The following is a 54,827-nucleotide window of genomic DNA, read 5'->3' on the forward strand; positions in this document are numbered from 1 at the left end:
AAAATCCGCCTGAACAGTATTTTGCCGGGTTTGTTCTCCCGAACAACCTATTCTTTGAGTCAGCACCGATCACAAAATATTCTGGCGGGTAGTTCTTCGCCAAATATTCCAGGTCGGGCAAAATCTCGTCGGCAATGGGAATATATCTATCGCTATCCGTTTTGCTATCGTCTGCCCTTATCAGCACTTTGCTTACGATCCAAAAAGATATTGGCGACCTTGAAGTATTTCAGCTCCTTGTCGGAACGGATACAGAGGTAATAAACAAGCCTTGCAGCGAGGAACAAAACGGGATCATGTTTTTTGAGCAAATCCCGGATCGTCTCAAATCTCCGTTGATCGTAATATTTATGGTTTTGCGACTTGGTCTTCTTCAAAGCCACCCCGATACAGGGATTGGATTTCATCAGCCCCTTATCAACCAGGAATTTGAAGATCGTCTGCAAAAAGCTCTTTGTGATTATTGTAGGTTCGTTTGCTCCATGTCAGCCGCTCCTTGTGTTCTTCCAAAAATGCCTCGATATGCTCATCGGTCAGGATATCGAGCGGTTGGTTTTGGAGTTTGCGGACGGTCAACCATTCGGTCAATAACTCAATAGGGTGTTGGTAACGGCGGAGCGTTGCCCTCTCATTGTCACGCTTCTCCCATTTTTGCAGGAAAAAACTCAGCCCTTGCATGATCGTCCAAACCTTGTTTTTGATCGACGCCGGGGCGATTTGCTCCCGGACTTGCTCTTGGAACTGTTTTTCGTACTCGAAGGGGTCAAAGCCTTCCTTTAGCGCGAAGTTGACAGCCGTCAGTAATGCCTGGGCGTACTCGTCCGACTTGTAGCGGTTAATGTCTTCGAAGACCCGAAACTTCTCCCATTTCTTGTTCTTGTGTAAGTGACGGACACACTCGAGCACGCGGAATTGATATTCAATTCACCACCGTGCGCCTTTGTAAAGGCGCGGAGCGCGATATTTTCCGTACTTAGCCAATGTTTGGTCACTGTTTCGGTCACTGTAGTTTTTTAAAAACGAAAACGGTCTGATAGTCAGACCGTTATTCTGTGCGCGGGATGAGATTCGAACTCACACGCCCCTTTCGAGCGCTACCACCTCAAAGTAGTGCGTCTCACCAATTTCGCCACCCACGCATCCATACCGGCTCCCCGGTTCGAAATTTTGAAGTGGCTGCAAAACTACGGTTTTCAATTCAATATTTCAAAAGACCCCGCTATTTTTTCAACTCTACTTTCACGATCATCCATCTCACCGGCCTCAACCACTCCACCCTATCGCGGCTCCAGGCTCAATCCGTCCCACCGGCTTCACCATCAACCCCTCCGCGGCCCCCAACCCACCTCACTTCTTCAGCACGATCCTGAACGTCGTCCCCTTCCCTGGCTCCGACTGCTTCACATACAACTGCCCCTTATGATACTGTTCTATAATACGCTTGGACAAACTAAGTCCCAGCCCCCATCCCCTTTTCTTCGTCGTAAACCCCGGTTTGAAAACTTTCTGCAGATTCTTCGCCGCGATCCCCTTCCCCGTATCCGCGACATCGATCAGTATCTCCTTTTCATTCTCCTGTATCGTCACCGAAATATTCCCCTTCCCTTCCATCGCATCCAGCGCATTCTTCAACAAATTTTCGATCACCCAGTCGAACAGCGGCCCCGAGATCCGCGCATACAGTGTCCCATCCCCCCTTCCCCCGGCCACACCCCCGGGGCCCTCCCCCGCTAATCCCCTCACACTTTCCCCGGCCACAGCCCCCGAAGCTTCTCCGGTCCGTCCCCCAACTCCTTCACCCGATCCCCCCCGGCCCCCGCAGGCTGAACTGTACCCTGCCCGCAGCCCTCTTCCGGATATACTCCATCATATTACGAACCTGGACAACCACATCCTTCTCCTCCAGCTGCGGCTTACTCCCGATCTTTCCAAATCTGTCGGAGACCAGTTTCAGTCTGTCCACATCCTTCTGTATCTCCACCACCGTCTTCGGGTCCAGATCGCTTTCCTTCAGCATCTCCACCCATCCCTCCAGAGAAGAAACAGGCGTCCCCAGCGCTGATGCGCAGTCTCTTTCGCCATACCCGCCCACAGCTGATTCTGCGTGGCCTTATTCCGGATAGTGATAGAATACAGCGTAAAGAAGATGAACAGCGCAACAATTAACAGCTGCACCAGCGGATAGTAGCGGACCTCGTCGAGCAGCGTGGTATGGCCATAATAATATCGGTTGGCGATATAGGGGCTATCAGAAAGTTTCATGATCAGAGGCTGATTCTCGGCCCTGAAGCTCCGGAGTCTTCTGTACAGATACCCCTTGTCATGCGCAGCCCTCGCCGTATCCAGATTGACAAACCCCGTGATACTGTCCTTTTCGTTGGTTTCGATAATGGGTATGGACTGCTGCCCGTTGCGGATAAGATTCGGCAGAGTCATGTCCATGCCGGGGTTGCTCAGCATCGACTTGCTCGCGTCAACCCACAGCTCCATTTTCTGCCGCTCGTCCGCGGCGATCTTCCTGGCCAGATATTGTGAATAAATAATAGTGGCGCTCACAATTACGATGGCAACAAGGGCCAGAAGGGACCTCCAGTTAAGCATTGACCGAATCATGGACCGAATTTATGCCTATTCCCTTATTTTTGGGACCATGACGCCAACAATAGCTGTTGTTATCCTCAACTGGAACGGACGTAAATACCTGGAACGATTTCTTACCCTTTGTGACGGCCAGCGCCGGTGAAGGCGTCGAAGTCAGTTGTTGCCGACAACGATTCTACCGACGATTCCATTCCCTTTCTGCAGGAAAAATACCCCAGCGTCCGCATCATCCGTCTCGACCGCAATTATGGTTTCGCCGGCGGTTATAACGAAGCGTTAAAGCAGGTAAAAAGCGACTACTACGTGCTGTTGAACTCCGACGTCGAAGTCGCAAAAAGGCTGGATCGAGCCGGTTATCGAGCTGATGGAGTGCAACCCTTCCATCGGCGCCTGTCAGCCAAAGATCAGGATGTATGCCGACCGCGGGTTATTCGAATACGCCGGTGCGGCGGGTGGATGGCTCGACCATCTGGGGTATCCCTTCGCAAAGGGCCGCATATTCGACGTCTGCGAAAAGGACGAAGGCCAGTACGACAAGTCCGAGCCCATCTTCTGGGCCAGCGGAGCGGCTATGTTTATCAGAGCGCGGCTCTATCACGAGCTGGGCGGGCTGGACAATTATTTCTTCGCCCACCAGGAGGAGATCGACCTCTGCTGGCGCCTCCAGCTGGCGGGGTATAAGGTATACAGCTGTCCCAAATCTACCGTCTTTCACGTGGGGGAGGGACCCTGCCCAAGGGCAACGAACGGAAGGTCAAGCTCAACTTCCGGAACAACCTCATCATGATGGCCAAGAACCTGCCCCTCGAACAGGCCATCTGGAAACTCCCGTTTCGTTTCCTCCTCGACTCCATATCTGCTTGGAAATCATTGTTTGCCGGCGAGGCAATCTACTTCTGGGCAATCCGGCAGCCCATATCGCCTTCCCTCCGATGGGCCATCTTCCACCGCAAAAAAGCGTTTTCCCAAAAAAAGACGCGCGGCCTTACAAGGCTGGTATACGGGGAGCGTTGTCTGGCAATACTTTGTAAAAGGCAAGAAAACTTTTACAGAAATTGTGCCGCGCAGAGGCTGATTTTTCAATCGAATCCCTACCTTTGCAAAGCAATTAAATCACTATGGATCAACAATTAGACCAACCAATAGAGATAAAAGACCCGAAACTAAAGGACTTTGCCAACAGCTGGGTAGACTCTTCCGTCTTCCTTTTTACCTCCAGTGTATTCTGTATGGTTGCACTGCTGATCGGTGGCTCTTATGGTCTGTACCAGCACCGTTACAAGGGCAAGCCTCAGGTCAACGTCCCCGGCAACACCCTGTACACCCCTCAGTACAAATAGATTAAAAAAATTTTGCAGGAATAATACTTTCCATATCTTCGCACCCCCAATTAGAATTGTAGCAGCGAAAACAGGTGCAATCAAAGGGAAAAAAGTGAAGTTCTTTCTATAAATTCTTCAATGCGGAAGTAGCTCAGTTGGTAGAGCGCAACCTTGCCAAGGTTGAGGTCGCGGGTTCGAGCCTCGTCTTCCGCTCTTCAAAATTCCATCGGTTAATACCAGGTGGAATTTTTGTTTAGGCTTATCTTTGATAAGTCGCACGATTCAATGGCCAGATCTTACTGCGAAACGTTACCGAGGTGGCGGAACTGGTAGACGCGCCGGACTTAAAATCCTGTTCGCAGCAATGTGAGTACGGGTTCGATTCCCGTCCTCGGTACGAGGCCCCGATCAAGAGATTGGGGCTTTTCATTTGAAAGGCTGACTGAAACAGACCCCCGGCGTTCGTCTTACAGATCCCTCCGACTGTTCAATCGAAAACATAACATCCAGACCGCCGCGGTAAATACAACCGTGTAGATCACATGATGACCGGTCTCAGCCATCGACCGCTGATATTCGGCCGGGTCGATCTTTCCCCAAAACACCGGCGGCGGGATCAACCTGTTCGACACTTCAAAAGGCAGAAAATGACCCGCATTCGTTCCCGTAGCCCGCAACGCGCGGCCGAAGCAACGGTTCTAAGATCAAACTACTAAAAATGAACAGCCCCAGCGACATCGCCGCACTCCGCAACAAAAACCCGATCAGAAAGGCAATAGAGAGCTGAGAGAACGTCTGCAACAAAAAATAACCAACATACACAATCCTGCTCTCCCCCGCTGGTCACCGGCAGCAGTATTCTCCAGCCCGATGGTCACACAAGCAGCAATATAGATCAGCGTGATAAGCCCGGCGACAAAACCCACGTCCAGCAACTTGCCCATTATAAAATCCCTCCTCCTCCAACCATCAATGACGTTCTGCCGATGCGTCTTAAACGTGTATTCATTCGTGATCAGCATGATCACCAGTATCGCGGGAACAAAGACGAACCAGGAAGAAAAGTAACCTACCGTATGCCAGACCTCGTTGAACCCAAACGGGTTTCCGATCATCAGCTTTCCCTTCTCCTCCGGCGTTTTCATTGTCGAGAACGCCTTATGATAGATCGCCAGCATAATCGCATTCAGTCCGGGATACGTCAGGGCCGTAATCCCCAGAATCCACCAGAAAGCCGAATAATATCTGAGCTTAAGCCACTCTATTTTAACGATGTCCAACATTACTTTGATTCGTTTTGGGTTAATTCGAAAAAGCGTTCCTCCAGCCGCTGCTTCTGCACATTGATATGTGTCAGTATCACCCCCGTTTATAACAAAATTCATTGACCCGTTCAAGGTCGACCGAGTTCCTGGCAAAAGCCGCAAGAACTACATCCTTATTGACCTCGTAGTGCAGCATACCGGGGAACACCTCCATCGTTTTGCCAAGCGCACGCATGTCCTTCGCCGCCAGTTCCACCAGATCATGGTCCCGCAGTATCTCTCCGATGGCACCCGACGTAATAAGGTTGCCATTCTTTATGATCGCAGCGTGCGTACATACCTTTTCGACCTCATCAAGCAGGTGACTGGCGATAATGATCGTATGTCCCTGCGCCCGGAGATCGATGATCATCTCGCGGATCTCAGCGATCCCCTCCGGGTCCAGACCATTCGTGGGCTCATCCAGCACCAGCACGCTCGGCGCTCCCAATAATGCACCCGCGATCGCCAGCCGTTGCTTCATCCCCAGACTGTATGTGCTAAACCGGCTGTTCGCCCGTGCCGCCAGACGCGCCTTTCTCAGCACCTGGTCAATATCTTCCGGAGTACCCCTTTTACTGATCCGCCGGGTAATCTCCAGATTGCGCCTACCGGATAAATAATGATAGAAGTTCGGCGTCTCCAGGAGCGCACCGATCTTCTCCCGGCGCCCCTCGTTCCCCGGATGCCCAAACCAGCTGAACGAACCTCCGTCAGCCTTCAGGACATCGAGAACGATCCCCAGCAAGGTGGTCTTACCGCTTCCATTTGGTCCCAGAATGCCGAAGATCGAGCCGGCAGGTATGCTGCAACTGACGCCGTTCAGGGCCCTGGTCGTCCCATATGCCTTGTGAATATTCTTCAATTCAAGAACCGTCATTAATGGTATATTTTTAATTTCAAAACAGCGGCCCATAGACATGAGCCGCTCACATGAGAAACACTATCACGGCCTTACCCTTTCTTTATATCTGAACAGGCCGCTATCCAGATATTTCAGATATTCATCCGGATCATAATCCGCCCCTTGCGGCGACACCAGCGGCCGGCCGCTCATAGGGTCCAGCAATACATAATACGGCTGAGAATTGGCTCCGAACTTCGACGTCTGCAAATAGCTCCACTTTGCCCCAATCGTCGTCAGTTGCCTACCGCCGGCAGTGATCGCCCTGTCCGCGGCAGCCAGGTCCGTCTTATCATCCACATACAGTTGGACAAGGACATAGTCTTCATTGATTCGTTGACGCACCCGCGGGTCAGTCCATACATTGGCTTCCATCTTCCGGCAATTCACACACGCATGACCGGTAAAATCGATCATCACCGGCTTACGGCTTTGCCGGGCCGCCGCAACCGCCTCGTCATAGTCGAAAAAAGGATGAAACCCCTTCGGCTTGTCAAACAAATCGGCATACTTATGCGGTGTAACATCGGAAGCTGCAACATTGGGTGTCCCCCCAACCTCCCCGATCGCAGACAAGTCAAAGTCCTGCGTGGACATCGGTGGCAGAAAAGCGCTCACCGCCTTCAGCGGCGCGCCCCAAAGCCCAGGCACCAGGTACATCGTAAACGCGAACACCACAATCGAAAGGAAAAGCCGTGTCACGGACACGTGCACCACCGGACTATCATGGCTAAACGTAATCTTACCCAGTAAATACAACCCCATCAGCGTAAAGATCGCGATCCACAACACCAGAAAGACCTCCCGGTCAAACCAATGCCAGTGATAGGCCAGATCAACATTGCTCAAAAATTTCAACGCAAACGCCAGTTCCAGAAATCCCAACACCAGCTTTTACACTATTCAGCCAGCCTCCCGAACGTGGCAGCCTTCGCAACCACCCCGGGAACATCGCAAACAGCGTGAACGGCAACGCAAGGGCTAACGAAAACCCAGCCATCCCCGTCGCCGGTCCCAGCACCGCCCCGGTCGTCGCCGTCTGTACCAACAGGGTCCCGATGATCGGCCCCGTGCAGCTAAAAGATACCACCGCCAACGTCGCCGCCATAAAGAAGATACCGGCAAACCCACTACCGCCCGACCTTGCCCCAATCCTATTGACAATGCCAGGCGACAGCGTCAGCTCAAAGCCGCCCAGAAATGACGCGGCGAACACAACCAGCAGCAAAAAGAAACAAAAGTTAAAAATCCCATTCGTAGACAGACTATTCATCGCATCCGCGCCAAACAGACCCGTCACGATCAACCCCAACCCCACGTAAATACCTATGATACTGACGCCATACAACATCGCCCGGTCAACACCCTTCCCTTTCGCACCCCCTTTTGTAAAAAAACTAACCGTCATCGGCAGCATGGGGAATATACAGGGCATCAGCAGTGCGGCAAAGCCGCCGGCAATTCCTTCTAAAAAAATCATCCATAGCGTAAGATGGACGGGAGCCGCAGCCGGCTTCAACACCTGGATCGTCGACACAGGCACGACTGCCGCAGCTGCCGCCGTATCGGTCTTTATGTCCGTAAAATTCACCCCCGTCGTATCCTGCACAAACACCTTCTTCTCGATCTTCTCCACCACTCTCGGCGTCTGGGCAAAAGCTCCGCCGGAGCACGCCAGCAGGAGGCATACCAGAAATTTTCGTATCATTTGATATAGTCCGGTTTAATTGATCGGAATGCTGAATCTTACGTCATCAGGAGGAAGACATTCTTTATCATTACAGGTCATATAGCCGAGCTTACCCGTCACCGTCGCCGAACCTTTCTTCAGCTTCACCTTCTGCTGAAAGATCACGCTCCGCTCGAAATAGCTGACATTCATCCCGAATACCTTTTCCATACGCGTCGTCGGCCTGGGCTCAACTGTCTTTCCATCCAACGAATAGTCAGCCGACTTGTCAAACGTAAAACTCGTAGGAATGGGCCCACCCTCCTTCATATGCTGCGAATACACATGCCATCCCGAATCGATCGTCGCGCGGAGAAAAACGATCGCCTCCGTCTCACTTACCTTTTTCGCCCCATAGCTCCAGCTTCACCGGCTTCAATATCTGCGCACTCGCGGCAATCCCGATCATCAGGGATGCCATTATCATTAAACACCTCATACGCTTCTGTTTTTGTCCGTAACAATATTGCATTAACGGTTATTTATGCTGCTCTTCATCCGCTTTTTTCTGGTAGCCGGCCGCCTTTTCGATGAATCCGTCAATATCCATCTGCGTCACATCCCCATTAAAATTCTTGCCATTCATATCCGCTTTCGCCACCTCGGCAGCCTTCCTGGCGCTCGCTGCCGCATCACCATAATGTCCCGCCCTTGCCTGTAGGTCCGACAGGTAATTCCATACCCGGTAATTCCCCCCTTCGGGTCCATCCGCTTACATGCCTCGATGGCAAACTCCTTCAACCGCTGAGACTGCTGCTCCTTATCCATATACAGCCAAAGGACGACTAGTTGACCCAGTAAACGGTCCTTCTCCAACACCTGGCCATAGGCAAGGACTTGATCGTCCCCATAATGTTCCCGTAGGATCTTCCATTTATCTTCCGCAAACCGGTAGGAAAAATTGGGATACCGGGCTACCGCCGTATCGATCAGCAACAACGCCCTGTCGTAGTCCTTCGCATCCACAGCCCCTTTATACAATCGCTGTCCTTCTGCCAGTTGCGCATCCATCTTCAGCCGCTTTTGCTTCTCCTCGTTGATCTTCTTCACCGTACCTTCGACATCAAATTTTCCCGCGTTCACTGCCGCCAGGATAGAATCCAGATAATAGGGGTGCCCGATCCAGGCGATCTTCCCGTTTTGAATAACGAAGGATGAAGGGATGCCCTCGATGCCGGCAGCTTTCAGCCAATTTTTTCCCATATCTTCCGCATTATTATCCGCAACGACATTATAGGTCAGCCGGCCCAGCTTTTCCTGACCCTGGACGAACTGCACAACCTTTGGCAAATAGGTTTCCTGCGGCCGTTTATCGTCAGCATCATGACTATTCTCCCAAACATCCACGCCCACGAACGTAATGCGGCCCGCATACTTTTTGGACAGCTCGGACAAGTGAGGCATCGCCTGGATACAGGGCCCGCACCAGGTCGCCCAGAACTCAAGGACATAGACCATGTTAGGATCGAGCGACGATATCTTCGGACTTCCTTGTATCCATTTTGAATACCGGATCGGCGGCGGCGCATCCCCGATATGAAGCGTTGCACTGTCCTGCGCCTTCAGAGTTAAAGTAATATTGACGAATAAGGCAAGCCCAAGGCACGCCACCAGAGTAGGCACCCGTCTCATGGTTACTGTTTTTTTGTTCTACAAATGGGATTTATATTCAGCCAGTTCCTTCTCCATCTTATCGATCGTATCCTGTCCGATCATGCCTTTGTATTTACCTTCGGCGACTGCACTCCTGGATGCGTCCAGTGCGGTCTGTTGCGTCGCGACGGCCTTTTTATACTCACCCGCCTGCGCATACCCTTTCGCCATCATCTCCTGGAAAAGAGAAGCCGGCGCTCCCTGAGCCACAGCATTGTCCATTGCCTTCTTCGAGAGCTCGACACCATACAGGTAAGTATCCTTCTTCCGGCCCTGTTTTTCAAAGATGACTGCGGCCGAAGAAGCCACGAACTGAGCCTGAGGTTCGGACTGCCAGCGTTTCAGAAAGCGCATAGCAGAGTCTTCATCGACATGATCGAGCAACATCCAGAATTTCTTGAATTCCAGGTACTGTACGCCGTCAGGCATATCCTTCTTGGCCTGTTCGATCAATTCCAGTTCATGGGCATACTCCCCATGCTTTTCAGCACTGTCGATCGGATCGAATACCCTATGCCAACGCGCTTCCTCCGACGCTCGCGCGCTCGCCTTCTTCCGGAATTCCTCCTTTACCGCAACCGGATCATACTTCCCGCTGTTCACCACCTCGATCACCGAATCGAGATTCATCGGATGGCCGATCCAGAGAATAACACCATCCTTCACCATAAAGCTGCAGGGGATGCCATCCTGCCCTGCCGCCTTCATCCAGTTATTTCCCATCCACTCATCCTTGGTATCCGTCACGACATTGTACCGCATATTGTTTCCATTCATCTTCACGAACTTCTCCGGCGTGATCGTCGGCGTATGCCCGCCCGAGCTCTCCCACACGTCTACCCCAACCACTGTCAGCTTGTCCCTATATTTTTCAGCAACCTCCGACAAATGGGGCATCGACGCCCGGCAGGGACCACACCAGGTCGCCCAGAACTCGAAAATATACAGACGGCCTTTTTCGTACTTCTTTATCGGGGCCCCCTTCAGCCACTTATCATACTTTAGCTCGGGGATCTTGTCACCAACGTTCAACACAGAGTCATCCGTTATTCCGGAAGCCGAACCACTCAGGCTCATTCCGAGGGCAACGATCATCGCGAACACTTTTCCCCAATATGTCTTACCATTCATAAACATAATTTTATAGTTAACCAGTTAAAAAATCGGAGTTGGAAATACAACCGTCGCATCCGTCGGCTGCACGGTCAACGTCGTTCCGTTAAAGTCAGCAGCCGTCCTCGTCATCGGAAGCCCATTCCGGAAATAGTCAAAGCTGTTCTGCCCCTCGAACGCAAGCTCCAGCCTTCTCTCCTTCAGCACCGCCGCCAGCACGGCGTTATCCGCAAGATTGTCGATATCTGATCCTGGCAATCCTGCCCGGACATGAACGGCCTTAAGGTCGGCCCTCGCCTTTGTCATATTGCCGAGCTTCGCATTAGCCTCGGCACGATTCAGATAAACTTCGCCCATCCGCAAAAAGATCTGCGGACCAAAAGTCGCCCCACCCTGGTTCAGGCAATTCCACTTCGTGCTCTCGGTAAAGCCCGTGGAGGTATTGACCATAAAAAAACTTCCCCGCACATCATTCGCAACATACTGGGACAACAGGTCCGATGAAGGCAGAAAGGTCCCGCCAGCGCCCGCATCCGGGAAAAATGATACAATATGTCGATGACGGTCCCGCCCGTCGAATTGTCCTTACAAAAGACGATCTCCGGGTTGCTGGAAAAGGTCTTCGACTTACCCAGCTGTCCCCGGGAGTCATCGCCGAACATATTGCTATAGGTCGCCCCTTGCGCAAGGGCATACAGCCCGTTGCTCTGGTCGGTCACACTGTCGGCATAGGAGACTACCAGCTGGTTCGCCGACGGGTCCGGATTTGCAACGGATCCGCCCATATACAGGTACACCCGCGACAACAGTGCCCAGCAGGCCGCCGTGCTCGCAAACGCGTTTGTCCCGGCCACCGGCGCCTTCATCAGCTGCGCCGCCGCCCGCAGTTCCGCGACGATATACGCATACACATCTTTTACAGAAGACTTGCTCGGGATCTCGGTCGCACTGCCGGTCTTCTTGATAGCCACCGCCAGATCACCACCGCTCGCCAGGTAATAAGGCTTTCCGAAGATGTTGACCAGGTTGTAATAGACCATCGCCCGCAGGAATCGGTTCTCCCCCTCGGCATACAACAGGCTATGCTGATCGGCAGTAGTGAGCGAAGAAAAGTTCGCCGCCGAAAAGGAAGCAATCCCCTCCAGCGTTACATTGATGCTCGTGATCACCTGGTAAGACCCCTTATATACGATCGGCCCATACCCTGCGGCGGGACTCAATGAGTTCTGAAAAAGAAAGCGTCCGTCAGCTTGTCCCGACACCCCCAGGCGCCGGGTTTCTCGTTATTGCCGCGGGTTTCCGTTATATCGTTAAGAGCAAGATCATAGGTCGTAAGCCCGGTTCCAGTCACAGTATTGCTGAGCAGCGTATAATTGCCGTTGGTTGCCTGCTGAATACCCTGCACCGACCCCAGCTGCCCCGAAGCATCTATTTGCGTAAGCGGCTTGATGTCATCGATCTGCTTGTTACACGCCGCGCAGACCAGCAGTATCGAAAGGAATATGATTGATTTTTTCATTTTTTACTTATTTACTCCGGTTAGAAAGACAATTGCAACCCAAGAACATACCGCCGTGGTGCACCAGGCTGACCCCCGATCGAATTTCCAAAGTCCTGCGCCGTCCCGACCGATGGCCCCTCAGGGTCGGACGAAATGACCTTGTTGGAATAGAGCGTATACAGATTCTCAGCGCTCACGTAGAAAGTACACCCCGCCAGCCTCGCCTTCTTCGCCGCTTCCCCCGGCAGATCATAGCTCAGCCGCACCGTCCGGAGCCGCGCATTACTGGCGTCGTGCATATATTTGGACGTACCGTAATAATAGGTATTCGACTGATAGTATAGCCAGGGTTCCGTCGCATTCGTCTGACCGGGATGCGTCCACATGACCTGCCCCTTGCCCAGCGCTATCTGCTGCTGACTGCCCACCCGGAAATTCTGATCCAGTTCCGCGTAGTTGTCGATAATGGTATACTTCAGCGCATACGTGACCAGGATGTTCAGCGTCCACTGCCTGTAAGCAAACGTATTCGTCAGACCGCCGTTGAACCGCGGCTGGAAGCTGCCGATCGTCTGAAAATTCCGGTAGTCGGAATAGGCCTCCGTCGGATCGTTGACAATTTGCTTGCCCGTGACCTTACCGCTGCCGTCAAAGACCAGCTTCTCGAACTGCGGCTTCCCCGTTTGCGCATCCACCCCCGCATATTTGATCGCCTTCAGCGAATTGATGTCATCGCCTTTGTGCAAAAAATAGGTGTTATAGGTAGAATAACCCTGCTGCAGCGAATCATTGGCTACCTCCAGGATCCTGTTCCTGTTATAGCTCATATTGAAAGAAGTCGTCCACTGAAAATTCTTCCCTACGATATTCCTGGACGTAAGCAATAACTCAACACCCCTGTTGGCGACCTTACCCACATTTTGCCACTGTTGCGCAAAGCCCGCCAGGGACGGCAGCGTCACCTTCTGCAACAGGTTCTGTGAGATCCGGTCATACACATCGATACTGGCCGTTACCCGTCTAAAAAGACCTATATCGATGCCCGCATTGGTCGTCTTCGTGATCTCCCATTGCAGACTCGGATTCCCCAGGATGGCGATCGTCGATGCCTGCTGGCCGCTATACGGATTGACCGGCTGGTAAAGGGTCTGCGTCAGAAAATTATCCCCCAGCTGCGACCCGCTCGTTCCATAATCCGCCCTCAGTTTCAGATTGCTGATCGTGTGCGACCCCCTCAGAAAATTCTCCTGGCTCATCACCCACGCGGCGCCGGCAGAGTAGAACGTCCCGTATCTGTTGTTCTTGCCAAAACTGCTCGACGCATCCGTCCGGATCGATCCGCTTACCGTATAACGATTCCTGTAAGTATAGCCGGCCTCGCCGAACATCGAATAGACGCCCTGCACCGTTTTCCCGCCCTTGATATTATCCTGCTTCGTCTGTGGGATACCAAACGCGCTCAGATCCGCAGAACCACCAACCTGCCCGGCCAGCGTGATCACCGGATAACCCGCAGGGACATGATTGACATTGACCACCATCGTCTCGCTCGTGGTTTCGCCAAACTCCATCGCCGCCAACGCACTGATCAGGTGATCGCCAAAACTCTTCCGGAAGTTCAGCTTATTGGAGGTGAGATAAGAATGCAGATAGCTGGTATTCGTCCCCAGCCATCCCTGCGGAGAATAAAAGAGTCCGCTCCCGTAGTAGGACCGGACATCCGCATATTGTTCATTCTGACCGTAGTTGAGATTGCCGGTATTGGTCGTCGAGAAAGTCAGCCAGTCCGTAATCTTGTATTCCAGCCCAAGGCTTCCAAACAACAGCTGCGAACGAAGATGGTTAAAATTGTACTGGTTGTCAAAAAGAGGATTGACAGCCTGTGTCGTCGCGCCGTCGACGGTATACAACAAATACGGCCGCAGCGTCCCTGCGCTTGTATAAGGTCTCGCCCAGGGAACAAGACTCTGCAACGACTGCGCGGTGCCATTGAAGTCCCGTTTGCCGCTATTGAAGATACCGTTGATCGACAGGATTGCCGTCAGCCGGCTGGTGAGCTTGCTTTCCAGGTTCACCCGGAAAGACCCCCGTTTCAAAGAGTTTTGTACACCGGTGGCCTGCTCGTTGTAGTAGACGCCACCCATATAATACCGGGTACGGTCATTCCCGCCACTGGCGGCAAGGTCCACTTCCTGCGAGGCGCTGCTGCGGTAAGCGTACTTCGTCCAGTCATAAGGTCTCGCGACGTCGGAATCGGCCGGTAATTTATAGGTCAGATAGTCCTGCAACGAAGGCCACATACCGGAATAGGCGGCGCCGTTGACCTGGTAATCCTGCGTATAGTATTCCTTCTGCAGATCAAACAGGCCCTGAGCCGACAGGTAGTGCAAATGACCGAGGTTCGGCCGGTTGAACCCGTACTTGACCTCCGCGGTAAGACGCGGCTTGTTCTCCCGCCCCCGCTTTGTCGTCACCACCAACACCCCGGCAGCGGCCCGGCTGCCATAGATCGCCGTCGCAGAAGCATCCTTCAGCACGGTGATATTTTCAATCTCCTGCGCCGTTACCACATCCTTTAAGTTCTGATTCGGCATAATGACCCCGTCCACTACCAATAGCGGTCCATAGTTGAGACTGGGCATCACATATTCGTTTATCTGGTCTACTCCCACGCCGGCAATGCTGCTTTGCCCCCTGACAAAGATCTGCCCGCCGCTGCTCGTCGGATCGGCCGCATTCTGCTCCGATATATACAGACCCGTCGCAAGCCCCTTCAGCAATGACACCGGATCGGACGTCATGACCCCTTTCCTTATATCGTCCCCGGAGATCGTTTGAACGGAACCCGTGATCTCACCGGGTTTCTTTTGACTATATCCATTGGTAACCACCACTCTTCCGCTTCCGTGATCATCGGCTCCATACTTATGCTGACCGCAACCGCACCCTGCGCCGTCGAGATCCGCTTCGTAACCGGCCGGTATCCCACACTCGTAACCTTCAGTACGTATGACCCCGACGGGACACCCCTGATCACAAAAGCCCCATTCTCGTCCGACACCGTTCCCCGGTTCCCCGGCTCGAGCATCACCGACACCCGGGCCAGCGGCTTACCACCTGTCCAGACAAGACCGCTAACATCCACGGGCGCCCCCGGCCTCTTCGCCGTATCCGTTGGAGACGACTCGTCCCGTATCGAACCCCGGGCTCTCACCTTGACGATCGTCCCGGCAATCTCATAGCTGAGCGGCAAACCCTTCAGGCAATTATCCAGCACCTCGGCAACACTTGCGTCCTTCAGATTCACCGTCACCGGTGGGATCTCTCTGATCAGATCCTCTTTATAGACGACCGACATTCCTGTCTGCTTTGATATCTCGTCAAATACCCTGGAAAGCGGTGCCTGCTTCAGGGCAAGCGTTACTTTTTGGGAAAGGGCGCTGGCAGACACCTGTAGAGCCAGCCCCAGTAACAAAAAAGAAGAAATTCTCATGATCCGCGCAGTTTTGGTCGAAAGTATCCCACGACGGGGTGGCAACTTTCTAAGTAAGAAAATCATACTTTTGAACAGTTTTGGTTGAAGTTGTTGGTTAACTAGTAAAGCAGTATCCGCAATCGATCCAAAATGCCGGCCAGGGCGCGTGAGACCGCCACTGGCCTTTTTTCAGACCAATAAGTGACTAACGAATGAACAATAGTTAAGGCAGAACGATCAGCTTACGGCCATCCATCTTAAAATGGCCCACTCCATTACCTTCCAGGAGGCTGATCAATTCGGATAGGTTAAGTTTGCGGCTGATCCTGCCGCCGTATTCGCCGGACAGGTCCTCGCGCCGGTAGACAACATCCACATCATACCATCGCTCGATCTGTCGCATGATCGTCTTTAGATCCGTATGTTTGAACTGGAAGAAACCCAGCTTCCAGGCAATGACAGGCTCAATATCCACTCCCGTCGCAACCGTAAGCCCCCCATCCTTCGTCACCACCGACTGCTCGTCCGGCTTCAATACACGCTCTTCGTTCCCATTCTCCACCTTAACCGCGCCCTGCACCAGCGTCGTCTTCTTACTGCCTTCTTCAGGGTACGCCATAACGTCGAACTCCGTTCCCAACACCTTCACATTCATCCCATCCACCCCCACTACAAAAGGTTGATCCTTTCTATCCATTACCTCGAAATATCCTTCCCCGGTCAGCTGCACCTTCCGCTCTTTTCCGTTGAATGCGGTCGGATACCGGATAGAAGAGGCCGCGTTCAGCCACACCTTTGTACCATCCGGCAACACCAGTTGGTATTGTCCGCCTCTCGCGGTTGCGAGAGTATTGTATTCTATTGCCTTATCGGCAGAGTTCCTGGCGTCGTAGGCAACCTTACCGCCCTCATAACGGGCAAGCACACTACCTTTCTGTACGACCTGCCCCGCCATTCCAGTGTCTAGCGTGATATGACTCCCATTACCAAGCGTCAGGGTCGCGGTATTCCTCCCAGGCTGGATAGCAGCGGTATCGTTTTTTGCAAGCACAGGCAGCATCTTATTTCTGCCAGATAACCAAACACCTGCGATCACCAGCGGTACCGCCACTGCGGCAGCCGCCCACCAGATCATCCGGCGCCTCCGCTGAATGGGCACCACAGCCGCCGTTCTGAAATGTTTGTCATGGAATGCCACCAAAGAAGCCTCCGCTTCCATCTCATAAGATTGGTAGGTCTCTAACAACCGGGAAATATGCTCCGGTGTCAACCGATCCTTCCATACCCGATGCTCATCGTTCACCAACCAGGCGTTCAATTCCTCCCGTTCAGCATCGGTCAGCTCGCCAAGGCGCTCCCTGGCGATAAGTCCGGCCATCCTGATCAATACCGCTGATTGCTGTTCATCCGGGTTGGTGAAAGAAGGTATCATTGATATAAAGACAATTGGAGTAGGTAAAATTTGATCCCTGCTTAAAAAAATTTAATAGTTCCGTAATACGCTGATCTTAACCCCCAAAAAGACAAGCCGGAAGCGCGACCAAAGCCATCAATAAAACATTGTCTTTCAAGATGCGAACAGCCCTGGCCTTCTGATGGCTGACCGCCGACGGCGAGATTCCGAGCATTTCAGCAATTTCTCCTGTCGAGTGCCCTTTCAGAACTAGTTCCGCCACCCGCTTACACTCCACCGGCAACGCGTCCACAGCCTCCCGCAGTGCTCTCACCGTTTCCGCATGCAACAACGCCTCGAAGAAGCTTTCCGCAGACTGCTCCAGCGAGGCCAGCGCCTTCTCCGTCAACGCTTCGGAACCACTTACAGATTTGCTTTTCAGGTAATTAAGTGTACGATTCCGCGTACTTATATAAAGATATGCTTTCAAATTGGCTACCTTGTCAAGCTTCCCCCTTGCCTCCCAAAGGTGGAGGAAAACATCGGAGACCACGTCCTTCGCCAGCTCCCTCGACCTGGATAGCCGGAACGCCAGCAGCGACAGTGCCGGATACAGCTGACGATACGCCTGATCGAACGCGGCAATATTACCCGTCTGGATTTCTCGTAGCAGTTCCGACTCATTATATATATAGTTTCCCTTGCTCAGCTTTGTGCGAACGAGGCATTTTTACAAATCAATCTCCAACCTCGTTTGCCGATAAATATACGATAACCGCCAAATAAACATCATATTAGCTTTATTTGCCCGCCAAAATCCCAATAGCAAATACCAAGCTCGATGATCCACACACTTATCCCGGCATTTCACTAAGTGCCAGCAAATCATCCAAAATCTAGTTCGATAATCCTCCCGTCCTCGGTACCAATTTTTACGATTAATGGCCGAAATCTGTTGATTTCGGCCATTTTCATTTTTCCAATAGTCTCCCCCAAAGTGGAGCGACAGCAACCTCACGCCTTCTCTCCAAAGTATGTAAATAGGTAAAATGCTCCTCCAAGCAGTACCAGGTCCTTCAACAGAAATCCCCCATCGCGCGTAGGCCGGTAAAGGCCATCGCCAATAGTCACCGTCCCGGGGTCGAAAAGAAAAAGGAAAACGTCACAAAAAACATAAGAATGCCCATCACTCCGGCGATCATTCCGATCTTCGGCTTAAAGAATCCGACGATAATTCCTATTCCCGTAAGATATTCAAAGGTGCCGATAAAATCACTTGACCCCTGCTTTCCAAAAACGCTTTGCATCCAAAAAGTAAAAGGACTGTGGCTAAGTAGCGGAGAAATGGCTTCGGCTTCAGTAGGCGTAAACTTTAGCGCCCCGATCCAAAAAAGCAAAATACAGATGCCCAGGCTAATAATAATGGCGGGTAACCCCTTTAAGTCGGCCCGAATTGCTAATTCCTTTAAATTCATTGTCAATTGTTTTTCGATACGCTCCTACATCCGTGCCGATTTCGGAATGAATTGTCGTTCAATAGTCGCCATTAAACCCCGCCCCACTAGTATGCGATATTTCGCTTTTGTTCGGCGGTGTTCATACCCCTGTCGGCAATCTTTTGGTTGAAATATCCCATGAGATAAAGACAAGCGCCGAGCGAAATGATGTCTTTAAAAAGGAATAAGCCTAGGAAACTCATATAGCCGATACCGTGGACCAGCGTGATCGTTCCAGGAGTAGTGATGATCATGCAGCTCGTGACAAAAAAGATGACGACACCGATAGCCGCGCCAAAGATCCCCGCCCTCGGGCGAAACATTCCTGAAAGAATAAGAATGCCGGACAACACCTCGGTTATACCGATAAGGTCCGATCCGAGGTAAGTACCAAATACTTTAAAATGCCAAAAGATCAATGGACTGTTAGTTACCAGCGGTACGATCCCTTCGGCGCCGGGGCCCGTCATTTTGTATGCCCCCGCCCATAAGAGCATTACGATCATTCCAATGCTAATAATGTAGAAGGCCATATTCTTTTTAATGACCCATGCAGCTAAGCGTATCATCTTGAAAGTTTTTACGAATTCTCCGTGGCGAAAACAAGCATCGTGCCTGAATATTCACGCCCTTTATGGACGCCGCGCCCGAAACTTTTGGGCCGACCGCAAACTGCATTAAATGCGAAATATCGCATTTGTGCGAAATTTAGACAATGTCAGAATCGCCCATTACCGCGGTTTTAATCGGGCGGGGGAATGAGTTGCTAACAGGCATGTTTCTTGTGGCGATCGGCGAAAGTAAACCTATCCACAGTGGCATCATTTTCGAATTTGGAATCCGAAGGATACTTTGAATCGCTGCAGGTTAAGGTGGGAGCTAATAATATCTTTCTCCGCCGTTACGGCAAAGGGCCGGCTATCCTCATGGTTCATGGGTTTCCACGTACCAGTCTCATGTGGCAGCGTCTGGCATCGAAATTTGCGCTGGATCATACTGTGATCTGTCCTGACATCCGGGGCTATGGCCGAAGTGGTGTTCCTGATTCGACCGCGGACCACTCGCCTTATTCAAAACGTGTTATCGCTAGCGAACTGGTGAGTGTAATGGAAAAACTTGGTTTTTCGCAGTTTATATTGATTGGCCACGATCGCGGTGGACACGTTTCTTATCGCATGGCCCTGGATCACCCGCAAAAGGTTATACAGCTTGCAATATTTGACGTCATTCCCGTCATGGAAGCCTGGCACCGTGCAGATGCCCGTTTTTTCCAGACTTATTGGCCGTGGGTTCTTCTTTCACAGCAGAATCCCCTGCCAGAATCTTACCTGCTTGGTGCACCCAGGGCTGTCTTTGAAAACGGCGCTGGCCATGGCGGTTTTGGATCGAATATTCTGGAGCAGTATGTGAGAAATTTCCAGGATCCAGCTCGTGTACATGGGATTTGTGAAGAATATCGGGCTGCAGCGACGCTCGATATTGAGCATGACCTGGCGGATAAGGCCGCCAAAAGACAAATTCAATGTCCGACGCTGCATCTTTGGGCAGAAGGAGGTCCGCTTGATACTTTCTATGTAAAGGATGGTGGATCATTAGGGATATGGCGCGAATGGGCGCCCCATGTTCGGGGGCAGGCCGTGCGCGGTGGCCATTTCTTTCCCGAGGAGAACGCGGGAGAGACGGCAACAATTCTTCGTAAATTTCTGGACGATAGCTACACAGAGGCGGGTTTGTCCTGTTCGGGTGCTTAGCTGGCTTGTTTCCCAAAGAGAAATATTCATTAATTTTGGATGAGCCAAACGATATGAGAACTTCGGGTGACCGAAGACTTACGACCATGCGATATTTGATAAGTATATTGTGTTTCTGCAGTCTTGGTGTCCATTCCGCCATCGCCCAAATTTATGCATCGGTAAGACGCTGCGAACTTGTAAAAAAGTTGCAGCAGGTTCGTGAAGATAGTAGCAGGTTGGGTATCCTCCTCGATTTGACCAATTCCTATATCAAGGGTAATATGCCGGATAGCGCGCTCATGTTTGTTGCGCCGGCCTTAACATTAAGTCGAAAACTTGACCGTCCGGAAGATTTTAACCAGGAAAGCTTTTTCGCCTGCAAAGCAAACGCCATGAGAAATGATTTTGCGGCGGCGCGGGCAATAGTCGGGCAGTCTACTGGGGAATGGAAGATTAAGATGCTGCAGGAACTGGAAGAACAATATGCTTTTCGTCCGGGCAATTATACTGCCAATCTTGATTCAGCCTGGCCATATATACAATGGTTCGTCAACTACAGCGATACGGTTCATACCCTTTGGGCGATCCAGAATTCGAGGATCGTATTGGGGAAATACTTCTTTCAGCGGGGGAAACACAAAAAAGGCATCGACCTTTTTTATTTAAACATCAAGGATGATCAGGTCGCCGATGAAAAGTCGCGGGAGGCCCGGCACTGGTCGATGCTGGCGGACAATCTGCCGACAACTTTTGCCACGAGCCCATTGAAAATCAAAGGGTTCACCAACGCTATCCGGCTTTTCGAAGCAGCAGGAGATCACACATCCGCTTTGTACTCTCTGGAAGAGCTCGCAATCGTTCATTGGCAGGCGGGTTTGTTCCAATTGGCGGACAGCGAGGAAGTCGTGGCCAGTGCCGGATTGCAGGCTCTTAAGAGAAAGATGTACGTGCATTATTTCTACCACGCCGTCTTTCTCAGTTACCTGGGCGACCACCCAGGGGCACTCGATTTTCTTTTCAAAGCCAAAAAAGAAATGGACTCTTTGAAACAGGACTATTTCGCAGGGTTTGTCGATAAGGCGATCGGCGAGGTGTATTGGTCGGAGAATGACATCGATAAAAGCCTTTTCTGGTATCGCCAGTCACTTCGGGAGATACAAGGACGGAAAGACAGACTGATCTATGGCGATGCGCTGCGAATCGCCGCCTGCTTAACGCTTCAACATAAATTTTCCGATGCGCGCAGTTTTCTTACCGATTTTGAAAAGGAAAATCCGGAGGCCAGCAGTCGGGATAAAGAAATGCTTACTGCAGCATGGGGTAGGCTTTACGAAGCGGAAGGTTCAACTGACCAGGCTGAAACAACCTATCTCGAAATGATCCGGTATTACCATCAGTCGATTGTCGATCAGGCCAAGGATATAGAAAGCGATTACGATGTCGCTACACCGGAGGCGAACTATACTATAGGTAAGTTTTATGTCACAAGGGGACAATTCACAAAAGCGCAGCCTTTTCTTGAACAAGCCCTGCAGCCGGAAAGCGTGGTTCCAGTGAAAGTCGATATCTATCGGGATACACACTTGCTTCTATATGTAGTCGATTCGGCGGCAGGTGACCTTTCCGGCGCGATACGGCATCGGCTGCTGTACGAAAAGCTTTCCGATTCCATTTTTAGCGCCAGCAAATTCAGAGAGCTAGCCGAGTTGCAGGTACGTTTCGAGACGGACAAGAAAGATCGGGATATCGCGTTACTCAGTAAGCAGGAGGCACTGCACAAGGCAGAACTGTCGAGGGCTGAGCTGCTTCGGAATATCACTATCGGCAGCCTTCTGGGAGCGCTTGCTATTATCGGCCTGTTGTATAACCAATATCGCGTCAAACAAAGGATCAACAGGGCGATTGGGTTAAAGAATGAGGCGCTGAGTCAACTCCTTAACGAAAAAGAATGGCTACTCAAAGAAGTACACCATCGGGTAAAGAATAATCTGCAGACCGTCGTAAGTTTGCTTGAATCGCAAAGCGGCTATCTCAGCGCCGATGCGCTGAATGCGATACAGGACAGTCGAAACCGGGTGTTTTCCATTTCCCTGATCCACCAGAAACTCTATCAGGAACACGACGTTAGACGCCTGAACATTGCTTCATATTTGTCCGACCTGATTCGCTACCTGCGGGACGTCTTTGGTATTCGAAGCCAGATTGCGTTCGAGCTCAACCTCGCTCCGATCACCCTCGAAGTATCACAGGCCGTCAGCATCGGGCTGATCCTCAACGAGGCTATTACCAACGCGATAAAACATGCATTTCCAGGGCGTAACAAGGGCAACCTGATTGTCATCGCGATGGCCATCGAAGACGACAACATAGTCGACCTCACTATTTCCGACAATGGAACAGGTCTGCGGGCCGGCGGAGCAGCAGAACGCGGTAGCCTTGGGCTTAAATTAATGAAAGGACTCACCGCCGATCTCGGCGGATCTTTTTCTATCGGCTCGAATCAGGGAACAACAATTAACATCCGCTTTGTGGCCAATACTTCATTTGATCAAGCTATGGACATTATTTTATCGGAGAACTCAGCAAAACGAATATGAAAAAAAGATCCTTATTGTCGAAGATGAGTTTGTCGAAGCCAATCATATACAGGAGGTGCTTGAAAAGGCAGGCTACCATGTCCCAGGCATTGCACGCTCGGTAAATATCGCCCTGGAAATGTTGACATCCGAATTGCCATCACTGGTCGTGCTCGATATTTTTCTGAAGGGCTCTTTAACAGGCATACATCTTGGCAATATGTTAAAGAACAAAGGGGTTGCATTCATCTATTTATCGGCGAATTCCACCCGGGATACGCTCGAGTCGGCGAAAGCGACCGAGCCCGCTGGATTTCTTGTAAAGCCATTTAGGGAAAAAGATTTGCTGGTAATGATTGAAATTGCGCTATATGTCCATGAACAGCGGGCAAAATTCAGCGTTTCAAAGGCCCTGACGAAAGACCGAGGGAAAGCCGGCTCAGTTTCGGGCAACAAACAGACTATACCTACTGAGATTATCGGCCGGTCCCCGAAATTCCGATCTTTGCTCGAAGAGGTTCAGCTGGTCGCGCCTACCGACACATCGGTTCTATTGCTAGGTGAAACCGGGACGGGCAAGGAGTTGATCGCAAACACCATACATCAAATGTCTTTGAGACGTTCCGGGCCACTTGTCAAAGTAAACTGCGCTGCTATACCCGATACCCTGATCGAATCCGTACTTTTTGGTCACGAGCAGGGAGCATTTACCGGTGCCACTCAACGGAAAAGAGGAAAATTCGAACAGGCGCACCAGGGCACCATCTTTCTTGATGAAATAGGCGAGATGAATCTGGATATGCAGGTAAAAATTTTGCGTGTGCTGCAAGAGCGGGAGATCGAGCTGGTGGGCGGAGAGGATGTGATCAAGGTCAATTGTCGCGTGATCGCCGCGACAAATCGGGACCTGGAGGCCGAAGTGGCTGCAGGAAATTTTCGCATGGACCTGTATTACCGGTTATCGGTTTTTCCAATAGTTCTTCCACCCCTTCGGGATCGACCTGAGGATATACCTGTTCTCGCACGTCATTTTATTAATCTATTCGGCGAAAAATTGGGGAAAACTGAGCTAATCCTGTCCCCGGGTCTTATCGACGATCTTATCAAATATCCCTGGCCCGGCAATATCCGGGAGCTGGAACACATGATGGAACGTGCCGTGCTTCTAACGAGGGGAAATTCGATCACACAGCTTGATCTGCCTAAATCGATGCCAAAAATGCAACAGACAAAGACCAATACTGCGCTCGAAGATATAGAGCGCGAACATATTATTGACGTACTTCGAAAATGCAACGGTAGAATTGCCGGCAAGGGCGGCGCTGCCGAGCTTTTGAATATGAACACTTCCACACTTCACTCGAGAATAAAGAAGCTGGGCATTACCAATTCTCGTAGCATCTTCTAGGCATGTCACGCGGACAAGATAGCCATCATGAAATCATTTCATTTGCATAAGCATGGCGGCTTTCTCACCATAATGACCAATAAGAAAAAACGAACCTCCAAGCGCAATAATGTCCTTGAACAGGAAAAGTCCGAGATTGTTGAGATAAGAAACGCCTTTTACTTTTACCAGGATATCGGGCGTTGACAATAGCATTGTGCTTGTGAGAAAGAACATGATCAGCGTAATGCAGCCTCCGATGATACCTAGAACGGGATAAAGAAATCCCCCAATAAAAAAGCGGCAGCTACCAGCTTCCACGAGCCCAATGATGAAGGAACCCATTTTAGCGCCAAAAATTTTAAAGTGCCAGCTCATCAGGGGACTGTTGGTCACCAGGGGAGTGATGGTTTCGGAACCCGGGTATGTCATCTTGAATGCTCCGGCCCAGAGCAACATAACAATCATACCGATCGACAATATATAAAACGGAATGTCCAGGTTTTTCACGAATGAAGCAAAGGCGATGAGTTGTCCCATAGTTGAAATTTAAGCGAAGTTCTGCGATGCGAAAACTAAACGGTGGTCATGGCTCCGACAGTTTCTTTATAATACGGATAGTCGACATATCCCTGCGCGTTGCCGCCATAGAAGGTGCCCCGATCATAGGGCGTGAGCTGATATCCCATTTTGAACCGAAGGGGAAGATCCGCCATATTGATCCGTACGCTTATTGGTGCCATCCTGCAAGAACTGGTCTACAATATAACCGTTGGCGCCATGCAACTCTACTCCATCGAAGCCTGCGGCTTTGGCTCGTTTTGCAGCCTGATGAAAGGCATCCACCAGTTCGCGCACCTCACCGGTTTCAAGAGCCCGCGCGGGCGTGGTCGGAACCCAGCCTGCCGGTGTAAACACTACGTCATCATTGATTACAGCGCTCGGGGCCACCGGGATATTACTAATAGGCTGAAGACTGGTGTGGCTTTGCCGGCCTACATGGAAGAGTTGTTGAAAGATGATCCCCCTTTTTTGTGGACGGCGTCGGTAACCAGTTTCCAACCTTCCGTTTGCGCGTCGGTGAATATGCCGGGAGCACCGTAATAGCCATCGCCGGTGGGAGACACCACGAGTGGCCTCGGTTATCAGAAGGCCGCGTGTGGTAGTGCGTTGCGCGTAATACTCCGCCATGAGCTTTCCCGGGATCATATCTTTTTCGGCCCGCATGCGTGTCATGGGTGCCATTACCACCCGGTGGTCCAAAATAAAATCCCCCATTTGGATCGGGCTAAACAATCTCGAGTTGACTAATGGCCCATCTAATGAAAAATCGGTTTCCATAATTAATAGTTTAAACGTATGATGCATTGGTATTTGCCATGCGTGTGCGCTCCCAATGCTCATGCCAAAAAGATAAATCGCTGAAGGATAAGATCACTGTTCAATATTAGACCCGGAAGATGCGATATTTCGCATACCTGCGATTCGAATATCTATAAAATCATTTTCGACTCTCGCCGAAATTTTGAATATCGAATTTATGCGAAACTGAAAGTCGGCGCCAAGGTTGATTTTCAGCCTATTTTGTTCAGGCACATTTGTTGAACTCAGAATGGATCAGAAATAATCAATACAACAAATATGGAAAAGTTAGCTTTTTTAGTCAGGCTGGAAGCCAAACCAGGAAAAGAAAAACAGCTCGTAGAATTGCTGGAATCGTTGATGAAACTTGCTAACACCGAACCAGGCACGGTACGCTGGTATGGTTTTCAACTTTCGGCGAACTTATTCGGGGTCTTTGACACGTTTGAAGGAGAGCAGGGCCGGGAGGCCCATCTAGCGGGACCGGTCGCCAAATTGTTGATGGAAAAGGCCGGTGATTTGCTGGCCGCTCCGCCGACGATCGACAGAGCGACGCTGGTTGCTATAAAGTAATTTAGGCATGCCAAAAATAGGGCTTTCAAAGGAGCGCGACCCCTTGTCTCTCTCCCGTCCTCGGTACACAACCGGACCCCAGTCCGGTTTTTTTATTCCTCCTCCATCCCGGTATTCTTCAGATATCCGGCCGGAAATTTTTTGTCCTAATCCTCCCTTCCCCACTTCCCCCCCCCAAAAAAATCCAAAAAAAATTTCCGCAACCACCCATTTGCGCATAAATTTGCAAACAAATAGTTGCAAATATAAAATCATATGCACCGCGATATATTCCACGCCATAGCAGACCCCACCCGCAGAAGCATCCTCATCCTTCTGGCCTCCCGTGCAATGACACCCAACTCCATTGCCGAACACTTCGATACCACCCGCCAGGCCGTATCGAAACATATCCAGATCCTCGCCGAATGCGAAGCCATCACCCAGCAACGCAACGGCCGCGAGATCTACTACCACTTCAACCCAACAAAAATGAAGGAGATCGATCAATGGCTCGATATCTTCCGCAAACAGTGGGAAGACCGCCTCAACCAACTCGACGACCTATTAAAGGACTTATAAACTTAACCAGCATGAATCAACCCATCACAAAACACGAAGCCAAAATCACCCAGGACCTGGCCGGAAAAAAGATCGTCGTTACCCGCGAATTCGACGCCCCGCTCGAAAAGATCTGGCGCGCCTTCACCCAGAGCGAGATCCTCGACAAATGGTGGGCACCCAAACCGTGGACCCTCAAGACCGAATCCCATAATTTCATACCCGGCGGCAGCTGGCACTTTTCCATGGTCAGCCCCGACGGCCAACGCTACTGGTGGCGCGCCGACGTCCCGGCGATCGAACCGCTGCGCAGCTTCACCTCCACCGGCGGCCCCTCCGACGAAAATGCAAACCTTACCGGCGGCCTCCCAACCATGATCAGGCTCACCGAATTCACAGCCACCCCAACCGGTACCATGGTCACCATCACGATCACATTCGAGAACGAAGCCGACGTCAGGACCATGGCCGAATCGGGCATGCTCGCAGGCACCACCGCGGTATTCAGCAACCTCGAAGAACTGCTCGAAGACGCCCTCGCCATCTAATACCAAAAAAAGCCGGGTACCAACCCGGCTTTTAATTATTTCTCCCTCACCAACAACACCGCATCCACCACCACCTTCCCGTCCGCCCCCTTATTTCCAATCCCCACATAACCCTCCCCTTTCTCCAGCTTATATTTCCCACACTCCATCCATTCCCCGGACGTCTGCCCCTCCACCTGTAACTTACCCGTAGGCATAGCCGTCTCCAAACTCTTCCCACCCGTCATCACCGAAACCGACGTCACAGCACTCGCCCCCTGTATCTTCGGCACATAAACGTACAACGCATACATCCCCGCATCAGCCACCGAAAACCCAAACTTCACTTCGCCGGGCGAAGACCCGCCACCAACCGGGAGAACCCATAACTGTCATGCTTCTCCGCGCACCCACTCTCCTTCCACTTTCACAACCGAACTATCATCATTGTCAACAATGATCTCCGGCGTACTTCCATCTGCCAGCGGATTCCGGGCCAACTCTTCCCTGATCGCCGCGGCATCCACCTCCTCGACAGCAACCCGCCGATCGATAGCCATCGCCGCCGCAATCGCGCAGGACTGTCCCAGTTCCATAAACACCGGCTCCATACGGATCGACCCATACGCAATATGAGTCGCCGAAAGACACACCGGCACCAGCAGATTGCGACACTCCGACTCCTTAGGCACCAGCGCCCGGTATGCGATCGGATAAGGCGGAAAACCCCCGATCTGCACATCCCCCTCATTCTTCACCATCCCGTTCACAACCACCCGCTGACAGTTATGCGAATCCATCGCATACGCCGCCAGACCGACACCATCCTTCACCGTCTCCCTGCCCTCACAATTGGCCTGCGTCATTACATACGCCCCCTTCATCCTCCTCGCCTCCCGCACATACATCTGCGGAGTCCAGTGCCCACTCGCGACATACTCATCCCTCGGATACCCCCATTCCAGCATCAGCTTGCGAAGATGCTCCGGCATCCGGCGATCATGTCCGATAAAATACAACAACCCCTTGGTGTAATTCGTATGCTCCGCCGCAATCCTCCGGCGAACAGCATAACTCGCCTCCAGGATAGTCATAATTCATCCCGATCATATCGGTAGAAAAAGCTGCCGTTATTATTAATGTCCGTCCTTATGATTCGGCAGCAGGTCCAAACTTCAAGAACCCCCATAGATTACCCGATGGTCCTGGCAGCCAGCAGTCGCAGCAACAATTCACTACTTTATAGAATCATATCCCGCAGGCCGCGTAATGGGCAAGAAATTCGCCGGGTCATTCGTCAGACAGATCCGGTAATTATAACTCTGCACCTTCTTGTCCCCCGCCCCATGCTCCCCCAGCGAAGCAGAACTGATCCCCCACAATAACCCGCTCGAAGGATCACCAGGCTTCTTATACGGATCCACACCATCGGGGAACTGATGCTTGTCCCTCATCTGAACGCCGTTATACGTCTCATTATACTCTCGGCATTGGCCTCCCGGCTGCTACCGTATAGGATACCCCCGCCCGGGCCATCAGATCACCCCTCATAACTACAGTCGATAAATATCGAAGCCCGAACTTCCATCGACGGCGAAAGCCGAACAGGAAGAGATCGCCCCGCCTGTCTTAGTCACTCCCACAACCGCATGCCCATACACCACCTTCACCTTCCCCTCCTGTATATATTGTTTAAAAACTCCCTCCGCCACACCCGGCTCGAAGATCCACTGCTCCAGCTTCCCGTAGTGCCTCCCCACCCTCGCTGGTAAAAAATCCATGCGACAAACCCTTGATCGCATACTTATTCCCGATATCCGTATACCCCAGCCCCCTCGAACTCAAGCCGCCAAGCCGGTTCCCGGCTCCACCAACAAAACGCTCTTATGCATCTTCGCGGCCGTATAAGCCGCAATGACACCGGCAGAAGTCCCGCCGTACACGCAAATATCATAATCTGGTCTGAGCGAACGCACCACAGCGTCCCATAAGACAGAATAGCAAAAATAATAGTCCTCATATGAATTAATATCCTGGATTTTGATCCTCGGACGGATCGATGGCTTTGTTATAATTATATTCAGTAGTAGGTATCGGCCAAAGCAAATGTTTCATCCGCCACTGCGATCCCTTTAATATTCTGTATCACCAGCTTCACAATACCCATGCGCTTGAGGTCCAGCCACCGCTTACCTTCCGAACAATCCTCATAACCCCTTTCCTGCGCTACCAGCGCCAGAAACGCATCGAGCCGAGCCATAATTAGCCAGCGTAAAATCCACCGTCGCATCCGGCGTCCCCGGGTCCTTACCATAAGCCCGCCTCATGCACCATATTCAACTTCTCCATTCCATCCGCCGTAGGCCCGTTATTAGCCCTGCACTCGGCCTCCGCATAGAACAACAAAAGATCGGCATACCGGTACATCGGATAGTCATTCCCCGCCGCCGGGTCACCGCCTGCCTGTCGGCAAACTTCCTGTTCAGCACCGTGGTCGCCCCAAGTCCAAACGTCTGACTATACCAGTTATAGCCATAACGGCAGATCACGCCTGTCCCAGTTCAGCAATATCCTTGTTATTGACCGAGGTCGCTATAAAACGTATAGTATCCCCCGGAGGATAATACCCCCGAGTTGGGATAGAACGCATATATCGGATATTGCCAGCCCCTGCCCCGGCGTACTGCGCGAGAATTTCAGATAGAAGATCTCCTCGGTAGACGACACGACATCCGCACCATATAACTTGTCAAAGTCCGAAACTACCCCCACTTTCACCAGGCGAGAACTTACCCGACCCCACAACTGCCTTTGCTTCAGCATCCGCATCACTCATACCGGCCCAGCCACAAATAGACCTCCGCCAGCACCGTTTTGGCCGACCACTTCGAAGGAGCCCCCACCAGCCTGCCCGCATCCGGCAGATTCGACTCGGCAAACAACAGATCGCTCACGACCAGCGCATACACATCCGCCTGCCGCGCTGCGCTTAACATTGATCGAATCCATATTCGCCTCCGTCCGTATCGGCACTCCCGCCCAGTTGCGGACAAGGTAAAAATAATTCAGGGCCCGCAAAAATCTCGCCTCCGCCAGATACCGCGCCTTATCGGCATCCCCAACCGCAGAAGCCAGAGGGATCTTCTGTACCATGATATTGGCATTCCGGATCGACAGATAAAACAAATTCCACATACCCGCTACCCTGCTGATATTGGTATTGTCCAAACCCGAGTAGGTATTGAGCACAGCATGACTTCCCCGACCGTAAAAATAGTCGGCATAACACTCCAACTGCGTCTGATAAAGGGCCCCCAGACCGCCTCCATCCCGCAACGGCGTATAAATAGCATTGAGACCCGCCTCCACTTCAGCAGGCTTCTTGTAAAAATTCTCCGCCGCGATCGACTCCGGATGCTCTTCCAGCGTCTTCTTACAGGAAGCCCCCGCCACGGCAACGATCAGCAAAATATATAGATATCGCATAAGTTAAATTTAAAGATCAAAAACCACAACGGATACCGAATGTCACGGACTTGTACGTCGGATAGGTATAGTAATCTATCCCCTGCATGTACGAAGCTTGCTGCCGCCATAGGTATTGATATCCGGATCATACCAGGAATACTTCGTCAGCGTTATCAGATTTTGTCCGCTGGCATACAGCTGCAAACTCCTGCACCACCCCACCCGCCAGTTGCTCACCGGCAGATTATAAGCCAGCTGTATGTTCCGGAAACGCAGATAAGACCCGTTCTCGACAAATCGGTTGGAAATATTCCCCGAAAGACTCCTGCTCACCTTCGGATATTTTGCATTCGTATTGGTTGGCGTCCAGTGGTGATTGAATTGATCCTGCGTCAGATTAAGTCCCATGCCCAGATCCAGCGACGAAGCCATATTCAGGTCGTAAATATCGTTGCCCTGAGTTCCCTGAACGAACACCGTCAGCTCGAATCCCTTATATCCAAGAACCGAACTGAGGCCGTACGTGAACTTCGGATTGGGATTCCCGATATAGGTCTTGTCGTCAGGAGTGATCTTTCCGTCCTTATTGAGATCAGCGTATTGGATATCTCCCTTTGCCGTATATCCGTTCTCCTTATAACCATAAAACACGCCGAAAGGCTGCCCTTCCCGCAGCAGATTGACAAAATCGCTCAGACTACCCGTATAGATCGTCCCTCCGTAAATATCCTGATGCTGGTACAGCTTCACCACCTTATTCCTGTTGAAGGAAATATTGCCGGCTATCGTCCACTTCACCGGTCCCTTAAAAATATCCGACTCCACGCCGATCTCGAGACCTTTGTTCTGGATCTCGCCGACGTTCTGGTACGTGGTGGTATAACCCATGGACGAGGGAAGTGTCACCCTGTTCAGCAGATTCTTTGTCTTCTTGACATACACATCGGCCGTCAGCCTGAGCCTGTTGTTCAGAAATCCCGCGTCGACACCCGCGTCCCATTCATTCGTGGTCTCCCATTTCAGCCTGCCCGGCAGCACCGTACTGGGAGCATAGGTCGTATTGAGCGCATCCCCGAAAATGGTGTATCCCGAAGACAGCTGATTCAGGGTCTGATAGGGCGTGACCGCCGTACTGCCTGTTGCGCCATAGCTCGCCCTCAGTTTCAGGTCGGACACTACGTTCGAGCTCCTTAGAAACTGGTTCGCTGGACAGATGCCACGCAAGCGCGGCTGAAGGGAAATTGCTCCATTTATCACCTTCTGAATAACGCGAAGACCCGTCCCGGCGCCAACTCACCGTGGCAAGATATTTATCCGCATAGCTGTAGTTGATCCTCCCCAGCCAGGACAGCAACGCCCATTTCTGATAGCTGCTCCCCGGAATGCCTGGCGTCGCCGCCGAGCTCAGACCACCGGTTTGTATCACATCGCTGAGAAAACCCGTACCCGACCCGTTAAGAGTAGTCGTAACATAGTCCTGATAGGTAAATCCTCCGGTGAAGGACAGCCGGTGTTCGCCAAAAGCCTTCGAATAGGTAGCAACATTCTCGTTCAGCAGACTGGTCGTCTGCGTAGTACTGATATTCGCACTGCCGGGCGAATTGGTGGTAGGCTCGATAGAAGCATAGTAGTCGCTCCGGCTGTTCCCATTCTGGATACCGCCCGAGATACGGATCGAAAGATCCTTTATCGGCCGGATGGTAAGTGCCGCATTCGAGAACACCTGATCGGACTTGCCATTGTCCATGATTCGGTAAAGATTGACCAGCGGATTGACGATGACATTCGAGATGAACGAATAAGCCGTATTGAGGCGCCGAAGCGACCCATCCGGCAGATAAGGCGTAACCGTCGGAGGAGCCATCAGCATACCCGAAATCAGGTCCTGCCCCCTGTTGCTCGATCCCGAGTTCTCGATGACGGCTGTCCAGCCGCGTCAGATACATATTATAGGATACGTTGAAGACCTTGCTGATATCGTGGCTCAGCGTCCCCCGAATCGTATACCGGTTATAGTCGCTATTGCGTATGATCCTGTCCTGCCGGAAGACACCCGTCGACAGAGAGAACCTGGTCTTGTCGTTACCTCCGCTGACATTCAGACTGGTCGTCAGCATCGGGGCATTGTGCATCACCAGGCGCTGCCAATCGGTGTTTGGCCCCTTCGCAAAAGAATCCACCTGCGCGGAAGAAAAATAAGGAGTTACCCCGTCATTGGTCGCCTGCTCATTGTAGAACTGAGCATACTGCTGACCGTTCATCAGTTTGATATATTTCATAGGTGACTGAACGCTGTAACCCGTCTCCAGATCAACAAGTGTTTTACCCGACCGCCCGTTCCTGGTCGTGATAATAATGACCCCGCTTTGCCCCCCTCGAACCATAGATGGCGATCGAAGACGCGTCTTTCAGTATCTCGATCGACTCGATATCCCCTGTTCTGCAGGAAGACCGGATTACCCGAATAGGGAAAACCGTCGATGACATACAGCGGTTCATTTCCCCCCAGTATCGAATTCGTGCCGCGGATCCTAACGCTGATCGCACCACCCGGTGCGCCGTTATTCTGCTGGACAACGACACCCGTCGCCCTTCCCTGCAAAGCGTTCACTATATTATTCGTAGGATAGCTCGTGACCTCCGCCGGCTTCACCTGCGAGACCGAACCCGTAAGGTCCCTCTTGCGCACCATGCCATAGCCGATGACCACGATCTCATTCAGCGACTTCGGATTGATCGTCATGGCCAGACTGATATCATTCCGCCCGCGCAGCGACAGTTCCTCCGTTTTATAACCCGTGTAAGAGATCAGCAGAACCGCATCTTTGGAAATCCCCTTCAGAACAAAGCTGCCATCGAGATTCTGTCGCGACACTCTGCGTCCCGCCTTTCACCATAACAGTGGCCCCCTGAATGGGATTACCCTTCTCATCCCTTATAACACCCCTCACGTCAACAGGCGGCGGAGGCGCCAGCTTCTGGCTCTGCCAAAGAAGGAGCCAACTGTGGCTTCTCTTTGACAACGATCATTTTATTCAGGATCGACCAGGTATAGGCCTGATTCGAAAAACACACCGCCAGAGCGTGTTCCAGCGGCGCATTCCGCAGACTGACCGTAATGGGATTGGCCTTCTGCAAAAAGGTCTCGGTGTAAACGAACTTATAGCCCGTTTGCCTTTCAATAAGAGTAAAAAACTTTTTCCGGCGGGGCATTGCGCTCCGATAACGACACTTTCTGGGCAAAGCCCCTGGCATTTACCTGTAGCATCGTACATACCAATAAAGCCGCAGTAAGTTTCATTTTCAAGCAATTTGTAAATGGGTTGCCCCCAGCCCCTCGTGCTTGGCAAATAGCAATCAATACCATAACTTTGGATAGTTTGGGTTAATTAATCACTGCTCCGCTTCCAACGGAGATCAGCATTAGACGTTTGTTGAATTAATCCGAATTTAGCCGGATCCTGATGGCGTCAGGGTCCGGTGTTTATTTTACAACAGTAACTGTTCTCTCTCCTGTTTTGAAATGTACTTTCCCCGTCAGTGACAGGGCATTCAGCGCTTCCGACATAGGCGCATTCCGCGGTATGCGGGCGTAAAACCGCTCCGTTATATTCTCTCCCTCATAGTCCACCTTTATATTATACCAGCGCGCCAGTTGCCGCATAATACTCCTGATATCCGCCCGCCGGAAATAAAATTCCTCGTCCTTCCATGCCACGACCTCGTCCGTATTGATGCCGCTCACCACTTTCATGCTCCTGCCGTTCACCTGCACCTGCTGACCGGGAGCTATCAGGCTTTGATCCCCGCCGTTCACCACCTTCACAGCGCCTTCGACAAGTGTGGTAGCCACAGCTGATTCGTCCGTGTAGGCGTTGACATCAAAGGAGGTTCCCAGTACCTGAACGGTCATGTCGTTATAGTGGACCATAAAGGGACGGCGGGCTTCCGGAGCGATCTCAAAATAGGCCTCACCCGTGATCTCCACATTTCTCTCCCTGTTACCAAAGTTCACCGGGAATTTCACCGACGACTCGGCATTCAGCCATACACGCGAGCCATCCGGCAGTATCAGGCGGTATTGGTTACCCGTATTGGTGGTCAGCGTATTGTAGGCCAACTCCCGCGACGAAGCAGCCGGACCCGCCGCGTTGTACGCTAACGCTCCTTTCAGGTTGATAACGGTATTATTTCCCTGCCGGCCGATGGTGCCACCACCCGCACTGTCAAGTGCGATCTGCCGCCCGTCAGCCAAAGTAAGCATTGCCGCTTTTCTGCCCGGCGCCTGGTCATACTTCAACACGGGACCCGCAGCGACCGGCAAAGCCTTACTCACCCCCCGAAATAAAAGAACCTTACCAGAAAAACGACCACCACCGCCGCAGCAGCGGTCCATCCGATCCATATAGGTATTCGGCGTACCGGTCTCCTGACTGGCTGCAAAGCGCCGGCCGCTATAATATTTGAAAAGACAGCCTCCGCGCGGTCCTCACTCAGCTGCACCCCGCCAACGCCCGCTGCCTCACCCACCACCCCGGCTCCGCCCGAAAATAGCCTCGTCGATCAACTGCTGTATTTCCGCCTCATGCCCCCCGGAGCGTATGATCTCCATCAGCTCGCGCCGCTCATCGGCCGTAGCCTCCCTGCCTGATGACGCAGGAATAAATATCTAAGTCGTTGCAAACTGGTGTCCATTTCCTACCAGACACACGAATAGAAAAAGAGGGGTAGAAAAATCGAAGATTAATTCAAAAAAAATAACAGAAGTACCAACTCCGGGATATGCCTGAACTGCCGCAGCTGCAGCCGGACCGTGCGCAGGGCCTCCGAAACATGCTTTTTTACCGTTTCCCGGCTCACATTCAGCTGGCGGGCAATGTCCTCGTGCTTCAGACCTTCCATACGGCTGAGCTCGAACACCCGCTTTTGCTGGGGGGTGAGCGTCGCGACCACTTTTTGCAGCGCCTCCCGCAGCTCCCGATAAGAGATGTCATCCAGGGCCGTACTCCTCAGGGTAGCCATTTGTAAAGGGAAAAGCCTTTCCAGCAACAGCTCCTCATAAGCCTGCTTCCTCAGCGTATTATAAATATGATTGCGTGTGATCGTATTCAGCCAGGCACTGAAACAATTTATTTCCGGAAGCTTCTCCCTCCCGAGCCAAATTTTCAGAAATACCTCCTGCAGCACATCCTCCGCCAGGCTGGCGGATTGCAGGAGTCGCAGCGCTATATTGTAGACACGATCCCGATGTTCGGAATACAGCGTGTGGAAGGCCGCCTCGTCACCCCCGGCAACAAGGGCAAGCAGGCCTTTCTCCTCATATGTGGAGTAATTCTTCACAAGCAATCTGCGCGGTTGTGAAGTAAAGGTAACAAAAATTCATTCACCCTTCAACCACTACCTCACCACGATCACCACTCCATCCCTCTTCTCCTCCAACCACCCGATAGCCCTGCAACACTCCTCCGCCAGCCCACTACTCCTCAACAACCCCTCGAACTCCGGAGCCACCCGCTCCTCCACCGCCACCAGCAGTCCCCCGCTGGTCTGCGGATCGGCCAGCACATTCCGCTGTGCCTCCGTCACCTCCCCTATCTTATGTCCATAACTTTTCCAGTTCCTGACCGTCCCACCCGGGATACATCCCTGCTCCAGATAATACGGCAACGACCCTACCACCGGTACCTTGCCAAATTCCAGCACCGCCGAGACACCGCTTCCCTCACACATCTCCGAAAGATGCCCCAGCAATCCAAAACCCGTCACGTCCGTCATGGCCCCTTACCCCTTTCCACTTGCCAAACTCCTCGCCTAATTTATTCAGCCGCACCATGCTCTCCAGCGCAACCAACGCATCCTCCGGCCTCAGCACTCCCCGCTTCTGCGCCGTCGACAACACACCCATTCCCAACGCCTTGGTCAGATAGAGCCGGCACCCCGCCGCCGCCGTCGAGTTCTGCTTCAACTGACCCAGCCCCACCAGCCCATTGACTGCCAGGCCAAACACCGGCTCGGGACAATCGATGCTATGCCCTCCCGCCAGCGCTATACCCGCCTCCGCGCATATCGCCCGCGCACCCTCCAGAACCCGCTGCGCCACTTCCGGCGCCAGCTTGTCCACAGGCCAGCCCAGGATCGCGATAGCAAGCACCGGCCTGCCACCCATCGCATATACATCACTGATAGCATTTGCGGAAGCGATCCTCCCGAAGTCATACGCGTCGTCCACGATCGGCATAAAAAAATCCGTCGTCGAAATCAACGCCGTCCCATTGCCCAGATCCAGCACGGCCGCGTCATCCCGCTTGTCATTCCCTACCAGCAGTCGCGGATCGACCAATCCCGGCACCGAACTATGCAATATCCTGTCCAGAACAGCCGGACTTATCTTGCACCCGCAACCCGCGCCATGCGAAAACTGCGTCAACTTTATATCTATAGTCTGATTCATCAATTCTCCCCCCGTTCACCGGCGGTTCACATCCCCCCGAGCTTCACATCCCCCCCATGGTTCACAACATTCCATCCCCGGTTCTCCTCCTCACCAGCGGTTCACGCCATCCCCTCCGGTTCACATCCCTCCCGGCGGCTCACACCCCCACCCCCTCTGCCGCCGCCAGCACCAACTCCGCATTCCGCTCCACCACCCCATCCTTTACAGGCACCACCACTACCCGATTCATATCCCTCCCCTTCAAACCCGTCCGGTACGTCTTGTCATAATACACCAACACCTCCCGCACAAAATCTTCCATCCTCCCCTCTCTGATCGCAACCACCGCCCGCTTCGTCTGCTCCGGTCCCAGCCGCTTCCAGATCCTCTCCGTACACTCGACCAGAAAATCCGGGTTCAGCGACCCATATTCCTTCGCAAGATACGCTACGCGGAATTCCACCGGCACCTGCACATCGAACAACACCGCTTCCTGCATCGCGTTCCAGAGACTTCGCGGGACCATCCTTTTGCCGATGTTAAGGCTTTCATCCTCCACCCATATTCTCCGATCCGCCTGCATCCCGTTCAACTGCAGCGCAAGATTATTTTCGAACTGCTCCTGCGACGGCTGTACCAGCCGGCCAAGCGTGCCATAACTCGATCCATGATGCTGCGCCAGTTCCTCCAGATCGATCACCTGCTCACGCCGGTTCCGCAGCTCTTGCAAAATTCTCGTCTTTCCAGAACCCGTCATCCCCCTACGACCGCCAAATTCCAGGACCTTTCAAATTGGTCATGCACCCAACGACGATACCGCTTATATCCTCCTTCGATAAGGTAGACCTTAAAACCATACATATCCAGCGCCCAGGCCATCGCCCCGCTTCGCATCCCGCCCCGCCAGCAGTGTACCGCGATCTTCTTTTCCGGCGCCAGTTCCAGAGCGGTCCGGATAAATCCCGACCACTTCGACCCCACAAGGTCAAAACCCAGTAATATCGCAGCCTCCCTGCTCTTCTGCTTGTAAGTCGTACCCACGACAACCCTCTCCTCATTGCTGAACAACGGCAGATTGAAAGCACCCGGGATATGCCCGTGCCCGAACTCCGCCGGCGTACGCACGTCTGCCACCGGGATACCGGCTTCCATTTCCTCTACAGCAATCCTGCGGATCATAAATAGTTGAATTTTCGCCTCGCAATATAAAGGATCGTAACCATGTTGCGAGTCACCCGGCCGTTAAATTTACTCTGTGCAATTTGCTCCAGCCCGGCAAGTACAGCCTCCCGGTCCGGGAGGATATTGATATTGGAATAAGTCGCATACAGAGCCGCCACCTCGGCGGGATTGAGTACCAGCTCCCAGGAGTCAGACCGGTGCTCCACAACATCAAAAGCTCCGCTCTTCTCCAGAGCAGACAGCCTCGCCGCCACATCCAGCGCGAAAGGCAGATCCCCGCTTCCCCTCGACGGACTGTGCGGCTCACCGCCCACCAGCTCCTTCGTCGCCTCATGAAAAGCGTCGACCCTGCCCGGCTCTCCAAAAACATTCCACACCATCGCCCACCAGCCCCCGGGACGCAGCAGCCGCGCTACCTTCGCCAGCGCCTCATCCTCGCTAAGCCAATGAAAGGCGGTAGCGCAAACACCAAGCCCATAACCACCCTCCAGCAACTCCACATCCTCGAAGGACGAAACAACCACCCGGAGCGAATTATCCCGATTGCGCTCACGAAGAAAACCCGCCAGCCGCTGATCCGGCTCGACCGCGACAAGGCTATTCACACCCAGATCAAGCAGCCTCCTCGTGGCAATACCCGTCCCCGCCCCGATCTCGAACGCATCCGTCCCCGGACCGCATCCGCACCGCACCCTGAGAACCTCGTATACCCATTCGGGATAGGCCGGACGGATAGCATGATAACCCGCCGGATCAGCCCCAAAAGCCTGCCGACCGAACCCGCGATCAATAATAGATTTCCCTTTTTCCATCGAGGCCCAAAATAACAAAAATCACCCTAACCGGCCCTCCCGTCCATCCCTTCACCCAAGGGGCACCATCCCATCACCCCAACCAGGGCACCTCCACCAACTCCAAAAAAATTTGCATACCTCAAAAAAATTACCAACCTTAGTGTCCTATTTCACTAGGACACCATGATAAACATATCCAACCTTCACTTCTCCTACGGCCGAAGACCCGTCTTCTCCGGACTAAACCTCCGGCTCGGACCAGGAACCATCTGCGGACTCCTCGGCCGCAACGGCACAGGCAAATCCACCCTCCTCCGCAACATCGGCGGCTTCCTCTTCCCACAACAAGGCGAGATCGACACCCTCGGTTTCCAGCCCGGACGACGCCAGCCCGCCTTCCTCGAACAGGTCCTCCTCGTACCCGAGACCTTCCAGCTGCCACCGACCACCATCCGCCAGTGGCTAAAGAACAACACCCCCTTCTACAAAAACTTCGATAACGACGCCTTCGCACAACATATAAAAGACTTCGACGTCCCCGTAACCTCCCGCCTGACCGAACTCAGCTACGGCCAGCAAAAAAGCGCTGATCAGCTTCGCCCTCGCGACCAACGCCCCGCTCCTGCTGATGGACGAACCCACCAACGGCCTCGACATCGCCGGCAAAAGCCAGTTCCGCAAGATCATCGCCGGCGCCATCGACGAATCCCGGGCCATCCTCATCAGCACCCACCAGGTAAAAGACCTCGAACAGCTGATCGACCGCATCCTCATCATCGACGAAGGAAAGATCGTCTTCGACCAGCCCCTCGCAAAAATAGCCGACAAGCTCCTGTTCAAACTCTCCTTCGACCCCGAAGAAGAAACGCAGTCCCTCTACTGTGAAACCTCCTTTAAGGGAAGCTCGCTCATCCTCCCGAATACCGAACAAAAGGAAAGCCGCCCCGACCTCGAGATGCTATACAAAGCCATTACTACCGATCCCCTCACGATAAACGCACTGTTCAAATGAATACCCTCTCCGATACCTTCAGCTTTCACCGCTGGTGGCTTCTCGTCAGCAAACACTGGTCGGAGAACTACCGGCGTTACCTGCTGTTCCTCCTCGCGATAGCCGGTCTCCTCCTGGCCTGGTTCTCCTTCATCCTGATGGTCAGCCAGCTCACGCTCGTCGACCTCTTCATGCAGTTCTCGGCCTACTTCTCCGGCCTCTATCTCGTCGGCTGTTTCTACGCCAGCTGGCTCTTTGCCGACCTCAACTCCACCCAGGGCGGCATCGGCTTCCTCGCTCTGCCCGCCTCCCACCTGGAAAAATTACTCTGCGCCCTCTTTTTCGGCGTCATAGTCTTCTCCCTCGGATATACTCTCGTCTTCTATTTGGTGGATGTCCCAATCCTCCAACTCAGCAACAGCATACTCGAACACTACCCGCGCAACTATCAGGGCACCACGGTCCGCATACCACCAGCTATACTATACAACGTATTCAACAACCAGAACTTTATCCCCGAAACCAGGCTTTTCCTGTCCGGCTTCTTCTCCGCCCAGGCCCTTTTCTTCCTCGGCGGCGTATATTTCACCCGCTGGACCTTTATCAAATCCGTCATCGTAACCCTGCTCTGCCTGCTCACATTCGTAGTCATCGACGCGAAACTGATCAACTTCTTCCTGCCTTCCGGCTGGCACGACGTTTTCTTCCTCTGGGTCCACTCCGACCCGAACGACCACCCGAACCAGTATATCAGACTCCCCCACACACTGGAAAAACTACTCGATATATTCATCGCTGTCTGCGCCCCCCTTATCCTCTGGATCATCACCTGGCAACGGCTAAAAGAAAAAGAAGTATAGCATGGAATTCAGAGAATCACAGCCCATCTACCTGCAGATCGCGGACTTCGTCTGCGAGAAGATCCTGCTGCAACAGTGGCTGCCGGGCCAGCGCATCCCCTCAGTCCGCGAATTTGCCGTCCAGCTGGAAGTCAACCCCAATACCGTGCTCCGGACCTACGAATTCCTCCAGCAGGAATCCATCATTTTCAACCAGCGGGGCATCGGCCTGTTCACCGCCGAAGACGCCGTAACCCAGGCCACCCGGTACAGAAAAACACAGTTCGTCGAAAAAGACCTGCCCCAGCTGCTGCGCAGCCTCTTCCTCCTCGACATGGACCCGCAGGAGCTCACGCCTGTCTACGAGAAGTTCAAAAAACAAATGCTCCGCCAAAAATCATAAATCAGGAAGCACATGAAAAAAGCAATCAACTCTTAATAGCCTTATTCCTGCTGGCGCTCCTGGTCATCGGCTTTGCCAACCTTACCCTATACAGCGAATACCGGAAAGGAAATATTACCTCCCGCGACCAGCTGATGGCTTACGGCTGGACCACCACACCACTCCCCCGAATCCATACCGTATCCCTCAACGGGGTCGTATGGGCCAATTTCATCCCCTCCGATTCCAACTATGTGGAATACCCGGTCGTCGCCGATAAAACTACCGGCAACTACGTCCGGGAGATCCATCAGTCCGGCGATACCCTCTATCTAACGGGTCCCTACGGAATGCCCAACCGTCGCATCTGGGCCGACTGGCCCTACCGCCACAGCTTCGCACCCATCAATATACACTTCAGAAACCTCCGCTCCATCGACATCACCAACAGTCAGATCTACGTCGAAGGCACGCCCGGACCCACTACCCCAAAACCCATCCGGATCAGCGCCGCAGGCTCCTCCGTCTGGATAGGCGACTATACCGAAAACCCGAAAAACCAGGAATCCCCAAAAGAATATTTCGACTCGCTGGACCTCCGGCTTGACAATAGCTTGCTGCTGCTGAATAAACCGGCCGTGATCCCAAAACTCCACGCCAGACTGGACAACCACTCCGAACTCAACGACAGGATCGCCACCCTCGGCGCGGCAGACATCAGCCCGGGTCCCGATTCACGTGTATCCATTACAGGTACTAATTTTCCAAACACAACTATTAACGTCCACTAACTAAACTACATCCCATGCAACTCTCCATTGATAGGTTATCCAAGACCTATCCCAACGGCGTGCGCGCCCTACACAACGTATCCCTCACCCTCGGCAACGGCATGTTCGGCCTCCTCGGCCCCAACGGCGCAGGGAAATCTTCACTGATGCGAACCATCGCCACCCTCCAGGAACCCGACTCCGGCAGCATACGCCTCGATGAGCTCGACGTCCTCGATAACAAGACCGGCGTCCGCCGCCTGCTCGGCTACCTCCCCAGGAATTCGGCGTCTATCCCAAAATATCCGCCCGGCAAATGCTCGACCATATCGCCCGCCTAAAAGGCATCGAACACACCAACGAACGCAAAGACCTCGTCCTCGCCCTCCTCGACAAGGTGAACCTCTATAAAGACCGCGACCGCAAACTCGGCACCTATTCCGGCGGTATGAAACAACGCTGGGGCATCGCACAAGCCCTCGTCGGCAACCCCAGGCTCATCATCGTCGACGAACCCACCGCGGGACTCGACCCCGCCGAACGCAACCGCTTTTACAATCTGCTCAGCCAGCTCGGCGAACAGACCATCGTCATCCTCTCCACCCATATCGTCGAAGACGTCTCTACGCTCTGCTCGCAGTTCGCCATCATCTGTCACGGAGAGGTCCTCTACCACGGAGAACCTGAAAACGCCATCAAAAGCCTCGAAGGAAAAATCTACAGCAAACGAATTCCCCGCAACGAAATTGAAAAATACCGCGCCGGCTACCCTATCGTCAGCACACAGCTCAAGGCCGGCCAGCTCTACATCCGCATCAAGTCCGCCGACCATCCCGGCAATGGCTTCAGCCCCGCCGCTCCCGACACTGGAAGACGTCTACTTCACCCATATTTCCACAAAAATGGACATCAACACCCTTTAATAGTTTTCCTATGTTCAAAGAAATATTTGGCTTCGAGATCCGCTACCGGCTCCGCAGGCCCGCAGTCTATATTTACTTCTTCCTCGTGCTCATCTTCTCCGCCTTTACCTTTGCAAAAGGCGACGTCCCCATGGGAGAAAAAGAATGGATCGACTCCCCCGTCGTCCTCACACAATTCGCCGGAATCATGTCCGTGTTCCTCATGGTCGCCAGCGCCTCTATCATGGGCATGGCTATCTACAGAGACCTCGAATACGGGACCAAAGAATACTTTCTGTCGTATCCCATCACAAAACCCGGCTATTTCTGGGGGCGATACCTCGGCTCATTTATTTTCGTCGTCGCCATCGGAGCAGCGACCATGATCGGAGCCTGGCTCGGGTCCCGCCTGGGCCCGGCCTTCGGCTGGCAGCCAAAGGACCGCTATGGCAACCCCGAGCTGGCAAAATATCTGTACCCCTTTCTCACACTGATGCTCCCCTCCCTGTTTTTCACCTCTTCCTTCTTCTTTGGACTGGTCTCCGCCTTCCGCAACGTAAAGGTGATTTACAGCAGCGGCACACTCCTTTTCCTTGGCTACATGATCAGCAGCTTCTTCCTCCACAATTCCCATAACCAGACCGTCATCTACCTCACAGACCCTTTCAACTTCAATGGGTTGCGGGCCGAGGTCGCCGGCTGGTCACCCGACCAGCACAACCACTCACTGGTCAGAATGCAGGGGCTACTCCTGAAAAACCGTATCCTCTGGACGGCTATCGCACTGGCCGGACTGGCGATCACCTGGTTCCGCTTCAGCTTCGAACGCTTCTTCAGCGGCCGCCAGCAACACAAGACCGCGATAACCCTCAACCAGACAAAACCCCAGCCACCACGGCACCCCTATATCAATCTCAAAGGCGGCCGTTACAACCGTAAATGCCTCTACAACCTCACCCGCATAGAAATACTCAATATCGTCCGCGACAGCTATCTCTGGATCATTCTCTCCGGCGGCCTTATCTTCATGTTCTTTATCTTCTGGATGGGACCCGGTCGGTATGGCGTACCCGACTATCCACGTACCTCCTTCTTTATGGGCGTCTTTATGGAAACTTTTCCACTCTTTCTTTTCCTCATCATCGTCTTCTACACCGGCGAGACCGTACACCGCGAAAAAAATACCCGGTACGACCTGATCAACGATACGCTGCCTCCTCCAACCTGGATCTTCAACTCCGCAAAGCTGCTCGCCCTCCTCGCCCTTGCCATCGGCCTGGCCCTCTCTCCATTACTGATAGGCCTTTCCGTCCAGCTGTTCAAAGGCTATCCCTACCTCAACCTCACCCAATACGCCTCATCGGAATTGGTAGTGATCATTCCGAAAATGACCGCAACAGTCCTCTTCTGTTACGCCATCCATATCACTATCGACAACGAATTCGCCGCCCACGGCGTCGCGATCACCATCTGGACGATACTCTTCGCGCTGACCACCTTCAACTATTTCGACTACCACCTGCTGCTCTATTCTTATATACCACAGTTCTGGGCAACCGACATCGACGGCATCGGCCATATGGTCCGACCGGCCCTATGGTACCAGATCTATTGGACAACTGCCGGCATCCTTATGGTCTTCATCGGCTCGCTTTTCTATGCAAGAGGGACCCGTACCTCGTGGAAAGAAAAGACAGTCCTCGCCCGCCAGCGCTTCCGCGGATGGACGACCACCGGCATCGTCGCGACAGCCCTGCTCTTCCTCACCATAGGAGGATATATCTATTATAATGTCAGCTATCTCAACGAATACCTTACCCCATGGGAAAAAGATGAGAGGGCGGCGATTACCGAAAAACACCTGCGACGCTTCGCCGACATCCCCCAACCGACCACCACTCATATCAGCATGCGGCTCGACCTATACCCCGATATCCAGCAGGAGACAACAAAGGCATTCGTCACCCTCGCAAACAAGACCAATACAACGATCGACAGCCTCCTTGTCGACGGCGACGGCCTGGACTTCGAGGTCTATTCCAACACAGGTAAACTCCCCTATACCTGCCCCCTCTACTTTCCAAGAGGACGCTACGACTTCTTCCGTCCGCAGCAGGAACCCTCGGACTATCGCTGGTACAAACTCGAAAACCCGCTAAAACCCGGCGACACTACACAACTCGAAGTGCGCTCCACAGTCGACCACAAAGGTTTCGAGAATTCTCTCTACAACGCCAACCTCCTCCACAATATCCTGTTCACCGGCGGCAACCTGCCCGGCCTTGGATATGACAAAGGAGACGAGCTTGGCAGGAACGATATCCGGAGAGAACACGGCCTGCCCAAAAAGACCCCAGCGAGATCACCCGCAGCAACCCCAACCTCATCAGCTTCGATATCACCGTCAGCACCTCCGCCAACCAGGTCGCCCTCGTCCCCGGCCACCTCGAAAAAGAATGGACCGACGGCAACCGTCACTTTTATAAATACGTGCAAAACAACCCCGGCACCTATGCCCCCTTCGGCATCCTGTCGGCCCGCTACAAATCATCTTCCGCCACAGTCACCCTCCCCGACGGCCGCCCCCTCGACGTCAGCATCTTCTACCACGCGACGAACGACCTGAACCTTGCCCATTTTGATTCTGTACTACAGGACGGTCTCCAATACTACTCGCGCAATTTCGGCCCCTACCCCTTCCCCCGGCTTACACTGATGGAAACTCCCGTCTACGGCCCCTTTAGCGTCGCCATGCAGGGAGAGATCGGACTGATCGAGAACATCGGTGGCTGGAACGCCGACCTCAGAGGCAACAGCAAAGCAGACTATCCCTACTACAATGCCGCCGTCGTCCTCGCCGGACAGTGGTGGGGACAACAGCTGGCCCCCAATAACGCCAAAAGTTCCCCCGTCATCACCAAAGGGCTCGCCGTCTACTCCGCACTGCAGCTGCTGCGGCAATACCACGGCAAAGACGCAGTAACCCCCTTCCTCGAAGACCTTCAACGCACCTACGGCTGGGGACACCGCACCGACTTCGACGGCGAACACGACCTGCTGCACGCCAACAAACCACATCTCTGGGAGGCAAAGGCACCCCTCCTCCTCTATAACCTTGCAGAACACATCGGCGCAGACAGCGTCAACGCCGCACTCCGCGACTTTCTTCAACAGTGGAAATTCCGCAGCGATAGCCCATACGCCGGCGTCGCCGACCTCTATAAATGTCTGCAAAAACATACACCCGGCTATGCAAAAGATTATCTTAAAAACGCGTGGGAAACTTCAACACCTCTCTCTGAGCTAAAGCCACCAGTCTCTTCACTCAACCTAACAAAAAAACAAGCCCTCTGTAGAGACAGAGGGCCGTAACCAAAACTAACTGCTTATGAGAAAAATTGTAACTTCTACTTGCTGATACAAAGATACGCCATCAGGCCATGAGCATAATGTTAAGAATTCCCTGCTATCGTTAAAAAAATCTAAAAATTCCGCTGGCGGGCCGCGTAACAATTCCCCGGTCCGCCCCCTCCCGGGCCCGCCAAATCGCGGCTCCCTCCTGATCCCCAACCTTTTCGAGACACCGTGAACCCTCTCCCGGAGCTCATTATTGGTGGGGGTAATTGCCCGCACACCCACCCCGGTCGCCCGATTACTCCCCGGACGCCCGACCTCCCGCCCCTGCAGGGCCCTTTTATTTGACCCCGTGGCCCTATTTCAGCTCCTCGTCAATTTCTTTTATTATCAGGTCGCATTTCCGGAGCGCGATATCATATGCCTCGATATTTCCATTGAGGCTCTTCCCTTGTATGCCCATCAACCCGATGATCGGCGCCCGCAAGACCTCCTCCCAGTTTCCTCCTAACCCGGTGCTGTCGATCTTAAGATGGCTGACCAGATAGGGGATGATCAGCTGCTGCCGGGCATTATTGAAATAGTCATTCCTTCTTGTTATACGGGGAAAATCCTTTGTGTACAGATCTGTAATATTCAACAGCAGTTCCTTGTTCTCGATGATGCCCAGCTTTCCGCTCGATTTCAGTGCTTCATACCGGCTGATACGCGGATCGATCTGCGTATTGTCGAAAAAGACACCCGTATACTTCTGCAGGCTGTCACGGACAAGCGGCGCCCCCTGATTGACCGTCTCAAAATAGGCAGTCCCTCTTTGCCGCTTCCTGTAGTCCGCCTCGTCATCCCTCATCTCTTCCATATCCGCCTGCAGATCCTTCTTCAGCCCGGACAGGAACTCCCTCGCCTCGCTACCATCCTTCCTGCTCTCCGACCAGTTATGAAACCAGATCGACAGACTAACCGCAAAAACAATGATCGCCACCTCCAGCAATATCTCCTGTAGTTTATGTTGCCACTTCATCGTCTTGTCCTTTGCGACAGCGACAACCTTTTCCGTATGTTTGACAACTTCTAATTCAGCCATAGCATAAGTTAATGGTCAGCCCCAAATATACCCACCAGCCCCGATATCCAAAAATTACTTAACTTTCACTATCAAGCTTGTTCAATATGATCTCCAATACCACCATGGCAACCGCCCTGCTGTTCTGCCTCACCATCTCCGGTCTCCCCTCATCCCCCCGTCAGAACAGCGCCTGGCACCCCCTCTTCAACGGGAAAGACCTCGCGGAATGGACACACGTCGGACCCGGCAGCATGTCCGTCGAAAACGGACTGCTCAGAGGCCACGGCGGCATGGGACTTCTTTATTATAAAGCCCATCCCTTTAGCAACTGTACCTTCCGGATAGTATACCGGATGCAGGACTCCAACGACAACTCCGGCGTCTTCATCCGCATCCCCGTCGAACCCCACGAAGAATGGATGCCCGTACACTACGGCTATGAGGTCCAGATCGACAACCACCCCGAGACATCCGGCGAAGACGACTACCACATCACCGGAACACTATATTCATTGACCAAACCACTCGCCAAACCAGGCCGGCCCGGCCCGGAATGGAATACCATGGAGATCACCCTTTCCGGCCCCCGCACCATCGTAACGGTCAACGGGGCAAAAGTGACGGACTATACCGAAGGCGACCCCGTTCCAGCAAGAAAATTCGACTTCGAACCCCAGCGCGGCAGAAGACCCGACACCGGCTACTTCGGCATCCAGAACCACAGCGACAAAGACATCGTATTCTTCAAAGAAATCTCCGTACGTTATGCCAAATGATCCCCACTACCCCCATCAAAAGCCCGCAACTCACCCAAACACCACACAGGGTGCGGCTATTCACTCCCATCACCGGGACACCACAGCCCCCGTCGATCCCCAGTCCCTCGCCAATCTCCGGCTACCCAAACCCGGCTCCGCCTTCGACGCCATCGTCATCGGCTCCGGCATCAGCGGCGGCTGGGCCGCCAAGAACTCTGCGAACTCGGACTCAAAACCCTCGTCCTCGAACGCGGCCGCAACGTCGTCCACAACAAGGACTATCCCACCGCTACCATGGCCCCTGGGAATTCCCCCACCGCAAACAAATGCCGGAAAAATTCGTCAAAGAAAACCCGCTCATCACCACAGCCGCGGGCTTCGGCGAAGACACCGCCCACTTCTTTATAAAAGACAAAGACCACCCCTACGTCCAGGACAAACCCTTTGACTGGATCCGCGGCTACCAGGTAGGCGGCAAATCACTTATCTGGGGCCGCGCCTGCCCGAGATGGAGTCACTACGACTTTACCGCCCCGGCACGCTACGGCTATGGGATCGAGTGGCCCATCAGCTACGAAGAGATCGCCCCTGGTACTCCCACGTCGAACTCTTCTCCGGCATCTGCGGCAACAAGGACGGTCTGGAAGCAATGCCCGACGGCGAATACCTCCCTCCCTTCGAATTCACCTGCGTCGAAAAACACCTCAAACAGGAGATCAGCAAACACTACCCCGACCGTTTCATGATCCAGGGCCGCTGGGCACGCTCGACAAAACCCAACCCCATACACCTCCAGCAGGGCCGCTCCCAATGCCGGGCCCGTGACATGTGCATGCGCGGCTGCCCTTTCGGCGGCTACTTCAGCTCGGTTTCCTCTACCCTCCCTGGGCCGCTGCCACCAGCAACCTCACCATCCGTCCATTCTCCGTAGTCCACTCGATCATCTACGACGAGAAAAAGAACAAGGCCACCGGCGTCCGCATCATCGACACCAACACAAAAGAAGTATACGACTACTTCGCCCGCATTATCTTCGTCAACGCATCCGCACTCAACAGCAATCTGGTTCTGCTCCACTCCACCAGTAATCGCTTCCCCGACGGCCTGGGCAACGACAACGGACTTCTCGGAAAATACGTGGCCTTCCAGAACTACCGTGGATCGATGAACGGCACCATCGACGGCTTCCTTGATAAATACTACTACGGACGCCGCCCCTCGGAATCGATGATGGCCAACTTCCGCAACCTGAAAAAGAACGACATGCCATTCGTCGGCGGCTACATGGCCTTCATGGGCGCCTGGCGCGGCTCACCCGACGGACACGAAGTCCCCAACAGATCGGCGCCGATTACAAAAAGGCAATGAGCGAACCTGGCGGCTGGGGAGTATATATGTATATGCAGGGAGAGACGGTCCCGAAAGAGACCAACACCGTAAGCCTCAGCAAGACCGAAAAAGACCAGTGGGGCATCCCCTCCTCGTTACCAACGTCGGCTACGACAACAACGACGAACTACTCCTCAAAGACTTTCTGACACAAGGCCGGGAAATGCTGGATAAGGCGGGAGTAAAGAATATCACCACCAACGACAACCACTGGGCGCCCGGCCGGGATATCCACGAAATGGGTGGCTGCAGAATGGGCAAAGACCCCAAAACATCACTATTGAATGGACACAATCAGCTTCACAACTGCAAAAACGTTTTTGTCACCGATGGAGCCTGCATGACCAGCACCGGCAACGCCAGCCCGTCCATACTTTATATGGCCCTCACCGCAAGAGCCGCCAACTTTGCCGTCGCCGAACTAAAAAAGGAAATCTATAGGCCATTCACCCCAAACCCTGAACCGCGACGCCAATACCACCGTGCCCCCTCCCCGTGACGATATTTCGTCAATTGACAATCCACTGGTCTGGATTTCGCCATACCATCCGGCGCCGCCTCCGCAACCAGCTACAAATGAATCACTTAAGTTCAGGCACGCAATTAGACTTAAGAGAGGAAACAACAGCCATGAAAAAAACCGACTGCCCCTCGCTATCCTTCGAAATAAGGACTCTCGAATCGATGACCGGGTACAGCGAACCCGCCGGAACACCGGCACTTAGTCACGACTATTTTCAAATCGTCTGGATCACCCGCGGCGGCGGTATCTTCCACATAGACATGCAACAATTCAACATAGAATCCAGTCACCTGTTCTGCATTCTTCCCGGCGAAATACACCTCATCGATTCAGGAGACGAGCTGGAAGGCTACGTCATCTCCTTCACCAGGAACTTCCTCAGCACCGGCGACATCGACCCGGATATACTCCACCACCCCGGCGGCATCACCCAACTGTTCGAACACTGCAGGGCTATCCAGGCCAGAAAAGATTCTATACCCGACATGGCGCTCATCATGGAGATACTGTTAAAGGAATACAACAGCTCCGACGCCTTCCGCCTCGAACTGCTCAAACGATATTTCAGGATTTTTCTCATCTACCTATCCCGACAACTCGACACAAACAATCTCCTTGTCAACCATTCCCGGACCATCGGCCTCGTCCAAAAATTCATGGACCTGCTGAACAACAACTTCAAGGAAATGCGGATGGTCGCCGATTACGCCCGGCAACTGGCCGTTACCCCCAACTACCTCAACGAAAGCATCAAAAAATCGACCGGCTATCCCGCGTCCTGGCATATCCGCCAGCGCATCGCTCTCGAGGCCAAAAGAAAGGCCGCATATTCCGACGTCTGCATGAAAGAGATCGCCTACCACCTGGGCTTCTCCGATTCAGCCCACTTCAGTAAATTTTTCAAGAACACGACCGGAATGAACTTCACCGATTTCAAAAAGAAAAATTCGCGATCCCCATGGCCTCCTGACCACCCGTCCCTCTTGTTGCGGCCACGTCCCCCACACCCCTACAATATACTCGTCACTTTCAGGGAGAGCATCACCAGATCGCCGCTTTCCCGCTGCACCAGAACCTTCACTTTAGGACCTATCGTCCTGAGCATCGCCTGGTACGCCTGCAGATCCTGCCCGACATCTTTATTGATCGCAAGAACGATATCCCCTTCCCTAAACCCGGCCTTCTCCCCCGGCGACTCAGTCATAACATCGGTGACAACGATCTTTCCACCGATACGGGCTATCGAGATCCCGCTGTAGCTGTAGTCGAAAGGCTGCCCGAAAGATTCATTGGGAAGGATATAGATCTCCGAGCGGTCGTAGTTCAATATGAGATTGAACCTGCGAAGCAGATCATTCCCGATCAGCCCCGCCAGCTGCGGATAACTCGTCACGTCATAGGCGTCCTCAAAAATATAGGTGGGTATCTGCCGAAAACGGAACGGGCCCAGTGAAAAATTTCGCAACGTCGTCAACTGCATCTCCGTCTTTCCCCCCAAACCCGCTCCCTGTATCCGCACGGGCTTCTTCCGTTTCGGACTGAACACCGCACTGTCCGTCGCAAAGCTGGTCGAGAACAGCAGACACAACCCCGCACCCGTGTCGAAATAAAACCTGCTTCTGACATCCCTCGCATCCGCCACCTGTCCCTCCAGCATCGGCAGTCCAAAAAGCCGGGGTTTCAGCAGATACCCACCCCTGGGATAAGTGATAGGCCCCTGGTATATAGATCCATTCGCTGTTTGTCATAGTCGACCTTCACCAGATAGCGCGAGAACAGCGTATACCCGATGATGCCGTCGATCTTCTCGCCATATATGCTGCTCAGAATATCATAGTCGCAGACCTGTACCGACAGGCTGTCGATCGTAATGTCTCCAAGATGCAGCGACTGACCGTCGACCAGCCGCTGCGGACATATGCCTGCCACACCGTGGATAACCGCCGAACTCGTCCGGGGGACCATCCCGAAGGCCGCGGCTGTCGTCGAATCCAGCGACACACTGCCGCATCCGGTATCGAAAATAAAATTCAGGCTGTCGGGAAAGCCGTCGATCTGCGCCTTCCCGATAATGATCCCCCCAAAAGCACCTTGAAATGGATGCTCGTCAGGTAACGGCTCGCCGGAAGGCCATCCTCCCCCGGACGATACGACCTGAAGTCTGACCGGAAATCAGATACAAACCCCACATCCTCCTGTGCAGTAACAGACCGGAACACGCCGGCCGACAACAGAAACAAAATGATTATAAGCAATCGCATAACGGGACGTTTTCAGGTTAACCAATCCACCACAAGACCGAAGAACTCATAAAATGTTGACAGTCAAAGACGAAGGCCAAACCCGCGGAAATTGCGGAATTTTGTATTAAAATTGAGCAACAGATAGGAAAAAGCCATTCACCCGCTATACATGTTGGTACAAGTTGGTACAAACCGGACATGCACACGAACAACCCTAATTTTACGTGACTATTATTTTTGATCACTATGCACACCGATGAAACACTGATTCCGCAGGTTATACGACTCTTCGAAGAAAAAACAGGCTGGGGAGACAGTACCACCTGGACCAATCAGGACTTCCTGCGCCTCAGTGACCTCATCCGCGAACACACCGGCATCACCCTCAGCCACGTCACCCTCAAACGCGTCTGGGGAAAGGTCAGATACGACAGCCTGCCCAATACCCATACCCTGAATACACTTGTCCAGTTTCTGGGCTATGATAGTTGGCGTGATTTCTCTGTTCGTCATACCCAGCAATCCTCGCCGGCAGCTTCCCAACAGTCCCCGGCCGCTTCCCAACAATCTCCGGCACCTTCCCAACAACCGTCTCCGGTCCCTGCCGGACAGCAGCCCCCCGTCCCTGACCAGCATCTGTCTCCGGTCCCTGCCGACCAGTCGACCCCAGTCCCTGCCCAGCTCCCTACCCCGGCCGGAAGACCCCACTCGTCGCCAGCCCAACCCCTCTTCCTACCCCAGCGTCCAATCCTTAAAAGGTCTGGATCTTCATTCCCGTATTTATCCTGTTACCCCTCCTTCTGCTCTTACTCCACGGCCAGCAGGCCTCGCCCCAACCCCGCGACTACGCATTCAGCAGCAAAAAAGCAGTCACCTCCGGCCTGCCCAACTCCGTCGTCTTCGACTACGACGCCTCCCGCTCACCCGACGACTCGGTCGTCATCCAGCAATCTCGGGATACCACCCGTCGCGTAAAAGTCTCGAAACTAGATCACCAGCATACTTCTGTATACTACTATCCCGACTTCTACCACGCCACCCTCCAGGTACACAACCACGTCGTCAAAACTCACAACATCCTCATCGGATCCAACGGCTGGCTGCCCCTCGTCGAACAGGACCCCGTCCCCGTCTACTTCAAAAAGAAGAGGCCATGCACGACGGCAAAATCGGCCTGTCCATCGACCAGATCAAACAAAAGAATATCCAGCTCCAGCCCTCACCCCCTACCGTTATGATCACCAACGTCCGCGACTTCGGCGATATATATACCGACCACTTTACCTTCGAGACGGCTTTCAAAAACGACTACTCCGAAGGCTCCGCCGCATGCCAGCTCAGCCGCATCTACCTTCTATGCGAAGGCACAGCCATCTGGATCCCCATTTGCACCAAAGGCTGCATCTCCACCGTCGACCTCTTCTTCACCTACTATTATACTTCCGGCAAACGCGAAGACCTGTCCGCATTCGGCGTCCCCAACTTCAACGACTACGTCAAACTCCGCGTCGAATCCGACAGCGGCCAGGCAAAGATCCTTCTCAACGACAAACTCGCCTACACCGTCAAACGCCATATCATCCGAAGCAGGATCATCGGCATCATGTACCGTTTCCAGGGCACCGGCTCCATCGACTACGTCTCCCTCACCGGCACAAAGGCCTCCTACAGGGACGACTTCAACTAACCCCTCTGCTCACAAATAGCTACTCACTATCATGCCCTCGATCAACTACCCCTCCACAACAACAGCTGGTCATCCCCTCGATCAACTACCCCTCCACAACAACAGCTGGTCATCCCCCCTGATCAACTACCCCTCCACAACAACAGCTGGTCATCCCCTCAACAGCTGACCAGCCCCCAAATAGGTCCCCCTATCAAACACCACGCAAAGCAACCTTCTCCTAATTGATTGAATTGTAATTAATAATGAAATTATTTAATCATTTGATTAAATAATTTGTTTAAATCATCCACCCGATCTACCTTTGTCCTGTAATCAGGCAGCAAACAGGCAATGGCCAGGACACCAAACAATACAACCAAAAAAACTACGGCTTCCAAAGCCCTCCGACCCGCAAAGGCCGGCCGGCCTTCCAAATCCAGCCGGTCCTCAAAAACCGACCCCAGCCAAAACGCCTCCACCGAAGAAAAGATCAAAGAGGCCGCCCGGCTACTCTTCACGCAAAAAGGCTTCGCCGCCACCCGCACCCGCGACATCGCCGACGAAGCCGGCATCAATCTGGCCCTGCTCAACTATTATTTCAGAAGCAAACAAAAACTGTTCGACATCATTATGATGGAGAACTTCCGCTACTTCATCAAGGGCATATCCTTCAACTTCCTCGCACAAGGCATATCCCTCGAACAAAAACTCAGCAGGATCGTCACCATGTACATCGACTTCCTTACGGAAAACCCCGACCTGCCCCTGTTCATCCTCAACGAACTCCGTAACAACCCTACCCAGCTCGGCAGGCATCATCGACAGCGAAGTAGGCCCAACCCGCGCAGAGTTCTTTGCCACGCTCAAACAGGCGG

Annotated in this window: 68 protein-coding genes, 3 tRNA genes and 5 pseudogenes; 28 read left to right on the plus strand and 48 right to left on the minus strand. The window is 52.9% G+C overall.

Annotation, left to right across the window (positions count from 1 at the left end):
• Positions 1-417 precede the first annotated feature (417 nt).
• From ACQ86N_RS34625 to ACQ86N_RS34645, 5 genes are all read right to left on the minus strand, one after another.
• Positions 418-906, minus strand: a complete 489-nt coding sequence (locus ACQ86N_RS34625) for a hypothetical protein (protein ID WP_431211038.1) — start codon at positions 904-906, stop codon at positions 418-420.
• Positions 907-1,053: 147 nt separating this feature from the next.
• A tRNA-Leu gene (locus ACQ86N_RS34630) sits at positions 1,054-1,139 on the minus strand.
• Positions 1,140-1,347: 208 nt separating this feature from the next.
• Positions 1,348-1,743 (minus strand): ATP-binding protein, encoded by a 396-nt coding sequence (locus ACQ86N_RS34635; protein WP_431211039.1) that lies wholly within the window; start codon positions 1,741-1,743, stop codon positions 1,348-1,350.
• Between the two features lie 52 nt (positions 1,744-1,795).
• Positions 1,796-2,017 carry a hypothetical protein gene (locus ACQ86N_RS34640; RefSeq protein ID WP_431211040.1) on the minus strand — a complete coding sequence of 74 codons (222 nt, stop codon included), beginning with the start codon at positions 2,015-2,017 and terminating at the stop codon, positions 1,796-1,798.
• A complete protein-coding gene (locus ACQ86N_RS34645; protein WP_431211041.1) occupies positions 2,011-2,601 on the minus strand; it encodes a hypothetical protein in 591 nt (196 codons plus the stop codon). Before ACQ86N_RS34645 ends, ACQ86N_RS34640 begins: the two co-directional genes overlap by 7 nt.
• Before the next feature lie 138 nt (positions 2,602-2,739).
• On the opposite strand from ACQ86N_RS34645, the pseudogene ACQ86N_RS34650 reads away from it, so the two are divergent.
• From ACQ86N_RS34650 to ACQ86N_RS34670, 5 genes and pseudogenes are all read left to right on the plus strand, one after another.
• A pseudogene (locus ACQ86N_RS34650) lies at positions 2,740-2,877 on the plus strand (glycosyltransferase); the annotation flags it as partial.
• An 88-nt stretch (positions 2,878-2,965) separates the two neighbouring features.
• Positions 2,966-3,388, plus strand: a complete 423-nt coding sequence (locus ACQ86N_RS34655; protein ID WP_431218023.1) for a glycosyltransferase family 2 protein — start codon at positions 2,966-2,968, stop codon at positions 3,386-3,388.
• Between the two features lie 331 nt (positions 3,389-3,719).
• Positions 3,720-3,941, plus strand: coding sequence for a hypothetical protein (locus tag ACQ86N_RS34660; RefSeq protein WP_431211042.1), 222 nt, complete (start codon positions 3,720-3,722; stop codon positions 3,939-3,941).
• Positions 3,942-4,063: 122 nt separating this feature from the next.
• Positions 4,064-4,136 (plus strand) — tRNA-Gly (locus tag ACQ86N_RS34665).
• 98 nt (positions 4,137-4,234) lie between these two features.
• Positions 4,235-4,320 (plus strand) — tRNA-Leu (locus tag ACQ86N_RS34670).
• Positions 4,321-4,687: 367 nt separating this feature from the next.
• On the opposite strand, the gene ACQ86N_RS34675 is transcribed toward ACQ86N_RS34670, so the two are convergent.
• The 16 genes from ACQ86N_RS34675 to ACQ86N_RS34750 form a co-directional block, all read right to left on the minus strand.
• The gene (locus ACQ86N_RS34675; protein ID WP_431211043.1) at positions 4,688-5,206 is read right to left on the minus strand and encodes a hypothetical protein; all 519 of its coding nucleotides are present in this window, start codon (positions 5,204-5,206) and stop codon (positions 4,688-4,690) included.
• A 76-nt stretch (positions 5,207-5,282) separates the two neighbouring features.
• On the minus strand, positions 5,283-6,107 hold the full coding sequence (locus ACQ86N_RS34680; protein ID WP_431211044.1) for an ABC transporter ATP-binding protein: 825 nt from the start codon (positions 6,105-6,107) through the stop codon (positions 5,283-5,285).
• 66 nt (positions 6,108-6,173) lie between these two features.
• Complete coding sequence (locus ACQ86N_RS34685; RefSeq protein WP_431211045.1) at positions 6,174-6,980, minus strand: thioredoxin family protein; 807 nt, start codon at positions 6,978-6,980, stop codon at positions 6,174-6,176.
• On the minus strand, positions 6,967-7,839 hold the full coding sequence (locus ACQ86N_RS34690) for a protein-disulfide reductase DsbD family protein (protein ID WP_431211046.1): 873 nt from the start codon (positions 7,837-7,839) through the stop codon (positions 6,967-6,969). Before ACQ86N_RS34690 ends, ACQ86N_RS34685 begins: the two co-directional genes overlap by 14 nt.
• Positions 7,840-7,854: 15 nt before the next feature.
• Positions 7,855-8,145, minus strand: a complete 291-nt coding sequence (locus ACQ86N_RS34695) for a protein-disulfide reductase DsbD domain-containing protein (RefSeq protein ID WP_431211047.1) — start codon at positions 8,143-8,145, stop codon at positions 7,855-7,857.
• A 297-nt stretch (positions 8,146-8,442) separates the two neighbouring features.
• On the minus strand, positions 8,443-9,492 hold the full coding sequence (locus tag ACQ86N_RS34700) for a TlpA family protein disulfide reductase (RefSeq protein ID WP_431211048.1): 1,050 nt from the start codon (positions 9,490-9,492) through the stop codon (positions 8,443-8,445).
• An 18-nt stretch (positions 9,493-9,510) separates the two neighbouring features.
• Positions 9,511-10,644, minus strand: coding sequence for a TlpA family protein disulfide reductase (locus tag ACQ86N_RS34705; protein WP_431211049.1), 1,134 nt, complete (start codon positions 10,642-10,644; stop codon positions 9,511-9,513).
• Positions 10,645-10,668: 24 nt separating this feature from the next.
• Complete coding sequence (locus ACQ86N_RS34710; protein ID WP_431211050.1) at positions 10,669-11,076, minus strand: RagB/SusD family nutrient uptake outer membrane protein; 408 nt, start codon at positions 11,074-11,076, stop codon at positions 10,669-10,671.
• Positions 11,025-11,888 carry a RagB/SusD family nutrient uptake outer membrane protein gene (locus ACQ86N_RS34715; RefSeq protein WP_431211051.1) on the minus strand — a complete coding sequence of 288 codons (864 nt, stop codon included), beginning with the start codon at positions 11,886-11,888 and terminating at the stop codon, positions 11,025-11,027. Before ACQ86N_RS34715 ends, ACQ86N_RS34710 begins: the two co-directional genes overlap by 52 nt.
• Positions 11,843-12,145, minus strand: a complete 303-nt coding sequence (locus ACQ86N_RS34720; RefSeq protein WP_431211052.1) for a hypothetical protein — start codon at positions 12,143-12,145, stop codon at positions 11,843-11,845. Before ACQ86N_RS34720 ends, ACQ86N_RS34715 begins: the two co-directional genes overlap by 46 nt.
• A gap of 20 nt (positions 12,146-12,165) precedes the next feature.
• On the minus strand, positions 12,166-15,021 hold the full coding sequence (locus tag ACQ86N_RS34725) for a SusC/RagA family TonB-linked outer membrane protein (protein WP_431211053.1): 2,856 nt from the start codon (positions 15,019-15,021) through the stop codon (positions 12,166-12,168).
• Complete coding sequence (locus tag ACQ86N_RS34730) at positions 14,940-15,620, minus strand: carboxypeptidase-like regulatory domain-containing protein (RefSeq protein WP_431211054.1); 681 nt, start codon at positions 15,618-15,620, stop codon at positions 14,940-14,942. Before ACQ86N_RS34730 ends, ACQ86N_RS34725 begins: the two co-directional genes overlap by 82 nt.
• 205 nt (positions 15,621-15,825) lie before the next feature.
• Entirely contained in the window at positions 15,826-17,034 is a 1,209-nt protein-coding gene (locus ACQ86N_RS34735; protein ID WP_431211055.1) for a FecR family protein, read from the minus strand.
• Positions 17,035-17,110: 76 nt separating this feature from the next.
• A complete protein-coding gene (locus ACQ86N_RS34740) occupies positions 17,111-17,704 on the minus strand; it encodes a sigma-70 family RNA polymerase sigma factor (RefSeq protein WP_431217712.1) in 594 nt (197 codons plus the stop codon).
• 418 nt (positions 17,705-18,122) lie between these two features.
• The gene (locus ACQ86N_RS34745; RefSeq protein WP_431211056.1) at positions 18,123-18,470 is read right to left on the minus strand and encodes a DUF417 family protein; all 348 of its coding nucleotides are present in this window, start codon (positions 18,468-18,470) and stop codon (positions 18,123-18,125) included.
• 86 nt (positions 18,471-18,556) lie between these two features.
• Positions 18,557-19,060 (minus strand): DUF417 family protein, encoded by a 504-nt coding sequence (locus ACQ86N_RS34750; RefSeq protein WP_431211057.1) that lies wholly within the window; start codon positions 19,058-19,060, stop codon positions 18,557-18,559.
• A gap of 246 nt (positions 19,061-19,306) precedes the next feature.
• Here ACQ86N_RS34750 and ACQ86N_RS34755 point away from each other — a divergent pair, with 246 nt between their 5' ends.
• The 3 genes from ACQ86N_RS34755 to ACQ86N_RS34765 all read left to right on the plus strand — a co-directional run bounded on the left by ACQ86N_RS34755 (position 19,307) and on the right by ACQ86N_RS34765 (position 24,208).
• Complete coding sequence (locus ACQ86N_RS34755; RefSeq protein WP_431211058.1) at positions 19,307-20,242, plus strand: alpha/beta fold hydrolase; 936 nt, start codon at positions 19,307-19,309, stop codon at positions 20,240-20,242.
• An 86-nt stretch (positions 20,243-20,328) separates the two neighbouring features.
• Positions 20,329-22,821 carry a histidine kinase dimerization/phosphoacceptor domain -containing protein gene (locus ACQ86N_RS34760; RefSeq protein ID WP_431211059.1) on the plus strand — a complete coding sequence of 831 codons (2,493 nt, stop codon included), beginning with the start codon at positions 20,329-20,331 and terminating at the stop codon, positions 22,819-22,821.
• Complete coding sequence (locus tag ACQ86N_RS34765) at positions 22,769-24,208, plus strand: sigma-54-dependent transcriptional regulator (RefSeq protein ID WP_431211060.1); 1,440 nt, start codon at positions 22,769-22,771, stop codon at positions 24,206-24,208. The genes ACQ86N_RS34760 and ACQ86N_RS34765 overlap by 53 nt, the downstream gene beginning before the upstream one ends.
• Before the next feature lie 33 nt (positions 24,209-24,241).
• On the opposite strand, the gene ACQ86N_RS34770 is transcribed toward ACQ86N_RS34765, so the two are convergent.
• Genes ACQ86N_RS34770 through ACQ86N_RS34780 form a run of 3 tightly spaced genes read right to left on the minus strand, consistent with a single transcriptional unit; the run spans position 24,242 to position 25,591 of the window.
• Positions 24,242-24,727: a DUF417 family protein gene (locus tag ACQ86N_RS34770; protein WP_431211061.1), complete on the minus strand. Its 486-nt coding sequence runs from the start codon at positions 24,725-24,727 to the stop codon at positions 24,242-24,244.
• A gap of 35 nt (positions 24,728-24,762) precedes the next feature.
• Positions 24,763-24,903: a hypothetical protein gene (locus tag ACQ86N_RS34775; protein ID WP_431218024.1), complete on the minus strand. Its 141-nt coding sequence runs from the start codon at positions 24,901-24,903 to the stop codon at positions 24,763-24,765.
• A complete protein-coding gene (locus ACQ86N_RS34780; protein WP_431211062.1) occupies positions 24,851-25,591 on the minus strand; it encodes a hypothetical protein in 741 nt (246 codons plus the stop codon). The genes ACQ86N_RS34775 and ACQ86N_RS34780 overlap by 53 nt, the downstream gene beginning before the upstream one ends.
• Positions 25,592-25,828: 237 nt before the next feature.
• Between ACQ86N_RS34780 and ACQ86N_RS34785 the strand changes: the two genes are divergently transcribed.
• The 3 genes from ACQ86N_RS34785 to ACQ86N_RS34795 all read left to right on the plus strand — a co-directional run bounded on the left by ACQ86N_RS34785 (position 25,829) and on the right by ACQ86N_RS34795 (position 27,210).
• Positions 25,829-26,122, plus strand: a complete 294-nt coding sequence (locus tag ACQ86N_RS34785; RefSeq protein WP_431211063.1) for a putative quinol monooxygenase — start codon at positions 25,829-25,831, stop codon at positions 26,120-26,122.
• A 255-nt stretch (positions 26,123-26,377) separates the two neighbouring features.
• Positions 26,378-26,683, plus strand: coding sequence for an ArsR/SmtB family transcription factor (locus ACQ86N_RS34790; RefSeq protein WP_431211064.1), 306 nt, complete (start codon positions 26,378-26,380; stop codon positions 26,681-26,683).
• Between the two features lie 11 nt (positions 26,684-26,694).
• Entirely contained in the window at positions 26,695-27,210 is a 516-nt protein-coding gene (locus tag ACQ86N_RS34795) for an SRPBCC family protein (protein ID WP_431211065.1), read from the plus strand.
• A 35-nt stretch (positions 27,211-27,245) separates the two neighbouring features.
• Here the strand turns inward: ACQ86N_RS34795 and ACQ86N_RS34800 are convergent, their stop codons facing one another.
• The 18 genes and pseudogenes from ACQ86N_RS34800 to ACQ86N_RS34885 all read right to left on the minus strand — a co-directional run bounded on the left by ACQ86N_RS34800 (position 27,246) and on the right by ACQ86N_RS34885 (position 39,084).
• Positions 27,246-27,536, minus strand: a complete 291-nt coding sequence (locus ACQ86N_RS34800) for a hypothetical protein (RefSeq protein ID WP_431211066.1) — start codon at positions 27,534-27,536, stop codon at positions 27,246-27,248.
• 45 nt (positions 27,537-27,581) lie between these two features.
• On the minus strand, positions 27,582-28,283 hold the full coding sequence (locus tag ACQ86N_RS34805) for an FAD-dependent oxidoreductase (RefSeq protein ID WP_431211067.1): 702 nt from the start codon (positions 28,281-28,283) through the stop codon (positions 27,582-27,584).
• Between the two features lie 141 nt (positions 28,284-28,424).
• Positions 28,425-28,643: a hypothetical protein gene (locus tag ACQ86N_RS34810; protein WP_431211068.1), complete on the minus strand. Its 219-nt coding sequence runs from the start codon at positions 28,641-28,643 to the stop codon at positions 28,425-28,427.
• A 99-nt stretch (positions 28,644-28,742) separates the two neighbouring features.
• A complete protein-coding gene (locus tag ACQ86N_RS34815; protein WP_431211069.1) occupies positions 28,743-28,970 on the minus strand; it encodes a hypothetical protein in 228 nt (75 codons plus the stop codon).
• A 60-nt stretch (positions 28,971-29,030) separates the two neighbouring features.
• Complete coding sequence (locus ACQ86N_RS34820; protein ID WP_431211070.1) at positions 29,031-29,168, minus strand: FAD-dependent oxidoreductase; 138 nt, start codon at positions 29,166-29,168, stop codon at positions 29,031-29,033.
• 101 nt (positions 29,169-29,269) lie between these two features.
• Positions 29,270-29,449, minus strand: a complete 180-nt coding sequence (locus ACQ86N_RS34825) for a hypothetical protein (protein ID WP_431211071.1) — start codon at positions 29,447-29,449, stop codon at positions 29,270-29,272.
• 47 nt (positions 29,450-29,496) lie between these two features.
• Positions 29,497-29,625 (minus strand): annotated as a pseudogene (locus ACQ86N_RS34830) (RagB/SusD family nutrient uptake outer membrane protein); the annotation flags it as partial.
• Positions 29,626-29,781: 156 nt separating this feature from the next.
• Positions 29,782-29,967 (minus strand): hypothetical protein, encoded by a 186-nt coding sequence (locus tag ACQ86N_RS34835; protein WP_431211072.1) that lies wholly within the window; start codon positions 29,965-29,967, stop codon positions 29,782-29,784.
• A gap of 54 nt (positions 29,968-30,021) precedes the next feature.
• On the minus strand, positions 30,022-30,675 hold the full coding sequence (locus ACQ86N_RS34840) for a RagB/SusD family nutrient uptake outer membrane protein (protein ID WP_431211073.1): 654 nt from the start codon (positions 30,673-30,675) through the stop codon (positions 30,022-30,024).
• A gap of 75 nt (positions 30,676-30,750) precedes the next feature.
• Positions 30,751-31,833 carry a hypothetical protein gene (locus ACQ86N_RS34845; RefSeq protein WP_431211074.1) on the minus strand — a complete coding sequence of 361 codons (1,083 nt, stop codon included), beginning with the start codon at positions 31,831-31,833 and terminating at the stop codon, positions 30,751-30,753.
• A 1,099-nt stretch (positions 31,834-32,932) separates the two neighbouring features.
• Positions 32,933-33,532: a TonB-dependent receptor plug domain-containing protein gene (locus ACQ86N_RS34850; RefSeq protein ID WP_431211075.1), complete on the minus strand. Its 600-nt coding sequence runs from the start codon at positions 33,530-33,532 to the stop codon at positions 32,933-32,935.
• A gap of 77 nt (positions 33,533-33,609) precedes the next feature.
• A complete protein-coding gene (locus tag ACQ86N_RS34855; protein WP_431211076.1) occupies positions 33,610-33,795 on the minus strand; it encodes a hypothetical protein in 186 nt (61 codons plus the stop codon).
• A 346-nt stretch (positions 33,796-34,141) separates the two neighbouring features.
• Positions 34,142-34,993, minus strand: coding sequence for a FecR family protein (locus ACQ86N_RS34860; protein ID WP_431211077.1), 852 nt, complete (start codon positions 34,991-34,993; stop codon positions 34,142-34,144).
• A gap of 407 nt (positions 34,994-35,400) precedes the next feature.
• Positions 35,401-35,997 (minus strand): RNA polymerase sigma factor, encoded by a 597-nt coding sequence (locus ACQ86N_RS34865; RefSeq protein ID WP_431211078.1) that lies wholly within the window; start codon positions 35,995-35,997, stop codon positions 35,401-35,403.
• 57 nt (positions 35,998-36,054) lie between these two features.
• Positions 36,055-37,108 (minus strand): annotated as a pseudogene (gene selD, locus ACQ86N_RS34870) (selenide, water dikinase SelD).
• Positions 37,109-37,247: 139 nt separating this feature from the next.
• Complete coding sequence (locus ACQ86N_RS34875) at positions 37,248-37,820, minus strand: hypothetical protein (RefSeq protein WP_431211079.1); 573 nt, start codon at positions 37,818-37,820, stop codon at positions 37,248-37,250.
• A 23-nt stretch (positions 37,821-37,843) separates the two neighbouring features.
• Positions 37,844-38,269 (minus strand): rhodanese-like domain-containing protein, encoded by a 426-nt coding sequence (locus tag ACQ86N_RS34880; protein ID WP_431211080.1) that lies wholly within the window; start codon positions 38,267-38,269, stop codon positions 37,844-37,846.
• On the minus strand, positions 38,266-39,084 hold the full coding sequence (locus ACQ86N_RS34885; protein ID WP_431211081.1) for a class I SAM-dependent methyltransferase: 819 nt from the start codon (positions 39,082-39,084) through the stop codon (positions 38,266-38,268). The genes ACQ86N_RS34880 and ACQ86N_RS34885 overlap by 4 nt, the downstream gene beginning before the upstream one ends.
• A gap of 165 nt (positions 39,085-39,249) precedes the next feature.
• On the opposite strand from ACQ86N_RS34885, the pseudogene ACQ86N_RS34890 reads away from it, so the two are divergent.
• Positions 39,250-39,588, plus strand: a pseudogene (locus ACQ86N_RS34890) (ATP-binding cassette domain-containing protein); the annotation flags it as partial.
• Here the strand turns inward: ACQ86N_RS34890 and ACQ86N_RS34895 are convergent.
• Positions 39,529-39,708, minus strand: coding sequence for a hypothetical protein (locus ACQ86N_RS34895; protein ID WP_431218025.1), 180 nt, complete (start codon positions 39,706-39,708; stop codon positions 39,529-39,531). The pseudogene ACQ86N_RS34890 and the gene ACQ86N_RS34895 sit on opposite strands and share 60 nt — an antisense overlap.
• On the opposite strand from ACQ86N_RS34895, the gene ACQ86N_RS34900 reads away from it, so the two are divergent.
• The 7 genes from ACQ86N_RS34900 to ACQ86N_RS34930 all read left to right on the plus strand — a co-directional run bounded on the left by ACQ86N_RS34900 (position 39,695) and on the right by ACQ86N_RS34930 (position 46,322).
• Complete coding sequence (locus ACQ86N_RS34900; RefSeq protein WP_431218026.1) at positions 39,695-40,078, plus strand: hypothetical protein; 384 nt, start codon at positions 39,695-39,697, stop codon at positions 40,076-40,078. The two genes, ACQ86N_RS34895 and ACQ86N_RS34900, sit on opposite strands and share 14 nt — an antisense overlap.
• Positions 40,075-40,917 (plus strand): hypothetical protein, encoded by an 843-nt coding sequence (locus ACQ86N_RS34905; protein WP_431211082.1) that lies wholly within the window; start codon positions 40,075-40,077, stop codon positions 40,915-40,917. Before ACQ86N_RS34900 ends, ACQ86N_RS34905 begins: the two co-directional genes overlap by 4 nt.
• Position 40,918: 1 nt before the next feature.
• On the plus strand, positions 40,919-41,299 hold the full coding sequence (locus ACQ86N_RS34910; RefSeq protein ID WP_431211083.1) for a GntR family transcriptional regulator: 381 nt from the start codon (positions 40,919-40,921) through the stop codon (positions 41,297-41,299).
• A 134-nt stretch (positions 41,300-41,433) separates the two neighbouring features.
• Positions 41,434-42,069: a hypothetical protein gene (locus tag ACQ86N_RS34915; RefSeq protein ID WP_431211084.1), complete on the plus strand. Its 636-nt coding sequence runs from the start codon at positions 41,434-41,436 to the stop codon at positions 42,067-42,069.
• Between the two features lie 14 nt (positions 42,070-42,083).
• Positions 42,084-42,389, plus strand: a complete 306-nt coding sequence (locus ACQ86N_RS34920; RefSeq protein WP_431211085.1) for an ATP-binding cassette domain-containing protein — start codon at positions 42,084-42,086, stop codon at positions 42,387-42,389.
• Complete coding sequence (locus ACQ86N_RS34925) at positions 42,365-43,336, plus strand: ATP-binding cassette domain-containing protein (protein WP_431211086.1); 972 nt, start codon at positions 42,365-42,367, stop codon at positions 43,334-43,336. The genes ACQ86N_RS34920 and ACQ86N_RS34925 overlap by 25 nt, the downstream gene beginning before the upstream one ends.
• 2,104 nt (positions 43,337-45,440) lie before the next feature.
• Positions 45,441-46,322, plus strand: coding sequence for a hypothetical protein (locus ACQ86N_RS34930; protein ID WP_431211087.1), 882 nt, complete (start codon positions 45,441-45,443; stop codon positions 46,320-46,322).
• Between the two features lie 340 nt (positions 46,323-46,662).
• On the opposite strand, the gene ACQ86N_RS34935 is transcribed toward ACQ86N_RS34930, so the two are convergent.
• Positions 46,663-47,388, minus strand: a complete 726-nt coding sequence (locus ACQ86N_RS34935; RefSeq protein WP_431211088.1) for a DUF6090 family protein — start codon at positions 47,386-47,388, stop codon at positions 46,663-46,665.
• A gap of 86 nt (positions 47,389-47,474) precedes the next feature.
• Between ACQ86N_RS34935 and ACQ86N_RS34940 the strand changes: the two genes are divergently transcribed.
• The 6 genes and pseudogenes from ACQ86N_RS34940 to ACQ86N_RS34965 form a co-directional block, all read left to right on the plus strand.
• Positions 47,475-48,146, plus strand: coding sequence for a 3-keto-disaccharide hydrolase (locus ACQ86N_RS34940; protein WP_431211089.1), 672 nt, complete (start codon positions 47,475-47,477; stop codon positions 48,144-48,146).
• A gap of 308 nt (positions 48,147-48,454) precedes the next feature.
• Positions 48,455-48,874, plus strand: a complete 420-nt coding sequence (locus ACQ86N_RS34945) for a hypothetical protein (RefSeq protein ID WP_431211090.1) — start codon at positions 48,455-48,457, stop codon at positions 48,872-48,874.
• An 82-nt stretch (positions 48,875-48,956) separates the two neighbouring features.
• Positions 48,957-49,496 (plus strand): hypothetical protein, encoded by a 540-nt coding sequence (locus ACQ86N_RS34950; protein ID WP_431211091.1) that lies wholly within the window; start codon positions 48,957-48,959, stop codon positions 49,494-49,496.
• On the plus strand, positions 49,493-49,666 hold the full coding sequence (locus ACQ86N_RS34955) for a hypothetical protein (RefSeq protein WP_431211092.1): 174 nt from the start codon (positions 49,493-49,495) through the stop codon (positions 49,664-49,666). Before ACQ86N_RS34950 ends, ACQ86N_RS34955 begins: the two co-directional genes overlap by 4 nt.
• Entirely contained in the window at positions 49,594-50,016 is a 423-nt protein-coding gene (locus tag ACQ86N_RS34960; RefSeq protein WP_431211093.1) for a GMC oxidoreductase, read from the plus strand. Before ACQ86N_RS34955 ends, ACQ86N_RS34960 begins: the two co-directional genes overlap by 73 nt.
• A 185-nt stretch (positions 50,017-50,201) precedes the next feature.
• Positions 50,202-50,969: pseudogene (locus ACQ86N_RS34965) on the plus strand (helix-turn-helix domain-containing protein); the annotation flags it as partial.
• 80 nt (positions 50,970-51,049) lie between these two features.
• Here ACQ86N_RS34965 and ACQ86N_RS34970 read toward each other — a convergent pair.
• Genes ACQ86N_RS34970 through ACQ86N_RS34980 form a run of 3 tightly spaced genes read right to left on the minus strand, consistent with a single transcriptional unit; the run spans position 51,050 to position 52,301 of the window.
• Positions 51,050-51,697, minus strand: coding sequence for a PDZ domain-containing protein (locus ACQ86N_RS34970; protein ID WP_431211094.1), 648 nt, complete (start codon positions 51,695-51,697; stop codon positions 51,050-51,052).
• Positions 51,698-51,720: 23 nt separating this feature from the next.
• Positions 51,721-52,041: a hypothetical protein gene (locus ACQ86N_RS34975; protein WP_431211095.1), complete on the minus strand. Its 321-nt coding sequence runs from the start codon at positions 52,039-52,041 to the stop codon at positions 51,721-51,723.
• A gap of 29 nt (positions 52,042-52,070) precedes the next feature.
• Positions 52,071-52,301, minus strand: coding sequence for a hypothetical protein (locus tag ACQ86N_RS34980; RefSeq protein ID WP_431211096.1), 231 nt, complete (start codon positions 52,299-52,301; stop codon positions 52,071-52,073).
• Between the two features lie 228 nt (positions 52,302-52,529).
• Here ACQ86N_RS34980 and ACQ86N_RS34985 point away from each other — a divergent pair, with 228 nt between their 5' ends.
• From ACQ86N_RS34985 to ACQ86N_RS34995, 3 genes are all read left to right on the plus strand, one after another.
• A complete protein-coding gene (locus ACQ86N_RS34985) occupies positions 52,530-53,258 on the plus strand; it encodes a hypothetical protein (protein ID WP_431211097.1) in 729 nt (242 codons plus the stop codon).
• Positions 53,259-53,436: 178 nt separating this feature from the next.
• Complete coding sequence (locus ACQ86N_RS34990) at positions 53,437-53,970, plus strand: hypothetical protein (RefSeq protein ID WP_431211098.1); 534 nt, start codon at positions 53,437-53,439, stop codon at positions 53,968-53,970.
• A 31-nt stretch (positions 53,971-54,001) separates the two neighbouring features.
• The gene (locus tag ACQ86N_RS34995; protein ID WP_431211099.1) at positions 54,002-54,139 is read left to right on the plus strand and encodes a hypothetical protein; all 138 of its coding nucleotides are present in this window, start codon (positions 54,002-54,004) and stop codon (positions 54,137-54,139) included.
• Between the two features lie 82 nt (positions 54,140-54,221).
• On the opposite strand, the gene ACQ86N_RS35000 is transcribed toward ACQ86N_RS34995, so the two are convergent.
• The gene (locus tag ACQ86N_RS35000) at positions 54,222-54,470 is read right to left on the minus strand and encodes a hypothetical protein (RefSeq protein WP_431218027.1); all 249 of its coding nucleotides are present in this window, start codon (positions 54,468-54,470) and stop codon (positions 54,222-54,224) included.
• Positions 54,471-54,827: the final 357 nt, after the last annotated feature.

Source organism: Puia sp. P3 (assembly GCF_050632245.1).
In the GTDB taxonomy this organism is placed as follows: Bacteria; Bacteroidota; Bacteroidia; order Chitinophagales; family Chitinophagaceae; genus Puia.

Excerpts from the sequence above, each read along its gene's own strand:
- ACQ86N_RS34640 (WP_431211040.1), bottom strand. The coding sequence starts at position 2,017 with ATGCTGAAGGAAAGCGATCTGGACCCGAAGACGGTGGTGGAGATACAG.
- ACQ86N_RS34645 (WP_431211041.1), bottom strand. The coding sequence starts at position 2,601 with ATGCTTAACTGGAGGTCCCTTCTGGCCCTTGTTGCCATCGTAATTGTG.
- ACQ86N_RS34655 (WP_431218023.1), top strand. The coding sequence starts at position 2,966 with ATGGAGTGCAACCCTTCCATCGGCGCCTGTCAGCCAAAGATCAGGATG.
- ACQ86N_RS34660 (WP_431211042.1), top strand. The coding sequence starts at position 3,720 with ATGGATCAACAATTAGACCAACCAATAGAGATAAAAGACCCGAAACTA.
- ACQ86N_RS34675 (WP_431211043.1), bottom strand. The coding sequence starts at position 5,206 with ATGTTGGACATCGTTAAAATAGAGTGGCTTAAGCTCAGATATTATTCG.
- ACQ86N_RS34680 (WP_431211044.1), bottom strand. The coding sequence starts at position 6,107 with ATGACGGTTCTTGAATTGAAGAATATTCACAAGGCATATGGGACGACC.
- ACQ86N_RS34690 (WP_431211046.1), bottom strand. The coding sequence starts at position 7,839 with ATGATACGAAAATTTCTGGTATGCCTCCTGCTGGCGTGCTCCGGCGGA.
- ACQ86N_RS34700 (WP_431211048.1), bottom strand. The coding sequence starts at position 9,492 with ATGAGACGGGTGCCTACTCTGGTGGCGTGCCTTGGGCTTGCCTTATTC.
- ACQ86N_RS34705 (WP_431211049.1), bottom strand. The coding sequence starts at position 10,644 with ATGAATGGTAAGACATATTGGGGAAAAGTGTTCGCGATGATCGTTGCC.
- ACQ86N_RS34710 (WP_431211050.1), bottom strand. The coding sequence starts at position 11,076 with ATGGTCAATACCTCCACGGGCTTTACCGAGAGCACGAAGTGGAATTGC.
- ACQ86N_RS34720 (WP_431211052.1), bottom strand. The coding sequence starts at position 12,145 with ATGAAAAAATCAATCATATTCCTTTCGATACTGCTGGTCTGCGCGGCG.
- ACQ86N_RS34730 (WP_431211054.1), bottom strand. The coding sequence starts at position 15,620 with ATGAGAATTTCTTCTTTTTTGTTACTGGGGCTGGCTCTACAGGTGTCT.
- ACQ86N_RS34735 (WP_431211055.1), bottom strand. The coding sequence starts at position 17,034 with ATGATACCTTCTTTCACCAACCCGGATGAACAGCAATCAGCGGTATTG.
- ACQ86N_RS34745 (WP_431211056.1), bottom strand. The coding sequence starts at position 18,470 with ATGAATTTAAAGGAATTAGCAATTCGGGCCGACTTAAAGGGGTTACCC.
- ACQ86N_RS34750 (WP_431211057.1), bottom strand. The coding sequence starts at position 19,060 with ATGATACGCTTAGCTGCATGGGTCATTAAAAAGAATATGGCCTTCTAC.
- ACQ86N_RS34760 (WP_431211059.1), top strand. The coding sequence starts at position 20,329 with ATGCGATATTTGATAAGTATATTGTGTTTCTGCAGTCTTGGTGTCCAT.
- ACQ86N_RS34770 (WP_431211061.1), bottom strand. The coding sequence starts at position 24,727 with ATGGGACAACTCATCGCCTTTGCTTCATTCGTGAAAAACCTGGACATT.
- ACQ86N_RS34775 (WP_431218024.1), bottom strand. The coding sequence starts at position 24,903 with ATGGCGGATCTTCCCCTTCGGTTCAAAATGGGATATCAGCTCACGCCC.
- ACQ86N_RS34780 (WP_431211062.1), bottom strand. The coding sequence starts at position 25,591 with ATGAGCATTGGGAGCGCACACGCATGGCAAATACCAATGCATCATACG.
- ACQ86N_RS34785 (WP_431211063.1), top strand. The coding sequence starts at position 25,829 with ATGGAAAAGTTAGCTTTTTTAGTCAGGCTGGAAGCCAAACCAGGAAAA.
- ACQ86N_RS34790 (WP_431211064.1), top strand. The coding sequence starts at position 26,378 with ATGCACCGCGATATATTCCACGCCATAGCAGACCCCACCCGCAGAAGC.
- ACQ86N_RS34795 (WP_431211065.1), top strand. The coding sequence starts at position 26,695 with ATGAATCAACCCATCACAAAACACGAAGCCAAAATCACCCAGGACCTG.
- ACQ86N_RS34805 (WP_431211067.1), bottom strand. The coding sequence starts at position 28,283 with ATGACTATCCTGGAGGCGAGTTATGCTGTTCGCCGGAGGATTGCGGCG.
- ACQ86N_RS34810 (WP_431211068.1), bottom strand. The coding sequence starts at position 28,643 with ATGAGGGACAAGCATCAGTTCCCCGATGGTGTGGATCCGTATAAGAAG.
- ACQ86N_RS34815 (WP_431211069.1), bottom strand. The coding sequence starts at position 28,970 with ATGGATTTTTTACCAGCGAGGGTGGGGAGGCACTACGGGAAGCTGGAG.
- ACQ86N_RS34825 (WP_431211071.1), bottom strand. The coding sequence starts at position 29,449 with ATGGCTCGGCTCGATGCGTTTCTGGCGCTGGTAGCGCAGGAAAGGGGT.
- ACQ86N_RS34840 (WP_431211073.1), bottom strand. The coding sequence starts at position 30,675 with ATGCGATATCTATATATTTTGCTGATCGTTGCCGTGGCGGGGGCTTCC.
- ACQ86N_RS34880 (WP_431211080.1), bottom strand. The coding sequence starts at position 38,269 with ATGATCCGCAGGATTGCTGTAGAGGAAATGGAAGCCGGTATCCCGGTG.
- ACQ86N_RS34885 (WP_431211081.1), bottom strand. The coding sequence starts at position 39,084 with ATGGAAAAAGGGAAATCTATTATTGATCGCGGGTTCGGTCGGCAGGCT.
- ACQ86N_RS34900 (WP_431218026.1), top strand. The coding sequence starts at position 39,695 with ATGGACGAACCCACCAACGGCCTCGACATCGCCGGCAAAAGCCAGTTC.
- ACQ86N_RS34905 (WP_431211082.1), top strand. The coding sequence starts at position 40,075 with ATGAATACCCTCTCCGATACCTTCAGCTTTCACCGCTGGTGGCTTCTC.
- ACQ86N_RS34910 (WP_431211083.1), top strand. The coding sequence starts at position 40,919 with ATGGAATTCAGAGAATCACAGCCCATCTACCTGCAGATCGCGGACTTC.
- ACQ86N_RS34915 (WP_431211084.1), top strand. The coding sequence starts at position 41,434 with ATGGCTTACGGCTGGACCACCACACCACTCCCCCGAATCCATACCGTA.
- ACQ86N_RS34920 (WP_431211085.1), top strand. The coding sequence starts at position 42,084 with ATGCAACTCTCCATTGATAGGTTATCCAAGACCTATCCCAACGGCGTG.
- ACQ86N_RS34925 (WP_431211086.1), top strand. The coding sequence starts at position 42,365 with ATGCTCGACCATATCGCCCGCCTAAAAGGCATCGAACACACCAACGAA.
- ACQ86N_RS34935 (WP_431211088.1), bottom strand. The coding sequence starts at position 47,388 with ATGGCTGAATTAGAAGTTGTCAAACATACGGAAAAGGTTGTCGCTGTC.
- ACQ86N_RS34940 (WP_431211089.1), top strand. The coding sequence starts at position 47,475 with ATGATCTCCAATACCACCATGGCAACCGCCCTGCTGTTCTGCCTCACC.
- ACQ86N_RS34945 (WP_431211090.1), top strand. The coding sequence starts at position 48,455 with ATGCCGGAAAAATTCGTCAAAGAAAACCCGCTCATCACCACAGCCGCG.
- ACQ86N_RS34955 (WP_431211092.1), top strand. The coding sequence starts at position 49,493 with ATGAGCGAACCTGGCGGCTGGGGAGTATATATGTATATGCAGGGAGAG.
- ACQ86N_RS34970 (WP_431211094.1), bottom strand. The coding sequence starts at position 51,697 with ATGCTGGAGGGACAGGTGGCGGATGCGAGGGATGTCAGAAGCAGGTTT.
- ACQ86N_RS34980 (WP_431211096.1), bottom strand. The coding sequence starts at position 52,301 with ATGCGATTGCTTATAATCATTTTGTTTCTGTTGTCGGCCGGCGTGTTC.
- ACQ86N_RS34985 (WP_431211097.1), top strand. The coding sequence starts at position 52,530 with ATGCACACCGATGAAACACTGATTCCGCAGGTTATACGACTCTTCGAA.
- ACQ86N_RS34990 (WP_431211098.1), top strand. The coding sequence starts at position 53,437 with ATGCACGACGGCAAAATCGGCCTGTCCATCGACCAGATCAAACAAAAG.
- ACQ86N_RS34995 (WP_431211099.1), top strand. The coding sequence starts at position 54,002 with ATGCCCTCGATCAACTACCCCTCCACAACAACAGCTGGTCATCCCCTC.